General features: G+C 70.8%; 51 protein-coding genes and 1 pseudogene. 35 read left to right on the top strand and 17 right to left on the bottom strand.

Features of this window, described 5'->3' with window-relative positions; all coding sequences use genetic code 11:
* Positions 1-180: 180 nt before the first annotated feature.
* Together HEP85_RS36285 and HEP85_RS36280 are read left to right on the top strand one after the other, a co-directional pair.
* Positions 181-1,101: an ABC transporter ATP-binding protein gene (locus HEP85_RS36285; protein ID WP_211118123.1), complete on the top strand. Its 921-nt coding sequence runs from the start codon at positions 181-183 to the stop codon at positions 1,099-1,101.
* Positions 1,098-1,922, top strand: coding sequence for an ABC transporter permease (locus tag HEP85_RS36280; protein ID WP_168531711.1), 825 nt, complete (start codon positions 1,098-1,100; stop codon positions 1,920-1,922). The genes HEP85_RS36285 and HEP85_RS36280 overlap by 4 nt, the downstream gene beginning before the upstream one ends.
* Before the next feature lie 205 nt (positions 1,923-2,127).
* On the opposite strand, the gene HEP85_RS36275 is transcribed toward HEP85_RS36280, so the two are convergent.
* The 4 genes from HEP85_RS36275 to HEP85_RS36260 all read right to left on the bottom strand — a co-directional run bounded on the left by HEP85_RS36275 (position 2,128) and on the right by HEP85_RS36260 (position 6,373).
* On the bottom strand, positions 2,128-2,586 hold the full coding sequence (locus HEP85_RS36275) for a hypothetical protein (RefSeq protein WP_248002550.1): 459 nt from the start codon (positions 2,584-2,586) through the stop codon (positions 2,128-2,130).
* 209 nt (positions 2,587-2,795) lie between these two features.
* Complete coding sequence (locus HEP85_RS36270) at positions 2,796-4,274, bottom strand: aminotransferase class V-fold PLP-dependent enzyme (RefSeq protein ID WP_168531710.1); 1,479 nt, start codon at positions 4,272-4,274, stop codon at positions 2,796-2,798.
* Positions 4,275-4,343: 69 nt separating this feature from the next.
* Complete coding sequence (tnpB, locus tag HEP85_RS36265; RefSeq protein ID WP_168531709.1) at positions 4,344-5,801, bottom strand: IS607 family element RNA-guided endonuclease TnpB; 1,458 nt, start codon at positions 5,799-5,801, stop codon at positions 4,344-4,346.
* Positions 5,798-6,373: an IS607 family transposase gene (locus HEP85_RS36260; RefSeq protein WP_168531708.1), complete on the bottom strand. Its 576-nt coding sequence runs from the start codon at positions 6,371-6,373 to the stop codon at positions 5,798-5,800. The genes tnpB and HEP85_RS36260 overlap by 4 nt, the downstream gene beginning before the upstream one ends.
* Positions 6,374-6,594: 221 nt before the next feature.
* On the opposite strand from HEP85_RS36260, the gene HEP85_RS36255 reads away from it, so the two are divergent.
* Both HEP85_RS36255 and HEP85_RS36250 read left to right on the top strand, forming a co-directional pair.
* On the top strand, positions 6,595-6,810 hold the full coding sequence (locus HEP85_RS36255) for a DUF4177 domain-containing protein (RefSeq protein WP_168531707.1): 216 nt from the start codon (positions 6,595-6,597) through the stop codon (positions 6,808-6,810).
* Between the two features lie 242 nt (positions 6,811-7,052).
* Positions 7,053-7,853 (top strand): VOC family protein, encoded by an 801-nt coding sequence (locus HEP85_RS36250; protein WP_168531706.1) that lies wholly within the window; start codon positions 7,053-7,055, stop codon positions 7,851-7,853.
* A gap of 470 nt (positions 7,854-8,323) precedes the next feature.
* Here the strand turns inward: HEP85_RS36250 and HEP85_RS36245 are convergent, their stop codons facing one another.
* On the bottom strand, positions 8,324-8,560 hold the full coding sequence (locus HEP85_RS36245; RefSeq protein ID WP_168531705.1) for a DUF6296 family protein: 237 nt from the start codon (positions 8,558-8,560) through the stop codon (positions 8,324-8,326).
* A gap of 176 nt (positions 8,561-8,736) precedes the next feature.
* On the opposite strand from HEP85_RS36245, the gene HEP85_RS36240 reads away from it, so the two are divergent.
* The 9 genes from HEP85_RS36240 to HEP85_RS36200 all read left to right on the top strand — a co-directional run bounded on the left by HEP85_RS36240 (position 8,737) and on the right by HEP85_RS36200 (position 19,464).
* Positions 8,737-11,445 carry a SpoIIE family protein phosphatase gene (locus HEP85_RS36240; protein ID WP_168531704.1) on the top strand — a complete coding sequence of 903 codons (2,709 nt, stop codon included), beginning with the start codon at positions 8,737-8,739 and terminating at the stop codon, positions 11,443-11,445.
* 193 nt (positions 11,446-11,638) lie between these two features.
* Positions 11,639-12,097, top strand: coding sequence for a Crp/Fnr family transcriptional regulator (locus HEP85_RS36235; protein ID WP_168531703.1), 459 nt, complete (start codon positions 11,639-11,641; stop codon positions 12,095-12,097).
* A 95-nt stretch (positions 12,098-12,192) separates the two neighbouring features.
* A complete protein-coding gene (locus HEP85_RS36230; protein ID WP_168534417.1) occupies positions 12,193-13,020 on the top strand; it encodes an N-formylglutamate amidohydrolase in 828 nt (275 codons plus the stop codon).
* Positions 13,021-13,098: 78 nt separating this feature from the next.
* Complete coding sequence (locus HEP85_RS36225) at positions 13,099-13,923, top strand: amidohydrolase family protein (RefSeq protein ID WP_168531702.1); 825 nt, start codon at positions 13,099-13,101, stop codon at positions 13,921-13,923.
* Between the two features lie 49 nt (positions 13,924-13,972).
* Positions 13,973-15,262, top strand: coding sequence for a DUF4032 domain-containing protein (locus HEP85_RS36220; RefSeq protein ID WP_168531701.1), 1,290 nt, complete (start codon positions 13,973-13,975; stop codon positions 15,260-15,262).
* Positions 15,263-15,380: 118 nt separating this feature from the next.
* Positions 15,381-17,057 carry an FAD-dependent oxidoreductase gene (locus tag HEP85_RS36215; RefSeq protein ID WP_168531700.1) on the top strand — a complete coding sequence of 559 codons (1,677 nt, stop codon included), beginning with the start codon at positions 15,381-15,383 and terminating at the stop codon, positions 17,055-17,057.
* Positions 17,054-18,502 carry an ATP-binding protein gene (locus HEP85_RS36210; protein ID WP_168531699.1) on the top strand — a complete coding sequence of 483 codons (1,449 nt, stop codon included), beginning with the start codon at positions 17,054-17,056 and terminating at the stop codon, positions 18,500-18,502. The genes HEP85_RS36215 and HEP85_RS36210 overlap by 4 nt, the downstream gene beginning before the upstream one ends.
* Entirely contained in the window at positions 18,499-18,849 is a 351-nt protein-coding gene (locus tag HEP85_RS36205; protein ID WP_168531698.1) for a UBP-type zinc finger domain-containing protein, read from the top strand. Before HEP85_RS36210 ends, HEP85_RS36205 begins: the two co-directional genes overlap by 4 nt.
* Positions 18,850-18,996: 147 nt before the next feature.
* Complete coding sequence (locus HEP85_RS36200) at positions 18,997-19,464, top strand: hypothetical protein (RefSeq protein ID WP_369658001.1); 468 nt, start codon at positions 18,997-18,999, stop codon at positions 19,462-19,464.
* A gap of 1,882 nt (positions 19,465-21,346) precedes the next feature.
* Here HEP85_RS36200 and HEP85_RS36195 read toward each other — a convergent pair.
* Positions 21,347-23,008, bottom strand: a complete 1,662-nt coding sequence (locus HEP85_RS36195) for a hypothetical protein (RefSeq protein ID WP_369658000.1) — start codon at positions 23,006-23,008, stop codon at positions 21,347-21,349.
* A 1,876-nt stretch (positions 23,009-24,884) separates the two neighbouring features.
* Between HEP85_RS36195 and HEP85_RS36190 the strand changes: the two genes are divergently transcribed.
* From HEP85_RS36190 to HEP85_RS36155, 8 genes are all read left to right on the top strand, one after another.
* On the top strand, positions 24,885-25,265 hold the full coding sequence (locus HEP85_RS36190) for a hypothetical protein (protein WP_248002217.1): 381 nt from the start codon (positions 24,885-24,887) through the stop codon (positions 25,263-25,265).
* Positions 25,266-25,273: 8 nt separating this feature from the next.
* A complete protein-coding gene (locus HEP85_RS36185; protein ID WP_248002216.1) occupies positions 25,274-25,891 on the top strand; it encodes a hypothetical protein in 618 nt (205 codons plus the stop codon).
* 340 nt (positions 25,892-26,231) lie between these two features.
* Complete coding sequence (locus HEP85_RS36180) at positions 26,232-27,569, top strand: MFS transporter (RefSeq protein WP_168531695.1); 1,338 nt, start codon at positions 26,232-26,234, stop codon at positions 27,567-27,569.
* Positions 27,570-27,622: 53 nt separating this feature from the next.
* Positions 27,623-28,489 carry an alpha/beta fold hydrolase gene (locus tag HEP85_RS36175; RefSeq protein WP_168531694.1) on the top strand — a complete coding sequence of 289 codons (867 nt, stop codon included), beginning with the start codon at positions 27,623-27,625 and terminating at the stop codon, positions 28,487-28,489.
* Entirely contained in the window at positions 28,486-29,250 is a 765-nt protein-coding gene (locus HEP85_RS36170) for an SDR family NAD(P)-dependent oxidoreductase (RefSeq protein ID WP_168531693.1), read from the top strand. Before HEP85_RS36175 ends, HEP85_RS36170 begins: the two co-directional genes overlap by 4 nt.
* Positions 29,251-29,296: 46 nt before the next feature.
* Positions 29,297-30,046, top strand: coding sequence for an SDR family oxidoreductase (locus tag HEP85_RS36165; protein ID WP_168531692.1), 750 nt, complete (start codon positions 29,297-29,299; stop codon positions 30,044-30,046).
* Between the two features lie 40 nt (positions 30,047-30,086).
* Positions 30,087-30,842, top strand: a complete 756-nt coding sequence (locus HEP85_RS36160) for an IclR family transcriptional regulator (protein ID WP_168531691.1) — start codon at positions 30,087-30,089, stop codon at positions 30,840-30,842.
* A gap of 83 nt (positions 30,843-30,925) precedes the next feature.
* Positions 30,926-31,627, top strand: coding sequence for an alpha/beta hydrolase (locus HEP85_RS36155; RefSeq protein ID WP_168531690.1), 702 nt, complete (start codon positions 30,926-30,928; stop codon positions 31,625-31,627).
* 221 nt (positions 31,628-31,848) lie between these two features.
* Here the strand turns inward: HEP85_RS36155 and HEP85_RS36150 are convergent, their stop codons facing one another.
* Positions 31,849-32,874 (bottom strand): alcohol dehydrogenase, encoded by a 1,026-nt coding sequence (locus tag HEP85_RS36150; RefSeq protein ID WP_168531689.1) that lies wholly within the window; start codon positions 32,872-32,874, stop codon positions 31,849-31,851.
* Positions 32,875-33,132: 258 nt separating this feature from the next.
* Entirely contained in the window at positions 33,133-34,587 is a 1,455-nt protein-coding gene (locus HEP85_RS36145) for a serine hydrolase (protein WP_168531688.1), read from the bottom strand.
* Between the two features lie 321 nt (positions 34,588-34,908).
* Between HEP85_RS36145 and HEP85_RS36140 the strand changes: the two genes are divergently transcribed.
* From HEP85_RS36140 to HEP85_RS36125, 4 genes are all read left to right on the top strand, one after another.
* Positions 34,909-38,187, top strand: a complete 3,279-nt coding sequence (locus tag HEP85_RS36140; RefSeq protein WP_168531687.1) for a family 78 glycoside hydrolase catalytic domain — start codon at positions 34,909-34,911, stop codon at positions 38,185-38,187.
* A 96-nt stretch (positions 38,188-38,283) separates the two neighbouring features.
* A complete protein-coding gene (locus tag HEP85_RS36135; protein ID WP_168531686.1) occupies positions 38,284-39,501 on the top strand; it encodes a 4-hydroxybenzoate 3-monooxygenase in 1,218 nt (405 codons plus the stop codon).
* A 212-nt stretch (positions 39,502-39,713) separates the two neighbouring features.
* Positions 39,714-41,129 (top strand): serine/threonine protein kinase, encoded by a 1,416-nt coding sequence (locus HEP85_RS36130; RefSeq protein ID WP_369657999.1) that lies wholly within the window; start codon positions 39,714-39,716, stop codon positions 41,127-41,129.
* Positions 41,080-41,349, top strand: a complete 270-nt coding sequence (locus HEP85_RS36125) for a hypothetical protein (RefSeq protein WP_369657998.1) — start codon at positions 41,080-41,082, stop codon at positions 41,347-41,349. The genes HEP85_RS36130 and HEP85_RS36125 overlap by 50 nt, the downstream gene beginning before the upstream one ends.
* A 102-nt stretch (positions 41,350-41,451) precedes the next feature.
* Here the strand turns inward: HEP85_RS36125 and HEP85_RS36120 are convergent, their stop codons facing one another.
* Together HEP85_RS36120 and tgmA are read right to left on the bottom strand one after the other, a co-directional pair.
* Positions 41,452-42,393, bottom strand: coding sequence for an MvdC/MvdD family ATP grasp protein (locus HEP85_RS36120; protein WP_211118122.1), 942 nt, complete (start codon positions 42,391-42,393; stop codon positions 41,452-41,454).
* A gap of 15 nt (positions 42,394-42,408) precedes the next feature.
* A complete protein-coding gene (gene tgmA, locus HEP85_RS36115) occupies positions 42,409-42,600 on the bottom strand; it encodes a putative ATP-grasp-modified RiPP (RefSeq protein ID WP_148008417.1) in 192 nt (63 codons plus the stop codon).
* Positions 42,601-42,911: 311 nt separating this feature from the next.
* Between tgmA and HEP85_RS36110 the strand changes: the two genes are divergently transcribed.
* Positions 42,912-43,904: a hypothetical protein gene (locus HEP85_RS36110; protein WP_168534407.1), complete on the top strand. Its 993-nt coding sequence runs from the start codon at positions 42,912-42,914 to the stop codon at positions 43,902-43,904.
* A 25-nt stretch (positions 43,905-43,929) separates the two neighbouring features.
* Here HEP85_RS36110 and HEP85_RS36105 read toward each other — a convergent pair whose 3' ends face one another.
* Together HEP85_RS36105 and HEP85_RS36100 are read right to left on the bottom strand one after the other, a co-directional pair.
* Positions 43,930-45,099, bottom strand: a complete 1,170-nt coding sequence (locus HEP85_RS36105; protein WP_168531685.1) for an NAD(P)/FAD-dependent oxidoreductase — start codon at positions 45,097-45,099, stop codon at positions 43,930-43,932.
* Positions 45,100-45,103: 4 nt separating this feature from the next.
* Positions 45,104-45,832 (bottom strand): TetR/AcrR family transcriptional regulator, encoded by a 729-nt coding sequence (locus HEP85_RS36100; protein WP_168531684.1) that lies wholly within the window; start codon positions 45,830-45,832, stop codon positions 45,104-45,106.
* A gap of 244 nt (positions 45,833-46,076) precedes the next feature.
* Between HEP85_RS36100 and HEP85_RS36095 the strand changes: the two genes are divergently transcribed.
* On the top strand, positions 46,077-46,697 hold the full coding sequence (locus tag HEP85_RS36095) for a DUF2238 domain-containing protein (RefSeq protein ID WP_168534405.1): 621 nt from the start codon (positions 46,077-46,079) through the stop codon (positions 46,695-46,697).
* Positions 46,698-46,810: 113 nt separating this feature from the next.
* Here HEP85_RS36095 and HEP85_RS36090 read toward each other — a convergent pair whose 3' ends face one another.
* Together HEP85_RS36090 and HEP85_RS36085 are read right to left on the bottom strand one after the other, a co-directional pair.
* Positions 46,811-47,794, bottom strand: coding sequence for an aldo/keto reductase (locus HEP85_RS36090; protein ID WP_168531683.1), 984 nt, complete (start codon positions 47,792-47,794; stop codon positions 46,811-46,813).
* Between the two features lie 135 nt (positions 47,795-47,929).
* Positions 47,930-49,096 (bottom strand): glycoside hydrolase family 88 protein, encoded by a 1,167-nt coding sequence (locus tag HEP85_RS36085; RefSeq protein WP_168531682.1) that lies wholly within the window; start codon positions 49,094-49,096, stop codon positions 47,930-47,932.
* 301 nt (positions 49,097-49,397) lie between these two features.
* On the opposite strand from HEP85_RS36085, the gene HEP85_RS36080 reads away from it, so the two are divergent.
* The 8 genes from HEP85_RS36080 (at position 49,398) to HEP85_RS36045 (ending at position 56,370) form a co-directional block, all read left to right on the top strand.
* The gene (locus HEP85_RS36080) at positions 49,398-50,321 is read left to right on the top strand and encodes a MurR/RpiR family transcriptional regulator (protein ID WP_168531681.1); all 924 of its coding nucleotides are present in this window, start codon (positions 49,398-49,400) and stop codon (positions 50,319-50,321) included.
* 381 nt (positions 50,322-50,702) lie between these two features.
* Positions 50,703-51,080, top strand: coding sequence for a hypothetical protein (locus HEP85_RS36075; RefSeq protein WP_211118275.1), 378 nt, complete (start codon positions 50,703-50,705; stop codon positions 51,078-51,080).
* Between the two features lie 49 nt (positions 51,081-51,129).
* Positions 51,130-52,044: an MBL fold metallo-hydrolase gene (locus HEP85_RS36070; RefSeq protein ID WP_248002215.1), complete on the top strand. Its 915-nt coding sequence runs from the start codon at positions 51,130-51,132 to the stop codon at positions 52,042-52,044.
* A gap of 105 nt (positions 52,045-52,149) precedes the next feature.
* Positions 52,150-52,461 carry a DUF1232 domain-containing protein gene (locus HEP85_RS36065; protein ID WP_168531679.1) on the top strand — a complete coding sequence of 104 codons (312 nt, stop codon included), beginning with the start codon at positions 52,150-52,152 and terminating at the stop codon, positions 52,459-52,461.
* A 74-nt stretch (positions 52,462-52,535) separates the two neighbouring features.
* Positions 52,536-53,816: a CAP domain-containing protein gene (locus HEP85_RS36060; protein WP_369657997.1), complete on the top strand. Its 1,281-nt coding sequence runs from the start codon at positions 52,536-52,538 to the stop codon at positions 53,814-53,816.
* 162 nt (positions 53,817-53,978) lie between these two features.
* The gene (locus HEP85_RS36055) at positions 53,979-55,235 is read left to right on the top strand and encodes a serine hydrolase (RefSeq protein ID WP_168531678.1); all 1,257 of its coding nucleotides are present in this window, start codon (positions 53,979-53,981) and stop codon (positions 55,233-55,235) included.
* 113 nt (positions 55,236-55,348) lie between these two features.
* The gene (locus tag HEP85_RS36050) at positions 55,349-55,666 is read left to right on the top strand and encodes a DUF6191 domain-containing protein (RefSeq protein ID WP_168531677.1); all 318 of its coding nucleotides are present in this window, start codon (positions 55,349-55,351) and stop codon (positions 55,664-55,666) included.
* Positions 55,663-56,370: a nucleoside/nucleotide kinase family protein gene (locus HEP85_RS36045; protein ID WP_168531676.1), complete on the top strand. Its 708-nt coding sequence runs from the start codon at positions 55,663-55,665 to the stop codon at positions 56,368-56,370. The genes HEP85_RS36050 and HEP85_RS36045 overlap by 4 nt, the downstream gene beginning before the upstream one ends.
* Here the strand turns inward: HEP85_RS36045 and HEP85_RS36040 are convergent.
* The 3 genes and pseudogenes from HEP85_RS36040 to HEP85_RS36030 form a co-directional block, all read right to left on the bottom strand.
* A pseudogene (locus HEP85_RS36040) lies at positions 56,300-57,072 on the bottom strand (hypothetical protein); the annotation flags it as partial. The gene HEP85_RS36045 and the pseudogene HEP85_RS36040 sit on opposite strands and share 71 nt — an antisense overlap.
* Complete coding sequence (locus HEP85_RS36035; RefSeq protein WP_168531675.1) at positions 57,018-57,257, bottom strand: hypothetical protein; 240 nt, start codon at positions 57,255-57,257, stop codon at positions 57,018-57,020. The gene HEP85_RS36035 and the pseudogene HEP85_RS36040, both read right to left, overlap by 55 nt.
* 4 nt (positions 57,258-57,261) lie before the next feature.
* Positions 57,262-57,405: a hypothetical protein gene (locus HEP85_RS36030; protein WP_168531674.1), complete on the bottom strand. Its 144-nt coding sequence runs from the start codon at positions 57,403-57,405 to the stop codon at positions 57,262-57,264.
* Positions 57,406-57,454 lie beyond the last annotated feature (49 nt).

Genomic DNA, 57,454 nt, shown 5'->3' with positions numbered 1-57,454 from the left:
CATGATGCGCGACGCGCGCAGGCGACAAAGTGGCCGTCATGGGGTTCACGCCGCGAGACTAACCGGCCACCGCCGGCACGGCATCAGCCCGGGGACGTACGCCCGCGGGCCAACCCAGCCGCACGATTGCCGCCCACGGCCCCATGTCCGGACACGGGTCCTCTCGGCAGTGTGGGTTCCGTGATCGAAGTCAGTGAACTCACCAAGCGCTACGGCGGCAGGACGGCCGTCGACCATCTGTCCTTCACCGTGCGTCCGGGCCAGGTCACCGGATTCCTCGGCCCCAACGGCGCCGGCAAGTCCACCACCCTGCGGATGATCCTCGGCCTGGACGCGCCCACCACCGGCACCGCCACCGTCAGCGGTGTCCCCTTCCACCGCCACCCGCGCGGACTGCGGCACGTCGGCGCCCTCCTCGACGCCGTACAGATCCACGGCGGACGCAGCGCCGCCGCCCACCTGTCCGCTCTGGCCCGCAGCAACGGCATCCCGCGGCGCCGGGTGGACGAGGTGCTTCAGGAGGTGGGGCTGGCCGAGGTGGCGAACCGCCGCATCGGCGAATACTCCCTCGGCATGAAGCAGCGCCTCGGTATCGCCACCGCCCTGCTCGGCGACCCGCCCGTGCTCATGTTCGACGAGCCGATCAATGGCATGGACCCGGAGGGCGTGCTCTGGGTACGCCGGCTCTTCCGGCGCCTGGCCGCCGAGGGGCGCACAGTCTTCCTCTCCAGCCACCTGATGTCGGAGATGGAGAACACCGCCGACCAGCTGGTCGTCATCGGTCGGGGCTGCCTCATCGCCGCCGAGCCGCTGCGGGACTTCGCGGCCCGTAGTACCCGTAGCAGCGTTGTGGTGGGGACGCCGCAGGCCGCCGAGCTGGCAGCGGTGCTGACGGCTGCGGGCGCCTCGGTCGAGCCGGAGGGCTCGGCGGGCGCCGAGAAACTCGCCGTGACCGGGCTTCCGGCGGGCCGGATCGGGGCGCTCGCCTTCGACAACCGCATCCGGCTGGACGAACTGACCACCCGCACCGCCTCACTGGAGGCGGCCTTCATGGAACTCACCGCCGACAGCGTCGAATACCCGGCAGGAGAGCCCCGATGACCGCACTCGTCTCCCTCTCCCTGGCCACCGACGCCGCCGGGCCGCCCGCCCGCTTCCGCGACCTGCTCGCCTCCGAGTGGATCAAGATGCGGTCCCTGCGCTCCACCCCGTGGACGATCGCCCTTACCGTCCTGTTCGTCGTCGGCTCCACAGCAGTAGCCACACTGGCGGACGAGGCCGCGCCCTCCGGCCCCCCTGACTTCCTGCCCTACGACGCCTATCCGCCGGCGGGCTACTGGACGCTGATCCTCGTCGCCGCCGGCATGGGCGCCCTCACCGTCGTGAGCGAGTACAGCAGCGGGCTGATCCGCACCACCACCGTGGCCGTCCCCGCCCGCGGCGCCGTCGTACTGGCCAAGGCGGCCGTCACCGCCGCGCTGTGGACCGCGGTCGGCACGGCCACCTCCACCGGTTCCTTCCTGGTCTCCCAGGCCATCCTGGACGGGCACCATGCCGGCGTTCCGATCACCCACCCCGGGGTGTTCCGGGCGCTGGTGGCATCCGCGTTGCTGGCTCCGGGCTGCGCCCTGGTCGGTCTGAGCCTCGGCGTCCTGATCCGGCATGCCGCCGGGACCACGGTCACCAGCATCTTCATCCTGCTGTTGCTCCCCACCATGTTCTCGGAACGCAACCGCTGGTCGGCAGACGTCAAACACGCGCTGGTGTCGGCCGCCTGGAATCGCCTGGTCCAATCCTGGGCGCCGGATCCCGGATCCCTGGGCTACACCGCCACGGTCCCCGGCTCCTGGACCGTGTACACGCTCTGGCCGCTGATCACGCTCGCACTCGCCGTGCTCGTCGTGAGGCGCCGCGACGTGTGAGTGTGCCTCCAGGAGCACGCGAGATCGGCGTCCCTCCACAACCCGGCAGGACGTCCACGATCCGCCAACTCGTCCTCCAGGCCCCGCGCCCCGGCCCCCGTCATCGCGAAGTCCCTCGGTGCCAGACAAGACCGCCACACAGCTGGTCACCGAAGCCGGCAGCATCTGGAGGCGATACGCCCCCGGCGGCCACAGTCGGTGATCACTACAGGTCTCCGGTCACACCCGTCTCCACGAAAGTGACGACGCAACGACGGACGTCATCAAGGAACCGCGGCAGGTCGTCGGCAACCTTGTCGAACTGCGCATCCTCCAGGGAGGCAGACCGAGACCGGTGGATCGCACCGCCCCAGTCGGCGACGTAGAGGACGCCCCCACCATTCGAAGCGATCACCATCCCCAGCGGGTCATCAGCTTCCGGAACGAAGACCGGCCCCTCCTCCGCGAGCCTGCGCAGGACATCGCGCGCCGGGTGGACGAAGCAGCCGTTGCCCACGTCAGGCAACACGACCTCCCTGATCGACTCGTAGAACGTCAGCAGATCCTCGAATCCCAGAACCTCCCGGCCGTAGTCGCGGGCAGACCGAAGATCCTCTTCGCCGGCGGCCCGGACTTCGTTCGCGCCCGGCTCGTAGCCGTACGTCTCCTCGAAGTTCGACATCATGGAGTTCACCGCGCCCGTGATCTCGTCGCGCCCCCGTGACAGCCATGCAGCCGAGTACGAGAGCTGATTGGCCCGGATGATGCCACCGTCGCCTTCGGCGCGAGTTCGTCCCCGCAATCCGCGGTCGGCACGGAGTGACGGCGACCCGCATCCGTCCGGGAATACGCGATACCTCACCATGCGAGCCCACCAGTCCCAGGGCCGGTTTCTCAACAGCCCACCCGCGCCGCCAGCCCCGCCGCTCCCGGTATCCGGTCACGGTAGGTCCGGGTCACGAACGTCAGGAACGTCTCGATGTCCCGGGGCTGCGAGGAGACGCCCAGGGAGATGCGTACGGCCCCCGCCGTGGGCAGGCGCAGCAGTTCCAGGTAGTCCTCCAGTGAGCCGACCTGGCTGCGCGCCGCCGAGCGCAGCAGGCGCAGCGGGAGGGAGAACGCCGCTTCGCCGGCGCCCGGGTTGCAGAAGCACCCGGTGCGCAGTGAGATGCCCCGGGCGGCGCTGTCACGGGTGACGATCCGTTCGTCGACGATCCGGCCGTCGGCTCCGAGCAGGTTCAGCGCGACGGTGCCGCCACGGGCCGCCCCGGCCTGTTCGGGACCGTAGATCCTGACCATCGGGGAGCCGTCGCTGTGGCGTAACGCCCGCAGTCCGTCGAGCAGTCGGCCGGTCAGCTCGGCGACGTGGGCGTGCACCCGGTCCATGCCGAGGCGCTCGATCCACCGGAGGCCCGCGGTGACGTCCGGGATGGACAGGAAGTTCACCGTGCCGTCCTCGAAGGCCGCTTCGTCGTCGGCGAGGACGTGCCACTGGGCCTGGGCGCTGACCGCGAAGATGGTGCCGCCGGAGAACCAGGGGCGGCGCAGCTTGGCGAGGGCCGCCCGGCGGGCTATCAGACTGCCGATACCGGTGGGGTGACCGAAGACCTTGTACCAGCTGACCACGGTGAAGTCCGGGTGGAACCGGCTCAGGTCGAGGGGGCTGGCCGGTACGAACGCGGCCGCGTCGAGCAGGACGTCGTAGCCGTGCTCCTGGGCCTTGGCGATCCATTCGAGCGGATGCCGGACCCCGGTGAAGTTGCTCTGCGCCGGGTAGGCCAGCAGCCCGCGCGCGCCCGATGCGCCCCGCCCGCGCGCCGGACCGGGCCGTCGGCGCCGTACGGAGAGCGCTTGGCGCAGCCGTTCCTCGTCGATCCGCAGGCCGGGCCCGCTCACCGGTACGTATGCCGTCGCGGCGCCGCCCGCCCGCGCGTACTCCCGCAGTCCGTTCACCGAGTTGTGGTTGTCGAGCGACATGACGAGCCTGCTGCCGCGCCTGAACGGATAGGCCTCGCCGACCAGGCGCAGGGCGCCCGTCGCGTTGGGCGTGAAGATCACGGCGTACTCGGCGGGATCGGCGTTGAAGTGTGCGAGGACGGCCCCGCGGGCCTCCGCCAACAGCAGCCCCGAGGCACGGGAGGCCGGGCTCTCGGAGTGCGGGTTGCCGAACACCCCGCCGGTGATGCGCTCCGCGCTCGCGGTGACCAGCGACCTCGGCGGAAGACCCGCGCCCGTGTGGTCGAGGTAGGTATGGCCGCCCTCGTCGAGGTAGCCGAACTCGCGCGTCCGCAGTTCCGCGAACCCGTCGTCCCCGTCGTCCCCGGTGCCCGCGGCGCCCCCGCCGACGCGTTCGTCGCTCCGTGCCCTGTCCATGAGTCCCGTTGCTAAGAGCCTCAGCGGCTCTCAGCATTCCGGGCATTTCGGCCCGGGAGGTCCGTCTCGTCACCAAAGCGTGAGGGCTTCGGCGTGAGTACGGTCTCTCGCTTCCTCCTGCCGCTGGTGCGGCAGGGTTGCGCCACCTGCCCGCCCCGCGCTCGCCTTGCGGCGGGTGCGGGTGGCGCGGGTCTTCTGGTCGGCTCCACGAGGCTTCGACACCACCTCGGTGGTGTCCTGCTCTCCAGCCACTCCGGTACCAGTCAGGCAGGCTGCCGCGAGAGCGGCGAGGTTGAGTGCGGCGTTGTCGTCCCGGTCGATGACCAGGCCGCAGGTGTCGCATTCGTAGGTCCGGACGTGCAGCGGCAGCTTGGCTTTCACCGCGCCGCACCCGGAACAGGTCTTCGAGGAGGGGTACCAGCGGTCCGCGGCCACGAGGTGGGTGGTGTGGCGCTGGCGGGTCTTGTAGGTGAGCTGGCGTCGGATCTCTGCGAATCCGGCGTCGGCGATCCTGCGCGCGAGGCGCCGGTTGCGAAGCATCCCGGCGACGTTCAGGTCCTCGATCACGACCGTGCCGTACTCGGCCGCAACGCTCGTGGTGAGCTTGTGCAGGGCGTCCGCGCGGAGGTTCGCCACCCGGTGGTGCACGCGGTTGCGGGCGGCGTTGGCCTTCTCCCACCGCTTCGACGGCTTCTGTCCGGTGCGCCGGTCGGGGCCCTGGCGGCGGGAGACGATGCGAGAGGCGCGGCGCAGCTGCTTGCGTGCCCGGTCGTAGTGTCCGGGGTTCGCGACGGTGCGGATCTCACCCGTCGAGTCGGCCATGACCGCGAGGGTCTTCACGCCGAGGTCGATGCCGACCGCCACGTCCGGCCGCGCCACACGTTCGAGGTCGCGCTTGACCTCGGCCTGGAAGGCGACGTACCAGCGTCCGCGCTCGTGCCGCACGGTCGCGGACAGGATCCGGGCCGTCCCGGCCTCAACGCGCGCGAGGAGCTTCACCGTGGGCTCGTGGGTACGGATCGTGCCCAGCCTCGGCAGCGTCACGTGCCGGCCGCCCGTGTCCACGCGGATCGCGCCGGTCGTGAACCGGCAGGAAAGACGGGCCTTCCGCTTCGACTTGAAGCGGGGCGTACCCATCCGCTTGCCGTGCCGCTTGCCCTGCTTGGACTTGGTGTAGTTGTCGAACGCCGCCGCAGCGTTGGCGAGGCCGGTGTTGTACGCCTCTTTGGAGTTCTCCTCCCACCAGGCGGCGAACCTGGGGTCGGCGTGCTTGGTCTCGTTGAACGCCTTCCTCAGTGCGGGCAGCGACCACGGCCGCCACTGCGTCAGCCCGGCCTCGGCGATGCCGTAGGACTCCTCCGCGCGGCGCTGCCACCACGACGCGGTCACCCAACCGACAGCCCAGTTGTACGCGGCACGCGCCGCGCCGCAGTGCGAGCGCAGCGCGTGCTCCTGAGTCGTGTTCGGGTCCAGGGCGAACCGGAACGCCTGAACCTGGAACCCGGGCTGTGGCTGGAATTTCTTCACTCGGCAGCCTCGCCGGTCGCCACGGCCACCGCGCGGGCGGCCCGGTTCTTCGCCGCCCGCCGCCCGTACAGGAGGGCACACATCGAGGTCAGCACCTCGGTGATGTCGCGCACCAGGTCATCGGCGGTCTCGGTGGGGTCGAGGACAACCAGGCGCCGCCCGGAGGCGGACAGGACGGCTTCGAGATGCTCGACGCCGAACCGGGCTAGCCGGTCCCGGTGCTCGACCACGATCACCGCGGCCCGCGGGTCGGACAGCAGGCGGTGCAACTTGCGCCGACGCCCGTTCAGCCCCGAGCCGACCTCGGTCACGACCTCCGCAACCGGCAGGCCGAGCCCGGTAGCCCCCTGGACCACGCGGGCCACCTGCCGGTCAAGATCCGGCTTCTGGTCCGCCGACGAAACCCGGCAGTACGCCACGACACGGCCGGACGTCTCCGGGGCGGGCTCGTCGACCAACCACGTACCAGACGGCGTCTGGCGCACCGGGACCGGCATGCGGCCCTCTTTCGCCCACGTCCACGCGGTCTGGTAGTGCACACCGTTGCGCGCCGCCCATTCGGAAAGCTTCACGCGATCAAGATAACAGATGAGAAAAGCTGAGATTTACTGATGGATCATGCAACAGTTGAAAGCCCATCACGTACGGACCGTTCCCGAGTCCCCGGGTCCGGCCCTTCATGAAGCTTCAACAAAGGTATCGCTACAGGTGCGTTCTCCCCTGTGCCGCGGCGACGAAGGGTGATTGGGTGGACCCGGCCACATGTGTCGATCCGCAGGAGAACCTCACCACCATGAGCAGCGCATACACATACGAATACAAGGTCGTCACCTTCCGTGAATCGCTCATCGGCGACGCGCTGGACAGTGACAAGCTGGAGAAGGTGCTGAACAAGCACGCCGAGGACGGCTGGGCGCTGAAGGCGATCACGTCCGCGGACGTCAAGGGCCGCATTGGTCCGGGCGCCGTCGAGGGGCTTCTCCTCACCCTCGAGCGACCTCGCGCATAAGTCCGTTTACGTCTCTTTGTGCCCGCTTGTGACCTCGTTGGAGTGCGCGGGACGCCGAGGCGGGGGATGCTGTTACTGATGGGACAGCGGATCCGCGAGTGCACTGACGCCGCCGGAGGCCTTCCGGACCGGAGGGCCCCTGTCGGCTGTGCGGATACCGGAGGCGAGCTGCAGGCCGCGGACATCCCCACGGGCACTCGTGCCCGACCGCAGCCGGCCAGTGATGTCAGGACGGTGCGGCGATGATGAGCGACAGGACACTCGACCGTGGGGTCGTCTCCAGTCATACGGTGTTCGGCGCGCCGTGCTGGGTCAGTCTGACCACACGTGATCTGCGCGCCGCGGAGGATTTCTACCACGCCGTACTGGGCTGGGAGTGGCATTCGGGCACGCTGGGTGATCAGTACCGGTTCGCCCGCGTCAACGGGGTGCCCGTCGCCGGTGTCTCGGGGATGTCCGGGATCGGCGCGAAGATGGCCACCTGGACCGCCTACTTCGCGGTGGCCTCGGCGGACGAGACCGTGTCACGCAGCCAGGAACGCGGCGGCACGACCGCGGTGGGGCCCATCTCCTTCCCGCCGGGGCGGGCCGCGCTGCTGGCCGACCGCGACGGAGCGGTCTTCGGTATCTGGGAAGGTCAGCTGGTGGCCGGCTGGGAGGCGTGGCGCCGGGCGGCCCCGGTCTTCGTACGACTGCACACCCGTGACGCCTTCGACGCCGCCATCTTCTACGCGGAGGTCCTCCAGTGGGCTTCCTCCGATCCCGCTTCCTGCCAGGTCGACTACGAGGACAACGAGGTCGTGCTGCGCAGTCAGGGCGACGTCGTGGCCCGGATCCACTCGGGCGCGGTCGGGGCGGCACCCGACCCCACGATCAGGCCCCACTGGCGGGTCCACTTCACGGTCGACGACGTGGAGGCCTGCGCCCGCGCCGCGCGCGCCCACGGGGGCACGGCCCACCAGCAGGGGGCCGGCTCCACGGAGGCGATCCTCAGCGACCCCGACGGGGCGCACTTCAGCGTGAGCTGCCACGACGCCCAATAGGCGCGGGGCGCCTGCCGTCGGCGTTCATGACCCGGGGCGGCGCGATTAGGGGCGGCGCGATCGAGGCGGCGGGGATCGTGGGCACGTTGGTAGCAACCCGCCCTCGCCAGCACTCCGCACCCAGCCGGGCTGCACCCGACTTGCGCCTACCCGGCCGGCATCTGGGCGCCGGGCACGGTGGGGCCACGGAGTTCGACGCGCCGACGCTTCCGGGAACGGGGGACGGTTCCTGAGCCCCGTCCGCCCCGTCCACTCCGTGCGCGGCGCGCTCACGCACAGCCGGTGCGCACACGCTCGCTGACAGCCGGTGCGCGGCGTGCTCACGCACCGCCCCGGCCCCGGTCCGATACGCGGCGTGCTCACGCAGTTCGGGGCGCCGCGCGCTCGCGCGCCGCGCCCCGAACGCCCAAGCCCGGCACGGCCCCGCGCCCCGCCCCCGTGGGCAGGGCGGGGCAGCCCGGGAGCGTCGCTCAGGGAAGCGGTTCGGCGGTGGGTGACACGGGCGACTGGTAGCCGCCGCTGGCCAGCATCCGCACCTCTCCCGCCGAGCTGATCTCGGCGCGGAGTATGCCGGTGGGATCGGAGTACACCGGGTTTCCGCCCGGCCCTAGGGTGGCGGTGCGTTCGACGACCACCTCGTCCGTGATGACGCCGACACCTGATTCCTGGTGGGTGAAGCTCAACCGGTAGCGGTCCGGGGTTTGCATCGTGACCTCCCGCGCCCGAGATACAAATGCGGGCAAATGACTTCCCTCCATGATGCGGCCAGATGGTCCCGCCAGCACCACGCGCCGGAGGTCGCGGCCGTGCGGCCCCTATCGGGGCACCCTCACACCTGCGACGTCTCTCGCCTCGGGGCGCCCGGCAGTGTAGACATAGGCACATGGTCCGACTATTGGGTCGATCCCGGACTCGGTCGACCCCTCGCCCCAAAGGGCCGCGCGAGCGGACCGGGCGCGCGGCGATCCTGAGGTCGGCGCTGAGCGGACGCAGCGTCGCGGGCCAGGTGTTCCTCCTGCAAGTCGTGATCGTGCTGCTGCTGGTCGTCTCCGCGGTGGTGGCGCTGGTGCTGCAGGTACGGCACGACAGCACGCAGGAGGCCCGCAACCGCTCACTGGCCGTCGCCGAGACCTTCGCCAACTCGCCCGGCACCCGCGAGGCACTGAGCAGCGCCGACCCCACCGCGGCACTGCAGACGCGGGCCGAGGCCGCCCGCAGGGCGTCCGGTGTGGACTTCATCGTCGTGATGAACACCGACGGGATCCGCTACACGCACCCCAAGCCGGACCGGATCGGCAAGAACTTCGTCGGGAACATCTCCCCCGCCCAGCAGGGCCGCACCAGCGTCGAGGAGATCAACGGCACCATCGGACAGCTGGTGCAGGCCGTGGTTCCCGTCAAGGAACCCGACGGCAAGGTCGTGGGGCTGGTGTCGGCCGGCATCACGACGGCGAACATGGGCGGTGTCGCCAACCGGCAGCTGCCCATCGTCCTGGCCGCCGCGGCCGCGGCGCTGGCCCTGGCCACCGCGGGGACGGCCCTCGTGAGCAGACGGCTGCTGCGTCAGACCCGTGGCCTCGGCCCGTACGAGATGACCCGGATGTACGAGCACCACGACGCGGTGCTGCACGCCGTCCGGGAGGGAGTGATCATCGCCGGCGGAGAGGGCCGGCTGCTGCTCGCCAACGACGAGGCGCAGCGCCTCCTGGATCTGCCCCACGACGCCGAGGGACGGCATGTCCTCGACCTCGGCCTCGACCCGGACACCGCCGCCCTGCTGTCGTCGGGACGCGTCGTCACGGACGAGGTGCACCTCGTCGGGGACCGGCTGCTGGCCATCAACCAGCGGCCCACGGACCTCCAGGGCGGCCCGCCCGGCAGCGTCGCGACACTGCGCGACTCGACCGAGCTGCGCGCGCTGTCCGGCCGGGCCGAGGTGGCACGGGAGCGGCTGAAGCTGCTGTACGACATCGGGGTCGGCATCGGTACGAGCCTGGACGTGACCCGCACCGCCGAGGCACTGGCCGAGGTGGCCGTCCCACGGTTCGCGGACTTCGTCACGGTGGACCTGGCCGACTCGGTGCTGCACGGTGAGGATCCGGAGTCGGGCACCGACGTGCGCCGTACGGCGTTCAGCGGCATCCGCGACAACGCTCCCCTGTACCCGGTGGGCGAGCACATCCGGTTCGTCGCCACCTCACCCCAGGCCCACAGCCTCCGCACCGGTGAGGCCGTCGTCGAGCCCGAGCTGGACGAGGCCCCCGGCTGGCTCGCCCAGGACCTCCGGCGCACCACCAAGGTCGTGGAGTACGGCATCCACTCGCTGATCACCGTTCCGCTGCGGGTGGGCCCGCTGGCGATGGGCGTGGTCAACTTCTGGCGTTCCGAGAAGCCGGAGCCGTTCGACGAGGAGGAGCTCGCCCTCGCCGAGGAACTGGTCGCACGTGCCGCCGTCTCCATCGACAACGCGCGCCGCTACACCCGCGAGCACAACATGGCCGTGACACTCCAGCGCAGTCTGCTGCCGCGCAGTCTGCCCGCGCAGAGCGCCCTGGACATCGCCTACCGCTATCTCCCGGCGCAGGCCGGGGTGGGCGGCGACTGGTTCGACGTCCTGCCGCTGTCCGGCGCCCGTGTCGCCGTGGTCGTGGGTGACGTCGTGGGCCACGGGCTGCACGCCGCGGCCACGATGGGCCGGCTGCGTACCGCCGTCCACAACTTCTCCTCCCTGGACCTGCCGCCCGACGAGATCCTCGGTCTGCTCGACGAGCTGGTCGCCCGCATCGACCTGGACGAGGCGACGGAGGAGAGCAGCGCCGCGATCACGGGTGCCACCTGCCTGTACGCCATCTACGACCCGGCCTCCCGGCTCTGTACCGTCGCCCGGGCCGGGCACCCGCCGCCTGCGCTGGTCCGGCCCGACGGCAGTGTCGAGTTCCCCGATGTGCCGGCCGGTCCCCCGCTGGGGCTGGGCGGCCTGCCGTTCGACACGGCCGAGCTCAAGCTGGAGGAGGGCAGCCGCCTGGTGCTGTACACGGACGGGCTCGTCGAGGACCGGGACCGGGACATCGACGCCGGCCTGGAGCTGCTGCGCACCACCCTCACCGCGACCGGCCGCCGCTCGCCGGAGGACACCTGCCGGGCCGTGCTCGACGCCCTGCTGCCCGCCCGGCCCAGCGACGACATCGCCCTGATCGTCGCCGACACGCGGGTGCTCGACGCCGACCACATCGCCGAATGGGAGGTCCCGTCCGATCCGGTGGCCGTCGGCGAGATCCGCGCGGCCGTCACCCGGCAGCTCGCGGAGTGGGATCTCGACGAATTGGCGTTCAGCACCGAGCTGATCCTGAGCGAGCTGGTCACCAACGCGCTCCGCTACGGCAGCGGCCCCATCCAGGTCCGCATGCTGCGCGACCACAGCCTGATCTGCGAGGTCTTCGACGGCAGCAGCACCTCGCCCCGGCTGCGCTACGCGGCCGGCACGGACGAGGGCGGGCGCGGCCTGTTCCTGGTGGCCCAGGTCGCCGAACGCTGGGGTACGCGCTATACGCCCGCCGGCAAGGTGATCTGGGCCGAGCAGCCCCTGCCCTGAGCTCGCGACGAGCGGGCGGACGGCCCCCTGGGCGGCCCGTGGTCCGCTCGCACGGCACCACCTGTGGGTCACCGGGGTCCCCCGACGAGACGAATCCGGCGGATCCGGCTCCAATGGAGAGTGACGGCACACCACCGGCACGACAGCGCCGCCGAGCCCGCGTGGTCCTGCGGCGGTGCGATGGAGGTCCGCGATGCCCACTGCTCTGCGGCTGCTGCCCGCCCTCTCCGCCGAACACCGCGAACGGCTGATGACCGTGGCCCAGGAGGTCTCCTTCCCCGCGGACGGAAAGATCTTCGAGGCGGGGGGAACCGCGGACCGTTTCTGGGTGATCCGCTCGGGAACCGTCTCCCTGTACCAGCAGGTTGTCGGGGAGCGGCGCATCTCCGTGGCCACGCTGGGACCGGGCGATCTGCTCGGCTGGTCCTGGCTCTTCCCACCCCACCACTGGGACTTCGGTGCCGAGGCGTTCAGTCCGGTACGCGCCTACGAGTTCGACGCCGGGGAGGTGCTCGGACTCTGCGCGAAGGATCCGGCGCTGGAGCTGTCGCTGACCCGGACGATCGCGGCGATCCTCGCCCACCGGCTCGAAACGACGCGGGCGGCCCTGATCGAGCACTACGCGCGCCATGGAGGCGGCGGCCTGCGCTGAGACGGGATTCCCCCGGGCTGCGGTAGGAATCAGGGGTGAACGAGAACCCGGCCCCCGCGCACCCCGCTTCCACGAACCCCGCCGCCGCTACCGCCATTTCCGCGGACCCCGCCGCCGCCGACGCCGCTTCCGCGGATCCCGCCTCCTTCGAGCTGCTGCCCGGCGCCATCACCTCCCCCGTCGTCCTGCACGTCCCGCACTCGTCGCGGCGCATACCGGTGCCGGTGCGCGCGGGCATCACGCTCGACGATGCGGCGCTGGAACGCGAGTTGGACCACATCACGGACGCGCACACCGCGGAGCTCGCCGGGCAGGCGTCGCGGGCGGCCGGTGTCACTCCGTGGCGGTTCGTCAACCGTCTGTCCCGTCTCGTGGTCGATCCCGAGCGCTTTCCCGACGAGCGGGAGGAGATGCGGGCCGTCGGAATGGGCGCGGTCTACACCCGCACCACGCACGGCGCCCCGCTGCGCCCGGCCGACGCCGACCCGGCGGAGCTGATCGAGCGCTGCTTCCGCCCGTACGCGGAGGCGATGACCGCCGCCGTGGCCGACCGGCTGGCCGTCACCGGGCGGGCCGTGGTGATCGACGTCCACTCGTATCCGACGGCCCGGCTGCCGTACGAACTGCACGGCGGGGGACCGCGTCCACCGGTCTGCCTGGGCACCGACGCCTTCCACACACCCGCCGGGCTGGTGGAGCGGGCGAGGAAGGCGTTCGAGGGCGTCGGGACCGTGGGGATCGACAGCCCGTTCTCCGGCGCCTACGTGCCGCTGCGCTTCCACGGCAAGGATCCACGGGTCACCTCCCTCATGGTGGAGATCCGGCGGGACACGTACATGAGCGAGCCCGGCGGCCCGGCCGGCCCGGGGCTCGGGCGTCTCGCCGCCGCGCTCGGGGCCCTGGTCGACGCCGTATCGAGGTAGTCGTACGGCGGGCCACCCCCTAGGGTCGGGTCGGGGTGAGCAATCGCTTAGCCTTGGGCTCCGGGAGGAGACGGGATCATGCCGGTCGTCGACGCGTGGATGCAGCACCCCACGGTCCGCCACGCCAACCACGAGATGTTCGCGTCGCTCCGCCGCTGGACGGGCATGGAGCTCCTGGAAGAGCCCCTTCCGGTCGAGGTCACCGTGGCGGCGCTGGCCGCGGCCGATGTCGAGATCGGGCTGTCCGCGGCCTGGTACGGGCCGCAGGGCCCGCTCGTGAGCAACGACGAGGTCGCCGACTTCGTCGCCAGGTCCCACGGACGGCTGCGCGGGGTCGCGGGGGTGGATCTGGCGAAGCCGATCACGGCCGTACGTGAACTGCGCCGGGCCGTCGAGGAGCTGGGCTTCGTGGCCCTGCGGATCGTGCCGTGGCTGTGGCAGCTGCCCCCCACCGACCGGCTCTACTATCCGCTGTACGCGGCCTGCGTCGATCTCGGCGTCCCGTTCTGCACCCAGGTCGGGCACACCGGGCCGCTGCGCCCCTCGGAGACCGGCCGGCCCATCCCCTACATCGACCAGGTCGCGCTGGACTTCCCCGAACTCACCATCGTCTGCGGGCACATCGGCTACCCCTGGACCACCGAGATGATCGCGGTCGCCGACAAGCACGCGGGCGTGTACATCGACACCAGCGCCTACACCGCCCGCCGCTACCCGCCCGAACTGGTCGCCTATCTGCGCGGCCGGGGACGGCGCAAGGTCCTCTTCGGCAGCAACTACCCCATGATCACGCCGAGTCGGGCGCTGGAGCACCTCGCCGAACTGGACCTCGACGAGGAGACCACCGAGCTGTTCCTCTCGGGCAACGCCCGGCGCGTCTTCCGCCTCGGCGATCAGTCGTAGATGCTGGAAGCAGGTACACGTTCGACTCCGAGGTGAGGGCAGCCCGCCGATGGCTTTGCAGATCAGCGCCACCAACCCGGAGCACCCCGCGCTCCTGCTCGAACTGCCCTGGCACCTGCCTCTGGAGGAATGGCCCGAGCACCACCTGGTCCCGCTGCCGCGTGGCATCTCACGGCACGTGGTGCGCTACGCGCGCGCCGGAAACGAGGTGGTGGCGGTCAAGGAGCTCGCGGAGCGGCCCGCCCTGCGCGAGTACGAGATGCTGCGCGGCCTGGACCGGCTCGCCATCCCGGCGGTGGACCCGCTCGCCGTGGTCACCGGGCGCACCGACGTCGACGGCGGGCCGCTGGAGTCCGTCCTCATCACCCGGCACCTGGGCGGCTCGATGCCCTACCGGTCGATGTTCGAGACGACCATGCGGCCCGCGACCATGCACCGGCTGATGGACGCGCTGGCGGTGCTTCTGGTGCGGCTGCATCTGGCCGGGTTCGCCTGGGGCGACTGCTCGCTGTCCAACACGCTCTTCCGCCGCGACGCCGGAGCGTACGCGGCGTATCTGGTGGACGCCGAGACCGGCGAGCTGCACCCCCGGCTGAGCGACGGGCAGCGGGAGTACGACCTCGATCTCGCCCGCGTCAACATCAGCGGCGAGCTGCTGGACCTGGAGGCGGCCGGGGCGCTGCACCCCTCCGTCGACCCGATCGATTTCGGCAGGGAGATCTGCGCGCGTTACCGGAGCCTGTGGGAGGAGCTGACCCGGACCTCCGTGTACCCGGCGGGCAAGCACCACTACATCGACCGCCGCATCCGGCGCCTCAACGACCTCGGCTTCGACGTCGCCGAGATGCAGATCGCGCACTCATCGAACGGGGACACGGTCACCTTCGTCCCCAAGGTCGTCGACGCGGGCCACCACCAGCGCCAGTTGCTGCGGCTGACCGGTCTCGACGCGGAGGAGAACCAGGCACGCCGGCTGCTGAACGACCTGGAGAGCTGGATGGCCACCCAGGACGACTACGCCCCGGGCGACGTTTCCGCGAGCCCGTCGCCGCGTCCGGGCGGTGAGTACCCGCGGGCCGCGCGCCCCGAGGTACTCGCCCACCGCTGGGTGCGCGACGTCTTCCGGCCCACCGTCCGCGCCGTACCGCCGGAACTGCGCGGCTCCATGGACCCCGCGGAGATCTATCACGAGCTGCTCGAACACCGTTGGTACCTGTCCGAGCACGCCCAGCACGACATCGGACTGGACACGGCCGTCGAGGACTACGTCACCACCATCCTCCCCAAGGTCCGGGAGTCCCTGCTGCCCCAGCCGGAGGGCCCCGCCGAGCCCGCGTGAGGCGGTTGCAGAGCGAACGCGACCGTTCATACATACGATTGAGCGAGGACCGGTCGTTGCGCGTCGTACGGCGTGCGCGCGGCCGGGACGGCATCGACCTGCTCGGGGTGGGAGACGTATGGCACAGGCCGCCGGTACAGCGCGGACCGTCATTCTGACCGTGGATGACGATCCCGGGGTGTCGCGTGCCGTGGCGCGCGACCTCAGGCGCCGCTACGGCGAGTCGCACCGGATCGTGCGGGCGGAGTCCGGGGACACCGCCCTGGAGGCGCTGCGGGAGCTGAAGCTGCGCGGCGACCAGGTGGCGGTGATCCTGGCCGACTACCGGATGCCGCAGATGAACGGCATCGAGTTCCTGGAGCAGGCGCTCGACGTGTATCCCGGTGCGCGCCGGGTGCTACTGACCGCCTACGCGGACACGAACGCGGCGATCGACGCGATCAACGTGATCGATCTTGACCACTATCTCCTCAAGCCGTGGGACCCGCCGGAGGAGAAGCTCTATCCGGTGCTGGACGATCTGCTGGACGCCTGGCGGGCCAGCGACTTCCGGCCCGTGCCGACCTGCAAGGTGGTCGGGCACCGCTGGTCGGCGCGCTCCTCGGACGTACGGGAGTTCCTGGCCCGCAACCAGGTGCCGTACCGCTGGTACTCGTCGGACACGCCGGAGGGGCAGCGGCTGCTGTCCGCGGCCGGTCAGGACGGGGAGCGGCTTCCGCTGGTGATCACGCCGGACGGCACGCCTCTCGTCGAGCCGGAGGACCCGGACCTCGCGGCGCAGGTCGGGCTGGCCACGACCCCGACGGAGGAGTTCTACGACCTGGTAGTCATCGGCGGTGGTCCGGCGGGTCTGGGGGCCGCCGTGTACGGCGCGTCCGAGGGCCTGCGGACCGTCCTCGTGGAACGGTCGGCGACCGGCGGCCAGGCCGGGCAGAGCTCGCGCATCGAGAACTATCTCGGCTTCCCCGACGGGGTGTCCGGCTCCCAGCTCACCGGGCGGGCCCGCCGGCAGGCGGCGAAGTTCGGCGCCGAGATCCTCACCGCCCGGGAGGTGACGGGCCTCGAGGTCACCGGTGCCTCGCGTGTCATCCGGTTCTCCGACGGCTCCGCGATCGCCGCGCACGCGGTGATCCTGGCGACCGGCGTCTCGTACCGGCAGCTGGAGGCGCCCGGCCTGGCCGAACTGACGGGCTGCGGTATCTTCTACGGCTCGGCGCTGACCGAGGCGGCTTCCTGCCAGGGCCACGACGTGTACATCGTGGGCGGGGCGAACTCGGCCGGACAGGCCGCCATGTACCTGTCGCGTGGCGCCAAGTCGGTCACCCTGCTCGTCCGGGGCCCATCGCTGACCGCGTCGATGTCGCACTACCTGGTCCAGCAGATCGAGGAGGCCCCCAACATCTCGGTGCGTACCGGCACGGTCGTCGAGGCCGCGCACGGCACGGACCATCTGGAGCAGCTCACCCTGCGGGACGTGACGAGCGGGCACACCGAACTCGTCGACGCCCAGTGGATGTTCGTGTTCATCGGCGCGGCCCCCCTCACCGGCTGGCTGGAGGGTACGGTGCTGAGGGACACACGCGGATTCATCATGACGGGGCCCGACATGACCGTCGACGGGCAGCCGCCCAAGGGCTGGGAGCTGGACCGGCCGCCGTACCACCTGGAGACCAATGTGCCCGGCGTGTTCGTGGCCGGGGACGCGCGTGCCGAGTCCGCGAAGCGGGTCGCTTCGGCGGTCGGAGAGGGAGCCATGGCCGTCATGCTCGTCCACCGTTATCTGGAGCAGTCGTGAGCCCGCGGCCGTTGCCGTGCGACAAGAGCGAGCTCGGCACGCTGTTCCTGTTCGAGAAGCTGGACCAGGACCAGTTGGAGCGACTGTGCCGCGAAGGCCGGGTGGAGCAGTTCGACGCCGGTCCGGTCTACACCGAGGGTGACGAGGCCACCTGTTTCTACGTGCTGTTGGAAGGGACCGTCGTGATGTCGCGCCGGGTCGGCGCCGACGACGTGGAGATCAGCCGCAGCTCCCAGCGCGGGGTGTACGCGGGGGCCATGCAGGCCTATCTGAACGGACCGGACCAGACGTTCTACAAGGGGTCGATGAGGGTCACCGAGCCCTCCCGCTTCTTCGTCCTGCCCGCCGCGACCTTCGCCGCGGTCCTGCGGGACTGGTTCCCGATGGCCGTCCATCTGCTCGAAGGGCTCTTCTTCGGCAGCCAGAACACCCAGCGGACCATCGGCCAGCGCGAGCGGCTGCTCGCACTCGGCTCACTGTCGGCCGGGCTGACGCACGAGCTCAACAACCCGGCCGCGGCGGCGGTACGGGCCACTTCCACCCTGCGGGACCGAGTGGCCCACATGCGGCACAAGCTCGGCGCCATCGCCGCGGGCCCGTACGCCCGCGACACCCTGGAGACGCTCATCGAGATCCAGGAGCGCACCGCCGAACGGGTGGCCAAGGCAACGCCGTTGAGCCCGCTCGAGGCCTCCGACCGGGAGGACTCGCTCGGTGACTGGCTGGAGGACCACGACATCGCCGGGGGCTGGCAGCTCGCGCCGACGTTCGTGCAGGCGGGGCTCGACACGGACTGGCTGGACCAGGTCGCGGCGGCCGTGGACGAGGAGACCCTCGAAGGCGCCGTACGGTGGCTGAACTACACCGTGGAGACCGAGCTCCTCATGACCGAGATCGAGGAGTCCACGACCCGTATCTCGCACCTGGTGGACGCGGCCAAGCAGTACTCGCAGATCGACCGCGCGCCGTACCAGGTCGTCGATGTGCACGAACTCCTGGACAGCACCCTGCTGATGCTCGCCGGAAAGCTGGGTTCCGGCATCAAGGTGACCAAGGAGTACGACCGCACGGCGCCGAGGATCCCCGCCTATCCGGGCGAGTTGAACCAGGTGTGGACGAACCTCATCGACAACGCCGCCTCGGCGATGGAGGGCGAGGGCACGCTGACGGTGCGCACCGCCCACGATCACGACCAGTTGCTCGTCGAGTTCCGGGACACCGGGCCCGGCGTGCCGGCCGAGATCCGCGACCGCATCTTCGACCCGTTCTTCACCACCAAACCGGTGGGTGAGGGCACGGGGCTCGGACTGGACATCTCCTGGCGGATCGTCGCCAACAAGCATCACGGGAGCCTGTCGGTGCAGTCCGTCCCCGGTGACACACGTTTCCAGGTCCGTCTGCCGCTGACCGCGGCCGACACCGAAACGCCCGAGGAGGCGTCATGACCCTGCCCGCCGGAATCGACCCGTCCGTCCCGCCGAGCGGTGCGGGGTGCGGTGACTGCGACGCCGTCGACGGCTGGTGGTTCCATCTGCGGCGGTGCGCCCAGTGCGGTCACATCGGCTGCTGCGACGACTCACCCTCCAAGCACGCCACCGCCCACGCGCAGAGCACCGGACATCCCATCATCCGCAGCTACGAGCCCGGCGAGACGTGGTTCTGGAACTTCGAGACGAACGAGATGTACGAGACGGGCCCCGATCTCGTCGCCCCCGAATGCCACCCCCTGGACCAGCCCACGCCGGGCCCCGCGGGACGCGTGCCCGCGAACTGGGCGGACACGCTGCGCTGAAGGGTCCGTGCCCGGCCGGCGTGAAGGGGCAGTCGGGCACGGACGATTCACGCCCGTTCCGGATCTACGAGTGACGCCACGCCGCGGACGGCTCCGAGTCGGCCGCACAGTAAAATGCAGCGCACTACGGGCGAGGCGGGGGTAGGCGTGAATGAGGGCCTCGAGTGGGAGTCGCTGCAAGTCGGTGACCTTGTAGAGATCAGCCTGGCGATGACACCAACTCGTGTGACGGGCGTCGATCAGCACTACGCGTACGTCGAGTGGCCATGGGGCGACATCGATCCCGAATCCCGGTTCCGGTGGGACGGAGGTCGCGCGTTCGCCCGCAATCCGGACTCACAGGACTGGGCCGACTCCCCCTACCGAACGGACCCTGAACCGTGGCACCTGACCGAGAACGCCATGTGCATGGTCGGCATTCCTGAAACGATCGCTCAAGTCGTCGACATCCGTCGGTGCGAGCAGCCCCAGGATGTGGGGTGGCTGCCTCGCCCCCACCTCATGCTGGGCGTCATACCTGCCGACCGCCGCGCGTACACCGACGACGAAGACGCCGGCGACACGCTCCACTTCCCTTCCGCGGAGCCGATCGCCATCAAGCGCGCGGCCGAGTGAGTGACTGGTACTCGGACAGCACAGGTTCCCGGAGGGACGGCGGTGACGCGGAGGTCGCCGCCGACCGCGTGTACGAACCGCTGTTCAGGCGGGGACGGCGTCCCGCCCGCCGGGGATTCTGACAGGCCTGGGCCATCTCATTGAACCGGCGGGTCACGTCCCCGACGGTGTCATCATCGGCCCACACCGAACTGATGCTGTCCCGGGGTACGTTGAGGGGATGCCGACCGAGTCCGTACCGATCTGTCCCCAGTGCGGTGGCCCGTTGAAGGCAGGCGCGATGGCGCTCTGTCACCGCGACGAGGACAACCGCCGAACCTGTCGTGTGGTCTGGGGCTGCTCCAACCAACACGTCTGGTGGAAGTGGGCCGACCGTCCGGCCTCGCCGTTGGAACTCTGTCCCCACCCGGATCTGATGGACGGCTGACAGCCACCCGTGACATCAACGACAACTGGACTCCGCAGACTTGAGCGACCCGCTTCAGGGGTTCGATCCGAGACCGTTCGTACTGGGTCGGCACCGAGGGCGCTGGTCATCCCGTCACGGCCGGGTCTCCCATGCGCGGCCCACGATTGGACCACAGTGCGGCTGGCGGAGCAGTGGGATCTGGCGCGGCTCCTCGGCCCGAAGACGGGCCGACCGGAATTCGTGGCGATGTCCATGGATAGAACGCGCTGCCCGTACGTGCGTGCTCGCCCATGAGCTGGCCGAGGATCCGGTCCACGGCACCGAGACCGTTCTGCGCAGGGCCACCGCGCAGAACCCGAACCTGGACACCGACGTGGTGGCCCTGCTCGGCCGGGACCCGGAGCCCGGCGTTCGCTGGCTGGTCTCCGTCCGCCCGGACCTCACCGAAGCGGAACGCTCCCGAACAGCCGTCGAGTTCGACCCCAGCGCCCGCTGCAATCCTCTCCCGTGGGTCCGGGCCCTGGAGAACGACGAGGAGGCCATGCGCCGCTGCGCCGCCTCCGCGCACGTGATGCTCTGGAAGGTTCTTCGCGTACGCGGCGCTGCGGCGGCACGGCATACGGGACGAGGCAGCCACCGACCCGCGCCTGCCCACCCGTGTCCTGGCCACCCTCCCGCACGACACCGCGACCGCAACCGGCGCCGCCACCAGCCCCGCCATCCCCGAAACCGTCATGCACCACCTGCTGAACCGGTAGCCGGGACGCACTGTCGGTGCCCACCGCTATGTTCGGGGCCGTGGCCAACTCCTACACCGTGCTGTGGACCAATGACCTGTGCCGTGAATTGATGCACAGACCCGCACGAAGCCCCTGGGGACTTCGAAGCACACAGCTTCCGGTAGGTGGTCGGTGCAGGGTACGACGCCCCCGAGGTCAATGAGCAGGTATACCTCCGGATCTGGCCGGCCCCCTACAGCGCCACCGCCGTGATCAAGCGATGGTCAGCTGCCGGCTGACCGCCAGAAGACTGCAGTCCGGATTGCATTCCAGGTTCGAATCCTGCCGGGGCACAGCAGGAAGGGCCGACTCAGAAAGGGATTCCTCCTGAGTCGGCCCCCTCAGCCTGAGGCCTCTCCCCCGCCCTCACGGATCGCGGCCCCCAGCCGACCGGCGATCGCACGGTCACGATCGCCCGTCATGTACTGATGGTCTGCGCAGTTTGTGAGCTTCGGCGTCTCCTGCGCGTCATCAGCCCCCGCGTGCCCGCCTCCGCCGTCCGGACCAGCATGCTGCCGGATTGCCGATGATCGCCGAAGCGATGATCTCGTCAAGCAGCTCGGCAGGAGAGGAGACCGTAAGCGTTCCAGCAACGGACTTCGGGGCTCGTTGCGTGCTCGCTCATGGATCGCCCCTCGTGTCCCTCACACTGACGTGACGGAGCAGGTGAAGCCTTGGAGTCTGTCCCGCATGGTCACCTGGCGGTTGCCGGGTCGGTGACTGTAAGGGTGACGGGTCCGCCCGGCATCGGCTGGCTGCCGCTGCCCGGCAGGCCATAGCTCACGGTGTTGTAGCCCTGGTCCTGGAGCCTGAAACCGATGGTGTACGTGCCGGGTGCGGTGCCTTGCGGGAGCGTGAAGTACTCGTCCAACGGACCCGAGAAGGTGGTGGACACACCACCGGACTGAATCGAGTCGGCGTGCCCGGAGGCGTCGACCAGGTACAGGTCGAGGCCGTTCACCCCGGCGGTGGAGGCGGACACATCGATCGTCAGCTTGATCCAGGTCTGGGTGTCGTCGGCCGCGACCGTACCCGGGGTGACTGTGACGGCGTCCACCGTGGGCCACACGGTGTCAGGGATGTTGGCCAGTGTCGCATCGATGTCCGGGGCGCCCAGCGATGAACCGTAGACGGCCTGGTCGCCGTGACCGTCGGTGATGATCAAACCGTGGAGCTGACAGCTGAACTGGCCTCGCAGTCCGCGTACCGGCACCGTGACCGTGCCGTCCGCCTGCACGGTCGGGGTGGTGGACAGCTGCTGGCACTGGTTGGCGTTGTTCCCCCAGTTCGTCAGCTGGACCGAGCTGACCCCGCCCACGGCGCCAGAAGGCCGCAGCGAGAACTGGGCGGTCGGGCCGGGCGAGTGCCAGCTGTCGATGTGGCTCGGAGTGAACGCGAAGCCGGTCGCCGAGAGCACACTGTCCGAAGTCACGTGCACCGCGGCTTCTGACAGCCCGGTGTAGGCACGGGTGACCCCGGCGTTGCTGGTCAGGTCCACCTCGGTGACCTTCCAATCGCCCTCCGGCAAGCCGGCCGGCAGCGACACGGTCACAGCGCAGTCGAGCACCTGCCGTTGCAGCCAGTCGATGTTGCCGCAGCCCTGGTAGTTCCCGTTCCCGTCCCAGCCGATGGCGAACGATCCGCGGGCCGTGCGGCCGCCCGAACCGGTGACCACAACCGTTCCGCCGTACACGCCGGACTTGTTCTCCTGGCTGTCGAGCTGGTACCGCAGCGCGGCACCTTGGCCGGGAGCTTCGTAGACGGTGGCCTGCGTACCTTGCGCCAGGGCGATCTGGTCAAGGCTCGGGAACCCCTGGTCCACGGTAGTCCGGGCGGTGAAGGTGCGTGCGAACGCCGACAGTTGGGGCGCGGTCCAGTCGATCGAGTCGCCGGAGCCGTCCCTACCCTCGATCTCCGAGACCGCCCAGGTCGTCTTCGTCGTGGCTCCGTACTGCGGGACGGCGACGGTCCATGTATACGTGGTCGAGGCGGGGGTGGCGCCGGGCATGATGGTGACGTCGCCGGACGGTGAACCTTGGGAGTCGAAGTCGGCGACGAGTTCGGTGCCGATGTAGGCGCCGGTCTTCGGATTCATCCGGCGTATATGGATGTCGCCCCCGTAGCCGGAAGCGTTCGGATTGGACGAGGTCATCGTCCAGTTCAGTTCGATGGTGGCCGACCCTGAGGTGGCATCGACCGACTTGGCATTGAACGACAGGGCCGAAACGCTCATCGCCGCCGCGGCGCCCGGCGCCGCCGTATAGTGCTGCGCCGCCGCGGCCCCGGGGGCCGTGCTCAGCATGCACGCGACTCCGGCGGCGGTCATCGACGCCAGCAGGCGCCTAAGTCTGATCACTCTTTTCTCCTATGTGGATGATGACGTGCCAGGTCACTAGACACCAACTCCCCTGCTCCGGCAACGCAGTTATCGATCCGCAACGGCGGGATTTCCCGGCTGGGTACCGACCCGGCCACCATGTTGCACGTGACTCCGAGCGTGCGGCCGGAAGCGGTCATGGCCATGAGTCGATCACCGGGATGGAGGGGGCGCGTCGCTCGCGACTGCGGTTCCGTAGTGGCGTGCGCGGGGCGGTCTCGTCCCGTACACCATCACCCAGGCAGAGCCGGGCGGACGCGGCCCATGTGGAGGCATGTCCGGCGAGGACGCAACGACTCCACCACGGACGCGGTGGCGCTTGAGTGCCACCGACCGAGCCGGGCAGTCCGAGGCCCGCGCAGCGCCAACCGACCCCTCGGGTGAAGACACACGACGCGCCCCACCTTCCCCCGAGTCCTCGTCCCTTACACTCTAGCCGTTACGCAACGTGAGGAACGATGTGAGAAGCGTGAACGAAGCGCTGCGGAGCCCGCGGCGCCCTTTTGTGCTCGGCGCAGTGCTGACGGTAGCTCTGGTAGCGCAGTCAGCCGCACTCATCGCCCAGCAAATGCAGCTCGACGGTCTGCAGACACAGCCCATCGACCTCCAGGAGCACCTCGAGCCCGGACCCCCCGGGCCGTCCGGCCCGTCCGGTCCTCCTGGTGCGGACGGCGCTATCGGCCCACCGGGCAAGGACGGGACGGATGGGCAGGACGGGCAGGATGGGCGTGAAGGGCGTGACGGGAAGGACGGAACGGACGGCAAGGATGCTGTCGTCCCGCCGTAGCCGAGCGACCCTCCGTCAAGCGCTTGAAGTGTTCAACCCTTCATGGCGGGATGAGCTCCGCCGCGGTGCGGACAACGCTCTCCGACGAACCGCACCGGCGCGAGCTGTCAGCCGGACCGCCGACCCGGCGCGCGATGGCCGGCGGGCCGCTGAGGACCGTTGCCGACTGGTTGCCGCGATAGCAGTGGCGACCCCATCGCCCCGCGGGACAGAGCGGATGACGAGTCGCCGTGACGCAGCCGCGGAGAACTTCCCTGCTTGATCGGGGGCGGGGAGGTGTCGGCAGGCCTGAGCCCCGGCGCGTCAAAGACGCGCCTTGAGCAAGTGAATATGATTCCTTTTCATCGTCACACAGCGTGAGGGTTACGTGAGAAGCGTAAAAGAGGCGTGGCACAGTCCGCGGCGCCGCCTTCTGCTCAGCGCAGTTCTGACTGTCGCGGTCGTCGCGCAGTCAGCTGTGATCGTCGCCCACCAACAGCAGATCGACGAGCTGCGAGCGCGGCGCATCGAACTCCAGAGTGACGGCACCCTGCACGGCCCTTCGGGGCCGCCCGGCCCCTCGGGCCCGTCGGGTCCGCCCGGCCCCACGGGCCCGACAGGTAAACCGGGGTGGCACGGGAAAGACGGTCGTCACGGCGGGAGGGGCCACAACGGAAGGCGAGGCGAAAATGGCAGGAATGGGCACGTCATCACTGCGGAACCAACGCCGGACGAGACCGACGACTGAAATCTCGGTCATCGCCTGACCGGCCGGGACACCCCGCAGTTGGCCCGCCTTGCCGAACTCGCAATCGGCGGACCCTACTTTGTCGACCGAAACCCAGGCCCCATCTTGGTTAACGGCTGTCTCGTCGGCACAGGTGTGATCATGGGCGGCTGACCTACGGTACCCACGTTCAGCGGCTCAGTCCGGGCGGCTTCCTGCTTCCTGCTTCCTGCGGATGCGACCGGGACGTCGAGGGGCGTTCTGCCTATCGGTGGGGCGTTCGGCGTCATCTGAAAACCCCTTGCTGCCCGCTCCGCCTGCTTGGTGGGATGCAGGGGCTTTCGACGGCGGGAGGTGACAGCTTGGCGGTGTTCGGGTGTGCGGGCTGCGGTGCGGTCCTGACGGCGACGGTGTCGGAGGTGGCGTTGCCGATCCACCTGGCCGACACCCACTGGGAGGCGCTGCACCCGCCACTGCTGGAGGCCGGGTCCTACGCCATCGACCCCGCCCCGTACGGGCCGCCGTGGCGGCAGTGGGCCGAGGTCGGGGCGCGCGAGGCGGCGGAGCGGGGGCGCTTCGCGCCGTTCGGCGCGTTGTCCGACGGACCGTCGGACACCGTCCTCCTCGCGCCCGGCGACATACGTGGCACCGGGCTGATCCTCGAGCGGGCCGGGGCTACTGCAGGGGGATCGACGGGAGGGACGGGCCAAATCTTGCCTGCCTGGGCTGCGATCTGCCGATAGGAACGAGGATGGACGACTGCGGATGCTGGCAAGTCGTCCGGCTCGTCCCGCAGGCGGTAGTGCGGCTGCCCGGCCCGCCGGAGCGGCCGATCATGGATTGGGCGGAGCTGCTGGCCACCGGCGCGCTGTGGCATCGGCTGAGCGAGTACCGCGACATCCCGGCGGGCGTGACCCTCGCCCAGGTGGTGGCGACCGCCGGGGGCGCTGCGGTCGAGGTGGCGCCCGGCCCGGTCGCCGAGCTCCTCGGCCAGGCACTCGGCGCGCTGCTGCCTGCGGGGGAAGGTGTGAAGCGGCTGGACCTGGCGGGACCGGGGTTCGGAGAGCCGGCCACTGACCTCGCGCTGGTGCCGGTCCATCCGCAGACCGGAGACATGTGGCAGCCGCGGGCCGGCGCGGTGCCGGTGCCTATGGATGCCGCGCTCTGGGCCGAGCTCGCCTTCCCGCCACACCGGACCCGACTGCCGGTGGTCGGCGGACTGCCGGCAGGCGTGGAGCGGGACGACCCGCTGCCGCCGCACTCGTGGTACCCGTTCCAGCCGTCCAGGGAGGCGTTCCGGTACACGCTCGCGCGGATGCCCGCCGTCCGGGAACCATGGCTGCGGCCGATCTACGACCAAGGATGCTGACCCGTCAGAGGTAGTACGGACCTGGGTTTCGCGGACGGCCGGCGCGCGGATCGACGCCTGCTCGCTCAGGATCAGCCAGCCGTGGCCGGTAACGGGATGTGCGCACGGTGCCGACGCGGCGCCTTTCCCCCCCGTCCGCCGCCCACGATGAGGGATCAGAGCCCGACGGCCGGACGCGACAGCTGGGACGGCGCCGTTGGCCGCGCGATTCCCGCATCTCCGGACACAGAGCATCGTCGCCGCATCCTCATCCCGAATCGCCGGATTCGCGTTGTCCACCCGTGCGAGGCGTCCACACAATCACAGCCCGTTGACTCCATTCCGAGCGAAGGGGCTTGCAATGGTCACTCCCACCTCCGAGGACCTGTCGGCGCCGAGCCCGCCCGCGGCTGCGCCGGTTTCGGTCGCAACCCGCGTTCGTTCGTATTTCGCAAGCACGGTCGGCAACCTGCTCGAATGGTTCGACTGGGCGGTCTACGCCGCCATGTCACCGTTCATCGCGACGGCGTTGTTCAGCCCGGCCAACAAGGTGTCCGGGCTGCTCGCGACGCTCGCGGTGTTCGCCGTCGGATTCGTCATGCGGCCGGTCGGCGGCGTCGTTTTCGGCTTCCTCGCCAACCGCCGCGGCCGCAAGTTCGTCCTGCTGGTGACGATGATCGGCATGGCGGCCGGCACGCTGTCGATCGCCGTCATCCCGACCTACGCCGCCATCGGCGGATGGTCGTCGTTCCTCCTCGTCGTCGCACGGCTCCTGCAGGGATTCGCGCACGGCGGCGAGACGGCGATCTCCTACTCCTACGTCACCGAGGTCGCACCGCGTGAAAGACGCGGGCTGTGGTCGAGCGGCGTGCTCGGCTGTGTCATCGCGGGAACAATCCTCGCCAACGCCGTCGCCGGCACCCTCACTGCGGCCACCTCCGAGGGCTTCATGGCGGACGGTGGATGGCGCATCCCGTTCGTCATCGGCGCGGCGCTGGGCATCTACGCGCTGTTCCTGCGCCGTTCGATGATGGAGAGCAACGTTTACGAGCGGGCGACCACGTCCGGCGCCGGCGACGCACGCTCCATCACCAGCCTCCCCTCCTGGTCAGCGGGCCGGATCGTGCGCCGCAGCACGCAGCTGGTGCTCTACGTCGCCGGCGGCTCCGTAGTGCAGTACACCTGGACCGCCTACGCGGGCACCTACGCCATCACGCAGAAGCACATGAGCCCGAGCACCGCCTACTGGTCGCTGCTGGTCGCACAGGTTGTCGGACTCGCCTTCATGCCGTTCTGGGGATGGGTCTCCGACCGCGTCGGGCGCCGTCCGCTGGTCATCGCCTACGGCATCGTGTTCGCTGCGCTCGTCTACCCGGCGTTCACGTTCATCGGGTCCACGTGGTGGACGCTCGCCGTTCCCGCGACCGTCATCTTCGCCCTGTGGGGCATGTCCGGCTCCCAGTCGCCCGCCGTGCAGGCCGAGAACGTCACGACCCGGCACCGCGCCCCGGTCGTCGGCGCCGTCAGCTCGATCGCCGCGGCGCTTTTCGGCGGCACCGCGCCCTACCTCAGCGCGTACACCGGCTCCGTCGGAGCGCCCTGGGCTTTCCAGGTCTTCGTCATCGTGCTGTGCCTGATCAGCGCGATCGTCGGCTTCACCCTCAAGGAGACCAAGGGTGTCGACCTGGAGAAGGTCTGACCGTCCCGCTGCCTCCGATTCCGTTCGTTGACCCCCATCACAAGGAGACACCCATGTCACAGACGCTCACTGCCCCCGACCACTTCGTCACCGTCGGGGACGAGACCTACGCCTACCGGTCCTTCGGCGCCTCGGAGGGGACGCCGCTGGTGTTCCTGAGCCGGCTGCGCGGCACGATGGACGACTGGGACCACGCCCTGATCGACCCGATCGCCGCTGATCGCCCGGTCATCCTGTTCGACAACCTCGGCGTCGGCCGTACCAGCGGCCGCAACCCCGGGACGGTCACCGAGATGACCGCCTCCGCCATCGCGTTCGTCGAGGCGATCGCCGACGGTCCGGTCGACCTGCTCGGCTTCTCCCTGGGCGGCTACATCGCGCAGCGCTTCGTGCTGGCCCGCCCGGACCTGGTGCGCCGCGTCGTGCTGGCCGGAACCGGTCCGGGCTACGGCGAGGGCATCCTGCCGTCCGAGCCGGTGGTCGCCCCGCTGCGCACTGCCCCCGAGCTCGCGCTCGACGCGTTCCGCGTGCTGTTCTTCACCGACTCCCAAGCGGGCATCCGCGCCGGTGACGACATGTGGCGCCGCATCCACGTGCGCGCCGACCGCGAGCCCGAGGTGCCGATGGACGCCGTCTTGCAGCAGGTCGCCGCGATCCGGAACTGGTCCGGCGGCGTCGAGGGAGGCGACCAGGCCTTTCCGGAACTGGAGAAGATCTGGCACCCGGTGCTCGTGGCCAATGGTGCGCACGACGTGATGATCCCGACCGTCAACTCGTTCATCATGTCGCAGAAGCTGCCCAATGCCGAACTGCACGTGTACCCGGACTCCGGCCACGGTTTCCTCTTCCAGTACCCCGACGCCTTCTCGCAGTTGGTCAACGGCTTCCTCGCGCGCACCGGAAGCCGGGCGACGGCATGACCCACCCCTTCGACATGCGCGGGCGGACCGCTCTCGTCACCGGCTCCACGGCGGGTATCGGACTTGCTGTTGCCAAGGGGCTGCACGGCCTCGGGGCACGCGTCGTCCTGTCGAGCAACGACGAGGCCGACATCAAGGAAGCCATCGACGCGCTCGCAGCGGACGGGATCGAGGTCGAAGGGATCGTCTGCGACCTCAACGATCCCGACAGCGTGCGCACCCTCGCCGAGCGAGCGCACGCCCGGTTCGGCCGGATCGACGCACTGATCGCGCACGCCGGCGGCTACACGCACGTCGGCCCGCTCATCGACACCTCCGAGGAGGACGTTGAGCGGACCTTCCGGACCTCGGTCTTCCACAACCTTATTCTGATTGAAGGGTTCCTCCCGCTGATGGCGGCGCAGGGCGGGGGCAGCGTGGTCCTCACGTCGAGCATCGCGTCGCTGCGAGCCAGCACCAGGCTCGCGGTGTACGGCGCGGCGAAGGCGGCGCTCAACTCGCTCGTGCGCAACATCGCCGCCGAGTGGGGCGACCGCGGGGTGCGGGCCAACGCCGTCGCCCCGGGCACGGTGCGGACCCGGTTCTCCCAGGCCCTGTGGTCGGACCCGGAGCGCGAGCGGGCGGCCGGCGCGAACACCGCGCTCGGGCGGATTGCCGAACCGGAGGACATCGTCGGGGCCGTGCTGCTGTTCGCCTCCGACGCGGGCTCCTACATCTCCGGCCAGACCCTGCTTGTCGACGCCGGCCGCTCCATCCTCTGAACGGTCCCCTGAATCGATCCTGTGAATGGAAAGGAGAACGACGCACATGACAGACATCGCAGGTCAGGCGGTGATCGTGACCGGGGCCAACGGCGGTCTCGGGCGTCAGTGGGTCGCGCAGGCCCTGGAACGCGGCGCGGCGAAGGTCTACGCCACGGACGTCACGCCCGGCACGTGGGACGACGCCCGGGTCACGCCGCTGGTTCTCGACGTCACCCGTGAGGAGACGATCGACGCCGTCGTGGCGGCGGCGAGTGACGCGACGATCCTGATCAACAACGCGGGCATCGCGTTGCGTGATCCGATCATGACCGTCGAGGACGCCAAGCTGCGGCACGTCTTCGACGTGAACTTCTTCGGCACCGTCACCGTCACGCGGCGGCTCGCACCCGTCATCGTTGCGAACGGCGGCGGGGCGATCCTCAACGTCATCTCACTGCTCAGCTGGCTGTCGCTCCCGGCCGCCTACAGCGCGGCGAAGGCGGCTCTGTGGTCGGTGACCAACGCCTTCCGGCTGGAGCTCGCCCCGCACGGGGTCGACCTCGTCGCCCTCCACATGGGCTACACGGCGACACCGATGACAGAGGCGCTGAACGTGGTGAAGAACGACCCCGCGGACATCGTCCGCGCCGGACTCGACGGCATCCAGGACGGCAGTCTGGAGGTGCTCGCCGACCAGTGGAGCGTGGAGGTGAAGGCGGCCCTCGCCGGGCCGGTGCAGGATCTCTATCCGCAGCTGAGCGGTGCGGCATATCCTTTCAGAATGGTGCCGATCGCCGCGGCACCCGTGCAGTAGGACGGGCCGCGAACTCTCTGTACATCGAAGGGAGCTGCGTGTGAGTACGATCGCCAAGGCGGGCCGTGTCCTCGACCTCTACACGCCGGGAAGCCCGGTGTGGGGGGTCAGCGAGGTCGCGACGGCCTTGCAGATACCGCGTTCGACCGCTCATTCGCTGCTCGCCGGGCTGACCGAGGCCGGGCTGCTCCACCAGCCCCGGCGCGGCCGCTACGAGCTCGGATGGCGTGCGTTCGAACTCGGTCAGATCCACCGGGTGACCTCCGGTGGACTGATCGAGACCGCCCACCCCGTGATGCAGGAGATCTCGCGGCGGCACTCGGAGTCGGTATGCATGGCGGTCTACGACCGGCAGGCCCTCATCTTCATCGACAAGGTCGTAGGCGACGACCCGCTCTCCGTCGTCGGCCCGCGCATCGGGATGCGGTACGAGCCGCACACCTTCGCGTCGGGCCGACTGCTGATGGCTCATCTCCCGACGGCTGAGATCGAGGACTACATCCGTACGAGCTCGCAGCGCACCCGCAGCAGCAACGCGGTCGTCCGGCCGCAGGTCTTCCGCGACCAGCTCGTCAGAATCCAAAACGACGAGCTCAGCTACGACGACGGCGGCGCCATCCTCGACGTGGGCTGCGTCGCCGCCCGGCTCATCGGCCGGCACGGCCAGACGATCGCCTCGCTGAGCATCAGCGCCCCCTCCCGCCGCTTCCAGGAGAACCGGGTCCGGCTGACGGAGAGCGTAAAGGCGGCGGCCGCCACCATCTCGCGGCGGCTGCGGGAGCACGGGCAGATGTAGCAGCCGGCGTTGAGCGTGATGAGCGTGTCGCGCGGCGTCTAGGATCACTCTCTTCGGCAAGTCGCCCCGGGAAGGCGGACCAAGTGGTCAGCGTGGTTTTGGTTCACGGTCTGTATCACCGGCCCGAGCACTTCATCCGGGTTGCTGAAGGCCTGCGAGCGGCAGGCGTGGACGTGGTTACTCCCGAACTGCACCGCGGCTCCCTCGCTGCGGACACGGCGGCGGTGCAGACCGCGGTCGACGTGCTGGCGGAGCCTCCCCTGGTTCTGGGTCACTCCTACGGCGGGTCGGTGATCACCGGTCTGCGCGGAGTCGGGCGTCTGGTCTATCTGGCGGCCTTCGTGCCGGATGTGCATGAGAGCGCGGCGAACTTGGGCGGCGCGTCCGTCGAGTTGAAGACCGCCATCGAACCGCGGACGGACGGTTCCACGCGCCTGGACCCGAGCCGGGCCGCGCATGTGCTGTACAGAGACTGCCCTGAGCGCCTGGCCGCTTTGGCTGTGGGACTGCTACGACCCCAGGCGGCCGGCTGTGGGCGGGGCGTCCCGGAACGTCAAGGCTGGAAACATGCCCCCTCCGTCTACGTGGTCTGCACGGAGGACCGCGCTGTCGACCCGGGTCTCCAACAGGTGATGGCCGCACGCTGCGGCTCCGTTCGCGAGTGGGCGACCGGGCACTCTCCGTTTGTCGGACGCGCGGAGCTGGTCATCGACCTGGTACTGGAACTGCTCGGCGCCTCCGACACACCGGACGGGGCGGACCGGGGCATCACAGCCACTCGTTGAGTTCTTGCGGGACGCGTAACCGGGCACGTAACCCTTGTCGACGCGCACCCGGCTCGGCTGGATACCGGGGCCCGTCTGGTCCCAGTCCCGGCGTCCTGAAGCGGCCTGGGACGGCCCAACCTGCCGCCGGGGCCGTATCGGTGGTCGGCGGGGCTTCTTGCTCTTCGGCAACTACGGCTCCGACACGGCCCGTTGTGCCCCACCGATCGAACCGCACCGCGTCACCCGTTGCTGAGCACCATACGGAACCGCGCGGAGCCGGCGAGCATCTTGCGGTACGCCTCGTCGGTCTGGTCCAGCGGCACGACCTCCGTCATCGGGCGGATGCCGTGCAGGGCACTGAACTCCATGGCGTCCTGCACGTCCTGCGACGTGCCGCTCGGATGTCCGCGGACGACCCTGGCGCCCATGATCAGCTGGGCCGGGCTGATCCCCAGCGGTGTGCCGTCCAGGCCGATGACGACCAGCTCGCCGCGGTGGCGCAGTCCGTCCACGGTCGCCGTGATCGCCTCGGAGTTCGAAGCGGTGGCGAGGACGACCTGTGCGCCGCCGAGGGACCGCAGCGCCTCAGCGACCGGGGTGTCGGCCGTGCTGTCGACGTAGTGGTGGGCGCCGAGGCGCTTGGCGAAGTCCGCCTTGCCCGAACCGCGGGCGATGGCCACCGTCTCGCAGCCCATCGCGACCGCGTACTGCACCGCCAGGTGGCCGAGTCCGCCGACCCCGAGGACGGCCACCAGGTCACCCGGCCGTGCCGAGCTGCGCCGCAGTCCGTTGAACACCGTCACTCCCGCGCAGCCCAGCGGCGCCGCGTCGGTCGCCGCCAGCGCGTCGGGGATCCGGGCCAGGGTGTCCACCGGTACGACGACCGACTCCGCGAACCCTCCCTCGTACGCCCACCCGGGAACCTTCAGGTTCTCGCAGACGATGAAGTCGCCTTCCCGGCAGGGCGTGCAGTAGCCGCAGGCGCCGCCGAACCAGCCGACCCCCACCCGGTCGCCGACCTCCCAGCCGCGGCCTTGTGTCCCTTCTCCGAGTTCCTCGACGCGGCCGGCGATCTCGTGTCCGGGGACCACCGGGAACGTGACGCCCGGAACCCCGGCGTTCACGAAGAAGGTGTCGCTGTGGCACACCCCGCAGGCGTCGACGGTGACCCGCACATGGCCGGGGCCCGGCGGAGTCGCCTCTCGCTCGACGATCTCGAACGGACCGCCGGCGGACTCCACTTGAGCGACTCGATAGGTGGTCATCTGGATCCCTGCCTTGGAGAGTCGGATCGATCTCGAGGCTCTCTGTCCGCAGGTGGTCATGAGGGGCCCGCGAACCCGACGCGTGTCAAACGCGGACCGGACCGGCGGGCATCGCCCCTGTGGTGTGCGCCGGTCAGCGGCGGGGTGCGAGGGCGCCCTCGCACCTCGACAGGCCGCTGACGAACGCGGCGGCGGGTGGTTTCACGCTACAGCAGCTGCCAGGGGTCGGCGAGTTCGCCGATGCCCCGGCTATGGCTGTCACGCCTGTTCCCGTTCCCGCCCGGGTGCCCGCAGCGAGCGCAGTGGGCCGCGGTGCAGCGGAGTCGCGTGCCAGCGCACGCCGAACGTGCCGTCCGGCAGCGCGCAGCTCACGGTCAGGCGATGCGGGGTCTCCAGGAACACCACGTCGAAGCGGAGGGTGTCCGGATCCGTCCATCCTCCGCTCACCGCCATGGGGATCGGTCCGTCCTCGACCGTCCACTCCGCCGGGGCGAGCCGCAGTTCGTGCCGCTCGTCGCCCTCCGTGAGCGACACCCGCCAGCCGTCACCGTCCGCCGGGGCCACGACCTCGACGCCCGTCAGGGTCCGCTGCTCCGCGCAGACACCGTCCCGAGGGGCGAACACGGCGCCGGCCCAGGCGTCACCCGCGGCCGGTGGTTCGGGGTTCGCCTCGACCGGTGGCAGGGCCAGCCCCGCCAGCCGGCGTCGCAGCCCCTCGTCCTCGGTGCCCGGGAGCGGCGCGGAGCCGAACGCCGGGAGAAGGTGCCGCCACATCAGGTCCAGCAGGCCCTGCATGTCCTCGGTCGCCGCCGTCGTCGCGATCACCACGTCCTGCTCGGGAAGCACCACGCAGAACTGCCCGAAGGCACCGTCGCCACGGTAGCCGTGCCGGCCCATCCAGAACTGGAACCCGTATCCCCGCTGCCAGTCGGACCGCTCACCCGCGGGCGTACCGTCCGCGGTGGGGATCTGCTCGCGCGTGGCCTCCTTGATCCACCAGGAGGGCAGCAGGCGTTCGCCGTCCCAGACACCGTCCTGGAGGTAGAACTGGCCGAGCCGGGCGACCGCGTCCGTCGCCGCGTGCAGACCGCTGAAGCCGAGGTCGCGGCCCGGCGGACGCTGCAGCCAGGCCGTCTCGCCGATGCCCAGCGGGTCGAGCAGGCGGGGCCGCAGGTACTCGGTCAGTGACCGGCCGGTCACCCGCTGGACGATCGAGGCGAGCGTGTACGTGGCGGGCTGGTTGTAGGCGAAGACGGTCCCCGGCTCCCGGTCCGGCGGCACGAGGAGGAATCCCCGCACGATCTCCTCGCGGTCGAGGCGGGCGGCCGCCTCGAAGGTCTCACCGAGGTGACCGCTGGCCATGGACGCCACGTGCCGGACGAGCATGGCACGGCTGCGCGGGTCGGTGATCTCGGCCTCGAACTCGGGGAAGTACGAGATCACGGGGTCGTCGAGGCGCACCAGTCCTTCCGCCACGGCGAATCCGGCGGCCGTGGACGTGAAGCTCTTGCTGAGCGAGTACAGCAGGTGGAGGCGGTCGGGTGCGTAGGGCGCCCACCAGCCGGAGGCCACGACATGCCCGTGGCGCAGGAGCATCAGGCTGTGCGGTTCGATGTCCGGCGCGGCCTCGACCGCGTCGAGGAACGCGTGGACGCCCGCGGCGTCGACCCCCTGGGCGGCGGGGGTGCTGACGGGCAGGGGACGGGCACTCATACGCGGGCCTCCGGGGCGACGACGGGATGACAGCGGCGGGCGACAGCGGCGGGTGACTGACGGTGACGGGTGACGACGGACGGAGTGATGCTCTTCGGTGCATTCACCCGCGGGCCTCCGGGGCGACGACGGGATGACAGCGGCGGGTGACTGACGGTGGGGTGACGACGGACGGAGTGATGCTCTTCGGTGCATTCACCATCCTTCCCCTCTGCGTCGCCACCTGTCCATGAGGTGCGTGCAGGACTCTTGAGGCCCAAGTGACGTGGTGCATAGGATCGTTGACACCGGAATGAAACGTTTCAATCATGAAGGGCACACATGGCCAGGGATTGGAACCGCCGCGTCTTCCTCCGTAGCTCCGCAGGCTCCGTCGCGGGAGCTTCCGTCGTACTCGGCCCCGGCGCCGTCACCGCCTCCGCGTCCCCAGGGGCGGGCGCGCACGCCCCGCACGAGGGTGGGCTGCGCGTCGGCCGGACGACCGTCGAGTACGCGGAGACGCTGCTCGGGACCGAGGTCGAACACCCGCGGCTCACCTGGGAGTTGGCCGCTCCGGGAAAGGGCGCCCGGCAGTCCGCCTATCAGGTGCGGGTGGCACTCACCGAGAAGCAGCTGCGCACCGGACGTCGCCTCGTCTGGGACTCCGGCCGCGTCGAGTCGGACCGCACCGTCGGCATCGTCTACGCCGGGCCCGCCCTGCGACCGCGTACCCGTTACCACTGGCAGGTCAGGGTCTGGGACGGCGCGGGCCGCCCGTCGGCGTGGAGCGCCCCGCGCTGGTGGGAGACAACGTTGCCGAAGGACGGCTGGGAGGGGTTCTGGATCGGCGCCTCCGCCGCGCCCGAGCCGCCCGGCCTCACGGGTGCGTCGTGGATCTGGTCGCCGGGTTCGACCTCCGACGGGGCACCCACCGGACCCTGCTGGTTCCGTGCGACGACCACGCTCCCCACCGGGACCGAGGTACTCCGGGCGACCCTGGTGGCCACGGCCGACGACGACTTCACGCTGTACGTCGACGGACAGCAGGTCCTCCACCAGCCCGAGCAGACGGACGCCTGGCGCACCGGGCATGTCGCCGACGTCACCGAGCAAGTCCGGGGAGCGGCCGGCGGCAGGATCGTGGTCGCCGCCGTCGCGACCAACCGCGGCAACGTGTCGGTCAATCCGGGCGGCCTTCTCGTCCGCCTCCTCGTGGAGACCACCGGCGGCGACACGGTCGAACTCGTCACGGGTCAGGGCTGGCGCTGTGTCAGGGACGAACGGACGGGCTGGCAGCAGCCGGGGTTCGACGACGGCGACTGGCCCGCGGCCGTCGTGCTCGCGCCCTACGGACAGGGCCCCTGGGGAACCGACGTGTCCCTCAGCGCCCCCGAACAACCCGCTCCCCTGCTGCGCCGCGAGTTCACCCTGCGGAAGGCCGTGACACGCGCCCGGCTCCACATCAGCGGACTCGCCTACTACGACGCCGAGATCAACGGTGTCCGCATCGGCCGCCAGGTGCTCGACCCCGGCTTCACCGACTACGACGAGACGGTGCTGTACGCGGTGCACGACGTGACGGACCGGGTCCGGCGCGGCGCCAACGCGATCGGGGTCACTCTCGGCCGTGGCTTCTTCGGGCTGACCACGCCCAACGCGTGGAACTGGAACCGGCCGCCCTGGCACGGCGAACCCCGGCTGCTGGCGCAGCTCGAGATCGACCACCCGGACGGCTCGCGCACCGTCGTCGCCACGGACGGGGAGTGGCGCATCACCGACGGCCCCACCCGCTCCAACTCGCTCTACGCGGGCGAGAGTTACGACGCACGCAAGGCACCCGCGCACTGGACGCGCCCCGGCATCGACGACCGGGGATGGCAGCGGGCCGAACGGCAGACCGCCCCCAGGGGGACCCTGCACGCGCAGGCGCACGACCCCATCGAGGTCGCGGAGACCCTGCGCCCGGTCGCCGTCAGCGAGTTGAGCGAGGGCGTGTACGTCGTCGACATGGGCCGGACACTCGCGGGCTGGACCCGGCTGACCGTGCGCGCGCCGGCCGGGACGACCGTCCGTCTCGCGCACGGTGAGCGGCTGAACCCCGACGGCAGCGTGCTCGCCCGCAACGACCTGGTGCCGGGGCGCTGCCAGACCGACGAGTACGTGTGCGCGGGCGGCGGCGCGGAGGAGGTGTGGGAGCCCAAGTTCTCGTACAAGGGCTTCCGTTACGTCCAGGTCAGTGGGCTGCCGTCCAAGCCCGCGCCCTCACAGGTGCTCGGCCGGGTGGTGCACACCCGGGTGGAATCCACCAGCACGTTCTCCTGCTCCGAGCCGTTCTACGAGCAGTTGGAGCGGGCGATGCGCCGCACGGTCCTGAACAACCTGTACGGCATTCCGACGGACACCCCGGTGTACGAGAAGAACGGCTGGACGGGGGACGCCCAGTTGGGCGCGCCCGTCTGGGCCTACGCCTTCGGGGTGCACCGCTTCCTCACGAAGTGGCTGGGAGACCTGAAGGACAGTCAGAACACCGAAGGACAGCTGCCGGTGATCGTGCCGAGCGGCGGCTGGGGCTACCACGAGCTGGCGCCCGCTCCGGAGTGGACGACGGTCTATCCCTTCCTGCTGCGGGAGATGTACCGCGTGTACGGGGACGAGCGCACGGCCCGCGACCACTGGGCGCCGCTCGTGCGGTACCTGGACTGGGAGATCGCCCGGCTCCAGGACGGGCTGGCGGTGACCGCCCTCGGCGACTGGCTGCCGCCGGGCTACGACGGTGGCGTGCCGCCCGAGGACACCAGGCTGACCGCGACCGCGTATCTGCACCGCGCGCTCACCGGCACGGCGGAACTGGCCGACCTGCTCGGTGACTCAGCGGTGGCGGCCCGCTACCGGAGCACGGCCGACACGCTCAAGGAGGCGTTCAACGCGGCCTTCCTCGGCGCGGACGGCCACTACCGCACGGCGAAGGACCCCGACTACCGGCAGACCAGCAACTGCGTCCCGCTGGCGTTCGGGCTCGTCCCGCCCGGCGCCCGGGCCAGCGTGGTCGACTCGCTCCTGGCCGACATCGAACGGCGCGGGAACCACCTCAACACCGGGGCACTGGGCACGAGTGTGCTGCTGCGCGAGCTCTCCGCCCAGGGCCATCCGGAGGTGGCCCACGCGCTCGCCACCCAGCGCACGTACCCGAGTTGGGGCTACTGGTTCGATCACGGCGCCGACACCATGTGGGAGTCGTGGTCGCTCGACGCACGCTCCCGGGACCACTACTTCCTGGGCACCGTGGTGCAGTGGCTCTACGAGAACGTGGCGGGTCTGCGCCCCGGCGACGCCGGCTACCGCACCTTCACCGTCCGCCCGGACGGCCGGACCGGCGTCGACTGGGCCCGTACCTCGGTGCACACCGTGCGCGGTGAGGCGGCCGCCGCCTGGTCCGCCGTCGACGGGACGATCCGACTGTCGATACGGGTGCCGGTCGGGGCGACGGCGGAGGTCCACGTACCGGCGGCGAGCCGGGCGGCCGTGACGGCTCCGGCCGGCGCGGAGTTCAGACGTGCGGAGCCGGGGTTCGCCGTGTACACGGTGCCGCACGGGAACTGGGACTTCGTGGCGCGCGCCTGAGCGTCGTCGGAGAGGTCGCGGCGCGTCGGCGAAGGAAGTGTCAGAGGGTTGTGCAGACCCGGCCAGGGGTTGTCGGGCCACCGACATAATGCACGGATGATCAAGCCCTCCCCCACCTCCGCGCCGACGCGGCGCGTCCCGGTCGTCGTCATCGGCGCGGGCCCCGCCGGGCTCACCGTCGCGAACATCCTGCGCACGGCGGGCGTCGACTGTGTGGTGCTGGAGACCGAGAGCCGGGAGTTCGTCGAACAGCGGCCCCGCGCGGGGTTCATCGAGGAGTGGGCGGTGCGGGCGCTGCGCGAGCGGGGGCTCGCGGACCGGCTCGTGGAGCGGGCGCAGGCGCACAGCGCCTGCGAGTTCCGTATCGACGGCGAACGCCACCGCTTCCGGTACGCCGAGCTGACCGGGGAGCGGCACTTCGTCTATCCGCAGCCGCTGCTGGTGACCGACCTGGTGCGCGCGTACGCCGACGTGAAGGGCGGCGACATCCGGTTCGGGGTGAAGGACGTGGCCCTGCACGGCCTCGACGGCGACCGGCCCTCGGTGCTGTACACGGATCCAGCCACGGGCGAACGGCGGCGCATCGACTGCGAGATCGTGGCCGGCTGCGACGGCGCCCGTGGAGTGACCCGCTCCTGCGTGGCGCCCGGTCGGGGCACCGTCGCCCGTCACGACTACGGGGTCGGGTGGCTGGCGCTGCTGGCCGAGGCGCCGCCGTCCAGCGACTGTGTCGTCTTCGGCGTCCACCCCCGGGGATTCGCCGCTCACATGGCCCGCAGTCCGGAGGTCACCCGCTACTACCTGGAGGTGGCGCCCGGCGAGGACCCGGAGCGCTGGTCGCACGACCGCGTGTGGTCGGAGCTGCACGCCCGGCTGGCGGTGGCCGGGGCGCCCCCGCTGACGGAGGGGCGGCTGATCGAGAAGCGCGTGCTCGACATGCACAGCTACGTCGTGGAACCGATGGTGTACGGGCGGCTGTTCCTGGCGGGCGACTCCGCTCACCTCGTGGCGCCGATCGCCGCGAAGGGCATGAACCTCGCGCTGCACGACGCCCTGCTTCTGGCGGACGCCCTCGTCGCGTACTGCGGCACGGGGGACGACGGCGGGCTGCGTGACTACTCGGCGGCCTGTCTGCGGAGGGTCTGGGAGTACCAGGAATTCTCGCAGTGGCTGGCCGAGTTGCTGCACGGGCCGTCCTCCGGCGATCCCTTCCGGGCGGGTGCCGCGCGCGCCCGGCTGCGGCGGATCCTGGACTCGCCCGCGGCGGCGGCCACCTTCGCCGCGTCGTACATCGGCCAGGACGCCGTGAGCTGAACGGCCCTGGACGGCCGGGCGGCAGCCCGGCGACCCGGCGGGAGAACGGTGGCCCCGGCGGGAGAGCAGGCCCGAACTGTTCGTACATGTGCGCTACATGAAAAGAATTCAGGAAAAACAGGACCCGGGAATCGCCCGCCTTTGAACACCCACCGTCACACCCGCCGTACCAACGGGAAAGGTGAGTGCCCGGTGTGCAGCGAGGGATGACCATGGTCAAGGTGCAAGTCTCCACGGACGAATCGGTCGCGGGAAGATACCGGCTCCTGGAGGTCGTCCACCAGGAGGAGGGACGTGAGAGCTGGAACGGCCAGGACGTCGAGTCCCGTCGGCTCGTCACCTTGACCCGGTCCCGGTGCCCGGCGCATCTGCGCGAGGAGGCCGAGCTGCGCACCGCCGTGCGGATCACCCGTGAGTCCGAGGCGCTGGGTCTGGTCTGCCCCGGGCGGGTGGCCGTCGTCGTCGACGTCGTCGAGGACGACGCGTTCCTGTGGACGGTCACCGCACGGCCGGCGGGCGTCCCCCTGAGCGCACTCCTCGCGCACGGACCGGTGGACCACGTCAGGACGGCCCGCATCGGGCTCGATCTGCTCGACGTCCTGGGTGCCGCGCATCAAGAGGGGTTCACGCACGGCGACCTGAGTCCCGGGCACGTGTGGGTGGAGGAGTTCGGCGGGCTCACGGTGGGCGGATTCGGGCTGATGGGAGCCACCGACTCGCCCCGCGTCACGGCACCCTCGTACGCCTCGCCCGAACAGGCTCGCGGTGAGGGCGGCGGACCGGCCACCGACCTGTGGGCACTGGGCGCGATCATGTACGAGATGGTCGAGGGCCGGCCGGCGATCCGGGACCGGGGCAGCCTCGAGGCGACGTTCCGCGCAGTGGAGCGGCTGCCCATCCGGGTCCCGCTCAACGCCGGGCCGCTCGGTCCGGCCATCCAGGGGCTCCTGCGCCGGGATCCCGTGGAGCGGGTGCCCGAGTCGGTCGTACGGGAGGCACTCACGCGCATCCTCAAGGCGGAGCTCGACGACTCGGAGCCGACCGGGACGCTGCCGTTGTTCGAGGAGTCCGGCTTCGACGGCCCGCGCCCGGGACGGGTGCGCGGCAGACGGCCCGTCAGCCGGCCGGTGTTGCTGGGGGGAGCGCTGGCCGTGACGGTCGTCTGTTTCGCCGGTCTCGCCATGGCGGGCGGGCTGTCCGATCGCGGCACGTCCGCGTCGGGCTCCGCCCCGTCCCCCTCCGCCTCCGATCGGCCGTACTCCCCCGCTCCCACCGCCGGTGGCACGGACCCCGGGCGACCCCCTCGGCCCCGGCGTCCCGCTCCTCGTCCCCGTCCCGGTCCGCCTCGCCCTCCCCGTCCCGTACCGGCCGACAGGACCCGCTTAAGCCGGGTTCTTCCGCTTCACCGCGCCCCAGGGCTTCGCCATCGACCTCCCCAAGGGGTGGGCGCCCCTGCGGACCGAGCGGTCCGCCGACCAGTCCTACCGTGTCCTGCTCGGCGCGAGCGGCGACCCGCGCACCCTGACCGTCACGTACAGCACCCAGCTCGCGCCGGACCCCGTCGCGGTCTGGAACGAGGTGGACACCTCTCTGCGGGGCGAGTCCATCGACTACGAGCGGGTGGGTGACATCCGCTCCGTCGACTATCGCGGTTACAAGGGCGCGGACATGGAGTGGCTCTCGACGGCGGACGGGGTCCGTGAGCGCACGTTCGGGCGCGGCTTCCTCGTCGACGGCCGGCGCGGGTTCTCCCTGCGGTGGACGACCCCGGCGGACGACTGGGGCACGGCCGCCAACCGGCAGGCGCTGGACACGTTCCTGCGGACGTTCACGTACACGTCGGGGTGATCCGGGGCCGGGACAGGCCTGCCGGTCCTGTGCCGGCTTCTGCCCCCGGCCCGGTGTCCGGTCCCCCGCCCCGTCCGGGCGCGGGGGTGAGGGCCGACGCGGTCAGCGCCGGTCGGCCGGTCTTCGCTGGGAGAGCCACAGCGCGACCGCCTCGGAGATGGGCTGGCCGGTCTCCAGCTCGATGAAGCCGAACTGCCCGCCCTGGTTGCCCTCCAGGAACCACCACACCCCTTCCTCGTCTTCGGCGAAGTCGAAGGCCGTGTAGGCGAGTTCGGTGAAGGCCGTGTACTCCTGCACCGAACGGGCGATACGCCCCGGCACCGCGATGGGCTCCCAGACGTGCCCGGTCTCGCCGAAGCGCCCGTCGACCTGACCCGCCACCGCGGTCTTGCGGGCGCCGAAGAGACGGTCCCCGATGCAGGTGAGCCGGATGTCGGCGCGCTTGGGAATGTACTGCTGGAGCAGCGCGGGTCCGGCCGCGACACCGGAGAAGTCCGCGTCGGGGCCGATCAGGGTGGTGGGCAGCGCCACTGGGGGTTCGCCGGGCGGCGGTCCGGAGGCGGACTTGACCACCACCTGCCGGTACTCCTCCACGAACTGCTGGGCCACCCGCGGCGCGGTCGTGATGACGGTCGGCGGCACCGCGAACCCACTGCTGTGCGCCACCCTCAGCTGCCAGGGCTTGTGCCGGGCCTGCTCGGCCCGGCGCGGGTGGTTCATCCAGCGGGTCGAGGCGGAGTAGAGCATCCCGAACAGCGCCTGCCGGGTCTCCGCGGTCAGCCAGGGCGAGGGCTCCGGCGCGTGCGCCGCGGGTTCGCCCGGACGGCGCACCCACACGGAGCGCAGGCCGCCCATGCTGAGCACATGGCCGTTGACCGAGAGGTAGCCGTCGAAGTCGCCGTGCGCGTAGTCCGCGGACAGGACCGCCCGGCCCGGCACGTCGGCGGGGTCCAGGCGCACCATGGGCACGCCCTGTTCGTGCAGCCTGGCCACGACCATGTCGGCGGTGACGTCCTGCTCCGCCGTGAGAATCAGTACCGTCATCGGGGTGAGTGGCCGTCAGTCGTCGAAGTGCGTCTGGGAACCGGCGGTCGACGTCGTCGTACCGGTCGCCATCAGGAGAGCGCGGTCGCTGACGGCCGGCCTGCCGTCCGGCAGCACGTTCAGTTGCAGGGACACGTCGAAGTGGTACGGGGGTACAGCGGCCGAATGCCCTGTGGGCAAGGCGTAGTTGAGGGTGAACGGTCGCACGGTAAATCCTCCCGCCGGTCTCACGATGCACTGCCCCCTCCCCTACGTGTGATGACTGTAAGGAATTCATCACTTTGCGCCACATCGGGGTGAACAGCGTCACATCGCGTCGTTTCAGGCTTACTTGATTCCGTTGTTGCTTGTGTGTCTGCTTGATCCGGCCAAACCTACGGCCAAAGCTTCATTCTCTGTGATCTTAACTCCGCACTTACCTTGGAGAGTTCCCGGTGACCGCAACCTTCGTCCCGACCGCAGGATCCGCCGCGCGCCCCGACGCACAGGTCCCCGTCTCACGTGAGGCGCGGGACACCCTGACGCGTGACGCACAGGACTCCGTCTCACGTGACGCGCGTGACTTCGGGGCCTACGCGCGGACCGGCGGCTGGGCCTTCGCCCTGAAGGTCGCGCGCAGTGTGCGTCCCGGCGGACAGTCCGCCGACGAGACCGCGAAGGTGTCCGCGAAGGAGTTCGCCGAGCTGGCCGGCTGCTCACCCGAGCGGGTGATGCGCTACTACAAGGCGTGGGACAAGGCGGCGGACGACGGTCTCGTCCCCCACTTCGAGGTTCTCGCCCCGGGCGAGGAGATCGAACTGCCGGACGCGGACGCGTGGTTGACGTACTACGCCGCCCGCTCCAGCGCGTCCTCCGAACGGGGAACCGCCATCGCCGAGGCGGCGCAGGCCGAGGGCATCCGCCCCACCAAGGCACTGGAGGTCGCCGAGAACCCCACCGCGCTGCGGGCCGCGATCCTCGCCGACCCCTCCACGGCGCAGGCGGCCCGCACCGCGCTGCTGGACCGGGTGAAGGAAGACCCGGCGCTGCAGGCCGAGTTGGCCCGCGACATCGCGCGCACCGACGAACTGAAGAAGGCGGTGGCCACCGAGACCAGGGCGGCCGACCGGATCGGCTACGTCCGCCAGATCGCCGAGAAGGGTCAGATCAGGACCCCGGCGGGGCAGACTCTCGACGCGCCGGCCGAGCTCCGCTCGGAGGCCGAGCGCCATCTGTCGCTCCTGGACGAGCTGGACAAGGGCGAGGACACCGGCGAGTGGGCGGCCGAGGCCTACGACACGATGAAGGGCCTGGTCGTCGAGACCGTCGAGGCAGACCCCGAACTGCGGGTCCAGGAACGCCGTACGAAGTTCTACAACAGCCTGCAGCGGGCCACGAAGGTCTTCGAGGAGCTGACCTTCGACGACGCCGACGACATCTACGAGGACGACATGGTGCAGCGGCTGGAGGACCTCCAGCAGGCGATCGGCTCCTGCATCGCGGCGCTTCGGGGCGCGGCGCCGCGGGAGTGAGCGGAATCGGTGTCCGTGTCCCGGATCAGGACGCGGAAGCGGACCCGGGCCGGTCCTCGCCGAGATAGTGGGTCATGCGCTCGACCAGGGGGCGCGGCGCGTCCGGCCGGAAGCAGAGGCCGAGGTTGTCCGCGGACTCGGCCGCCGCCGCCTCGCTGCGGACGAAGAGCGCCTCCTCGTACACCGCCAGTGCCTTCTCGACGTCGTCCCGGTGGGTGGCGATGGCGGTCGCGAGTTCGGCACCGTCGAGCATGGCGAGGTTGGCACCCTCGCCGGCGAAGGGAGACATCAGGTGCGCGGCATCGCCCAGCAGGGTGACGCCCGGGGTGCGGTCCCAGCGGTGGCCGACCGGCAGCGCGTGGACCGGCCGGGGCACGAGCTCGCCGTCCGCGTCGGCGACGAGCGCTCGCAGGCGTTCGTCCCAGTCGGGGAAGTGCTCCAGCAGCGCCGTCTTGGCCGCCGCGGTCGCGGTGAAGTCGATGGGGCCGGCGGTGGCCCACTCGGCGGGCGTCCGCAGGGCGACGTAGATGTGCAGCGAGCCGTCGGGGTCCCGGTGGGCGAGGAAGCCCTTGCCGTCGGCGAGGGCGAACATCATGCCGTGGCCGACGAGGGCGGCGCCCTCCGGATGCCGGGTGTCGGCGTCCGGGAGGTGCGCCTCGACGAAGGAGAGGCCGGAATAGACCGGGGTGGCGTCCGAGACCAGCGGTCGGACCTTCGACCAGGCGCCGTCGGCGCCGATCAGCACATCGGCGGTGAACGTCTCCCCGTCGGCGAGCGTCACCTCGTGCCGACCGTCGTCGAGTGTCCGTACGCCGGTGGCCTTGGCGCCCCAGCGCACGGTGTCCGGGGGCAGTGAGCCGAGCAGGAGGTCGCGCAGCGCCCCTCGCTTGACCTCGGGCCGTCCGCCGCCCTCGCCGTCGTCCTCCAGGTGGACGACGGCCGCCTTGTCGAGGATGCGCATGGCCTCGCCACCGGCGTGGATGAGGCCCCGGAACGCGTCGTGGAGCCCGGCGGCGCGCAGCGCGGCCTGCCCGGACTCCTCGTGCATGTCCAGCATGCCGCCCTGCGCGCGGGCGGTGGGCGAGGCGTCGAGGTCGAAGACCGCGGCCTCGATGCCGCTCCGGTGCAGCACGCGGGCGAGCGTGAGGCCGCCGAGACCGGCGCCGACCACGGCTATGGGGTGATGGATCGACATGTCGCTACTCCTTGGGGAGGGACGGCCGGGACGTGTCGGACGTCCCGTGCCTCGGGGTGTGCAGGATTCCGCTGATCAGCACCTGGAAGCCCCAGTCCATACGCGCCTCACCGGGCCCTGAGAGCAGTTCGGCGCCCGCGGCGGTGACGTGCGGATGCCGTTCGCCGGAGGCGCCGTGCAGTGCGGCGGCGAGCGCGGCCCATTCACCCTCGGCGTCGGCGGGGTCCTTCTCCCCGGGGGCGTGTTCGGCGGCGGTCGCGGTGGCGAACTGCAGCAGCAGGTCCACCGCCCAGGCCGCTCGCGCCCGGGGGATGCCGCCCTCGCTCATCAGCGCGAGCAGTGCGTCCAGCAGGTCCAGATAGCGGTCGCCGAACGGGCGGGAGACGAGGGCCGAGCGGGCCAGGCCCGGGTGCTCGAACAGCACCGCCGTGTAGGAGGTGAGCACCTCTACGAGCCGGTCGCGCCAGTCGCCGTCCGCGCGGGCCGGGCCGAGGTCGACGGCGCCGAGGAGCTCGTCGAGGACGGCCGCGTGCAGTTCCGCGGTGTTGCGTACGTAGACGTAGAGCGAGGCCGGGCCGGTGTCGAGCTCCTGTGCCAGGCGGCGCATGGTGACCCGGCTCAGACCTTCGGCGCACATCAGGGCCACGGCGGTCTCGATGATGCCTTCCCTGGTCAGGGCCGGTTTCGCCGGTCGCTCACGACGGCTCGGGCGGGGTGCGGGGTGTGCTGTCACACCTCCAAAGTAACGAACATGTTCGTTGCGAACAAGTACGTGACGAACATGTTCGTTCTTTTCTCCCGCTCCGGGTGAGTAGGCGTACTCATGCCGTCACTCCCCCGCTCCAGCACGATGGGGCGACCCGGACCGCGGACCAGGACCAGGACCAAGGAGCTCACCCGTGAACGGACTTCACCTCTCCTCGCTCTCCAGCCCGGCGTCCGAGGGGCTGTTGGAGCGCCACCCCGGGCGGCGGGTCCTGCCGACAGCGCTCGTCGCGCTCGTCGTCGCGGGCCTGGCCGTCTCCGCCTGGAACCCGCACGACCGGACGACCTGGCTGCTGGAGACCGTGTGGGTGCTGCTCGGGCTGCCCCTCGCCGTGCTGTTCCGGCGCCGGTTCCCGCTGACGAACCTGCTGTGCTGCCTGCTGGCGGCGCACGCGCTGGTCCTCGCCGTGGGAGGCCACTACACGTACGCGCAGGTACCGGTGGGCGACTGGGTACGGGACGGGCTCGGGCTCGCCCGCAATCCGTACGACCGGTTCGGTCACCTCATGCAGGGGTTCGTGCCCGCCGTCCTGGTACGGGAGGTGCTGAGCCGGACCTCACCGCTGCGCGGCAGTCGCTGGCTCGCGCCGCTGACCGTGTGCGCGTGCCTGGCCTTCAGCGCGCTCTTCGAGATGTTCGAGTGGGCGGCCGCGGTGATCGGCGGCCACTCGGCGGACGCCTTCCTGGCCACCCAGGGCGACGTGTGGGACACCCAGTGGGACATGTTCTGCGCGCTGATCGGAGCCACGCTGTCCGTCGTCCTGCTCAGCCGGGCGCACGACCGGCAGCTCGACGCGCTCCGGAGCGAGGGGTCCGGGAAGGACGCCCGGTGACGGGCTCACAGGCGGTACGCCACACCACCACGCCCCGGACACGCCGAACGCCGACCACCGCCCCTCTTCCTCGGGCCGGCGGTCGGCGTCCTGGTCGGGGCCCTCGCGGCCCGCTACCAGCGGCCCTCCACCTGCTCCTTGATCCGGCGGTCGTAGAGCTCGTCGATCGCATCCAGCGTCTGCCGCGACAGCGGCGGGAGCTTCGCGGCCTCCGCGTTGGCGTGGGCCTGTTCGGGTGAACGCGCGCCCGGGATCACCGTGGTGACGCCGGGCTGCTGGATGATCCAGCGCAGCGCCAGCTGGGCCGGGGTGCAGCCCTCCGGAGCGAGGGCGGAGAACTCGGCCGCCGCCTCCACACCGGTCACGAAGTCGACGCCGGAGAAGGTCTCGCCCTGGTCGAAGGCCTCACCGTGACGGTTGTACGTACGGTGGTCGTCGGCCCCGAACACCGTGTCCTTGGTGTACTTGCCGGAGAGCAGACCGGAGGCCAGCGGCACGCGGGCGATGATGCCGACGCCCGCCTCCTGAGCGGCGGGAAGAACCTGCCGCAGAGGCTTCATGCGGAACGGGTTGAGGATGATCTGAACGCTCGCCACGTTCGGACGGGCGATCGCCGTGAGCGCCTCGTCGCAGGTCTCGACGCTCACGCCGTACGCGGCGATCCGCTCCTCCTCGACCAGGGTGTCCAGCGCGTCGAACACCTCGTCCGACGAGTAGACGGGGGTCGGCGGACAGTGCAGCTGCACCAGGTCGATGCGGTCGACGCCGAGATTGCGCCGGGAGCGGTCGTTCCACGCGCGGAAGTTGTCGAGGACGTAGTTCTGCGGGATCTGCTCGACCCGGCGGCCCATCTTCGTCGCGACCATCACATGGAGGTCGGGGCGGCCGCTCACGAAGGACGCGATCGTCTGCTCGCTGCGTCCGTCGCCGTACACGTCGGCGGTGTCGAAGAAGGTCACCCCGGACTCCGCCGCCGTCTCCAGCACCGCCTTGGCGTCCGCTTCGCTCACATCGCCCCAGTCGGCCCCGAGCTGCCACGTACCGAGACCGATGACCGATGCCTTCTGGCCTGACCTGCCGAATTCACGCTCGTCCATGTGATCAGTCTGTCATCCATCCCCCGCCGGCAGCGGCGGCACCCCCGGCCTCGCGGCGGCCGGCGCCGCCGCGCGCGGCTGTCCCGGACGTGCCGCTCCGGGGGTGCCGCCGCGGGGGTGCCGCCGCGCCGGCGGTCAGCGCGTGGTGAGCCGCGCCAGTTCGGTGCCGGCGAGCAGGAAGGCGCCCACGCCGAAGTCGGCGGTGCTGTCGTAGGTGACCGGCTGGCTGGATTCCGGTCGGTCGCCGACGTTCTGGACGTAGCCGAGGAAGCCGTCGGGGTGCACGGCCGTGGTGACGAGGCCGTTCCAGGCGCGGGCCGCCACCGGGAGGAAGGTGTCCCGGTCGACCAGGCGGGCGAAGACCGCGTACGAGGTGCCGTACAGGAGGAAGGACGTGCCGCTGGTCTCGGGGCCGGGCAGATGGGTCGCGTCGGCGAGGTTGACGTTCCAGAAGCCGTCGCCGCGCTGCACGGCCGCGGCGGCCCTCACCAGGCGCGTCAGCGTGTCGCGGTACTCGGCGGTGTGGCGCTCCGTGGACAGCAGCGCCTTGAGTGTCTTGACGTGACCGCCCGCCACCCATCCGTTGCCGCGCGACCAGACGACGGGCCGGCCCGAGGGCGAGAGGATGCCCCCGGGGAGGAAGCGCGCGTCGCGGTACCAAAGGCCCGTCGCGGCGTCGTACAGGCCGGGGCCGCCCTCGGCGCGCTTGGTGTGGTCGTAGAGGGAGTACAGCTTCCGCCAGTACTGCGGATCCCGGCGGAGGGCGCCGAGGCGGGCGAAGGGCGGCATGGCCATGTGGAGGGCGTCGTCCCACCACCAGTCGTCGTTCTTGTCCGGCTGGTCGGTGTAGACCATGCGGTGCAGGGAGGTCTCGATCGCGGTGAGCTTCCGCTCCTCGGGCTCGATCTCGTACAGGTCGAGGTAGGCCTGTCCGGCGGATTGGTTGTCCGCGTGGCGTGTGGTCACCCCGCCGTTGAGCCCGTAGGCGTGCCGGTCCGCCCAGGAACGGGCGTACGCGAGATGGCGCGCGTCGCCGGCCAGGCGGTACAGGGCGAGCAGTCCGCTGAAGAAGGTGGCGTTGGCCCAGCCGTTGTCACCGGAGTCCGTGTGCGCGGCGATCCAGTGGTCGGCCACGCGCCGCAGCACGGCGACGACCTCACTCCTCGAGGGCAGCGGCGTCACGTCTCCCGGCCTCGGCGGCACCGGGGTCCCAGCGGCCTGCGCGGGCGTCGTCAGGGCGGTTCGGAGCGAAGCGGCGGCCGCGAGAGCGGTACCGCCGGCCAGCAGGCGTCGTCTACGCATATGAACAACTCCTACGGATGGGGATCCTCATCCTCAACTCCCGCCCCGCGCACTGTCCATGGGCGGTCGTCAACTTGGCCCGAACCAGACCGAGTTCATGTCCACGTACGATCGTCAGGTGGCGAGACCGTCGCCGTGCCGTCCCGCGTCCCCGCCGGGCGATGTCACCCACCCGGTTCCCGGCCTTCGCGCCACGCCTCCCCCCGCGTGCGGTGAGCTACTGCGTGTGGTCATCCATGCCCTGGTGAGCACGGTCCGTGAGCTATGTTGAATCCTCGTGGGACATGAAGGAGGCACATCGGTGCCATCGCCGCAGCAGGCGCGCGCGCAGGCGTCCGCGATCACGTCGGGAAAGACGGCTCCGGAGGCGGGCGCGGCGCCCACGTCCCAGCTCCGGGAACTCTTCGACGGGACACGGCTCTCGCCGGGGCAGCGCCGTATCGCCCAGTACCTGATCGAGCACATCACCGAGGCCGCCTTCCTGTCGATCACCGATCTCGCGGAGCGCGTCGGGGTGAGCCAGCCGTCCGTGACCCGCTTCGCCGCGGCGGTCGGCTTCAGCGGTTACCCCGCGTTGCGGGAGAAGCTCCAGGCCATCGCGCTCAGCACCCTGGGCAGCACCCCGGGCGCGCCCACCGTGGACCGCGGCAACGAGCTGCAGGCCGCGGTGGACGTGGAGATCGAGAACCTGGAGAACCTGCGGCGCGACTTCGCCGACCCGGACCAGGTGATCGAACTCGGTCGCGCGCTCTCGCAGTCGACACCGCTGACGGTTCTCGGGCTGCGCATCTCGGTGTCGCTGGCCGAGTACTTCGCCTACGCGGCGCGCCGCGTCCACCCCGACGTACGGGTGGTGACCCGGGGCGGAAGCGTCGCGTACGACGCGCTGCTCCAGTCGCGCGAGGCGGGCGGCACCTGGCTGCTGGCGTTCGGAATGCCTCGGCACGCGCAGGAGACGCTCACCGCGGTACGGGTCGCGCGCAGTGCCGGACTGAAGGTGGCCCTGATCACCGACCTGGCGCTCGGACCGCTGGCCGACGAGGCCGACGTCACCTTCACCGTCGGCACCGGCTCCCGGCTCGTCTTCGACTCGTACGCCGCGCCCGTGGTGATGTCGGCGGCGCTGCTCCAGGCCATGACCGACGCCGATCCGGAGCGGACACAGGCCCGCCTGGAGGAGTACGAGCAGATCGCCGAACAGCACCAGTTCTTCCTGAAGGACTGAACTTCTCACGGAAGACCTTCGCCCTCCCCCCCTCCTGAGGGGCCCGGCACCCCTGCCCCACCCCGCCGGCGCCCCCTCCCGTACCGCGCCTCACCACGGCATCACGGGATCTATCACCCCATATCGCGGATGAATTTTTTCATGCCCTTGCGAAACTGGCGGTATATATAAATACTGCTCGCGGATCGTGATCAGGAGGCCTCCAGGTCGCGTCCTACGACCATCCGGGGCCGTCCGCTCCTACCCGCAACGGGTTCCGGGTGATCGGACGGGCCCCGCGCGAACGGGACCCGCGGTGGCGGCCCCGGCCTTCCCCTGGACCGGGGCCGCCCCAGAACCGTTGACCACCCTTGCCGCCGACGTAACCCGGAAGCGATGAACATGGCCCTGACGTATTCACCGATCACCTCGGACTGGCCGTGCCAGGTCAAGACCCCCGGCAGCTTCGACTGGGAGCGGTCGGCCACCAGGTGGCTGCGCGAACTGGTGCCGGCCCGCTACGCGAGCTATCCGACCCTGATGAAGCACCCCGTCCTGCTCGGCCGCCACGCACAGATCCAGGTGCAGCACGAGATACGCGTCGCCCGTACGGCTCTGCAGACCGCCCGGTCCGAGCTGCCCGCCCTCGGACTGCCGGAGTCGGTGATCGAGCACACCATCAAGATGTACGCTGCCGAGGTTCTGCAGCTCAGCCATATCGCCCGCAGCGTCCGAGCGGTCACCCACGCGCTCACGGACAGCGGCGCCACGCGAAACTGAGACACCGGGCCGGGCGACGGTTCCGGTGCGACGACCACCGGGAGACGTCGTGGACGCACAGGGGCCCAGGGCCGTGGACGCCGGCGCAGAGGAGCGAACCCCCGCGGCGCGGACACTCGATGTGCGGTGGATCCACGGATCGCCGTCGGCCAAGCACAACACGGATCCGGACCTCCAGGTGCACGTCCACGACGCGGACACGGTGATCCTGCGGCAGAACATGGCCGTCGACTACGAGGCGCCCTTCCTGTTCCTGCTGTTCGGCGAAGCGCGGGCGGTGCTCATCGACACCGGTGCCACGGCCTCGCCCGCGCACTTCCCGTTGCGACGGGTGGTGGACGGGCTGATCCGGGACCGGCAGGCCGCGCAACCCCGGGACGACTACGAGCTGCTGGTGCTGCACACCCACCCGCACGGCGACCACGTCGCGGGAGACGGCCAGTTCACCGACCGCCCCCGCACCACGGTGGTGGACGCGGCCCTCGACGAAGCGTGGACGTTCTTCGGATTCGACCGGGACCCGGACGGTGTCGCCCGCGTCGACCTCGGCGGCCGGGTCCTGGAGTGCCTGGCCACACCCGGGCATCACGCGGCCTCCGTGACGTACTTCGACCCCTGGACCGGTTTCCTTCTCACCGGCGACACCGTCTACCCCGGCCGGCTGTACGTCGACGACTGGCCGGCCTTCACCCGCACCGTCGACCGCCTGATCAATTTCTGCGCCGACCGGCCGGTCACCCAGGTGCTCGGCTGTCACATCGAGATGACCCGGCAACCGGGCGTGGACTATCCCGTGCGGACCACCTACCAGCCCGACGAGCCGCCCCTGCAGATGACGACGGCCCAACTGGCCGACATCCGCGCGGCCATCGACACCGTCGGCGACCGGCCGGGCCGGCACGTCTTCGACGACTTCGTCCTCTGCCGCCGTGACCTGCCCGAGGACGCCCCCGAAGGCGCGTAGACGTCCTCGCCCCGCACCTGGCCGAACGGGAGGCGGTACGAACGCCGTGGCCGGGAAGACGACAGGGAGAAACGCAACCTCCCGCCGAGACCCCTGGACGGACTCATGGATTCCACGGCATGGACAGTGGTCGTCGTCGTCGCGATCCTGGGTGCCGTCGCGCTCGCGGTCGCGATCGTGCTCCTGACCCGGCTCGTACGGGCGCGCCGCGATCTGCGGCGCGCCGGACTGCCGACCGGCTCCCGCTGGGTCTTCTGGGGCGCCGTCGCCTATCTGCTGCTCCCGACGGACTTGCTGCCCGACCCCATCTACCTGGACGACATCGGCGTACTCCTGCTGGCCCTGCGCTCGTTGCGCCGCCCGGAACTGCTCGACGCCGACGAACCCGGGAACCCTCCCGCACGCACCGGACGTTGACGGACCGAGCGGGCCAAAGGCGTGGACGCCCGCGCCGGAGGTCCGCGGGGATCACCACGTCGACGGGCGGCACGATGAGCGAGCTGGTTCCCGGGGGCAACGTGCCCCTGCCGGGCGGCACCCTGACGATCCGGGTGCCGGGCCCCTTCGACGTCTCGGCGCTCATCACCGACGACACCGGCAAGGTGCGCGGTGACGCCGACTTCGTCTTCTACAACCAGCCCGCGGTACCGGGTGCCCGGCTCACCGGTGAGAGCCTGACGGTCGACCCGCCGGGGCTGCGCTCCGGAGCGAGCCGGGTCACCGTGCTCGTCACCCCGGCCGATCCCGGCACACCGCTGGGCCGGCTGCCCGCCCCCACCCTGCTCGTCACCGGCCCCGGCGGGCGCACGCTGGCGCGCTTCACTCCCCCGCGCCCGCAGCGGGAGACCGTGCTGCTGCTCGCGGAGATCTACCGGCGCGGCCCGGAGTGGAAGCTGCGGGCGCTGGGCCAGGGGTACGCGGAGGGACTGGCCGGCATCGCGCGGGACTTCGGGGTCGACATCAGCGAGGACGACGCCCCGGCGGTCGCGGCACCCGACCCGGACGGCTTCCTGGAGCTGGTGAACTCCGTGCGCTCCGCCGCCGGTTCCCCACCCGTGTCGCTCGACGCGCGGCTCGCCGGCGCCGCGCGGGCGCACGCCTCCGACATGGCGGCGCGCGGGCTCCTCAGCTCCCAGGGTGCGGACGGAACTTCGGTCTACCAGCGCGTCACCGCCGCGGGGTACGCGTATCTCACCGTGGGCGAACACCTCGTCTCCGGCCCGCGCACCCCCGGCGAGTTCGTCGAGTACTGCCTCACCACCGAGCGGTCCCGCGCCACGCTGTACGACCGCGCGTACACCCAGGCGGGTCTCGCGTACGTCGCCCACCCCCGTTCCGGCGACCTGTACTGGACGGCGCTGTGGGCGCGGCCGTTCAGCACCGACGGCTTGGCGCGGACGGCGCGCGAGGTCGTCGCGCTGACCAACGCCGAACGGGCCGGTGAGGGCCTGCCGCCGCTCCTCGCCGACACCCCGCTCACCGTCGCGGCCCAGGCGCACAGCGACGACATGGTGGCCCGCGCCTTCTACTCCCACACCTCTCCCGACGGCAGCCGACCCTGGGACCGGGCCGCCGCGGCGGGCTCCGCGCGCCGGACCATCGGCGAGAACATCGCCTGTGGCCAGCGCTCCGCCGCCGAGGTCGTCCGCGGCTGGATGGACAGCCCCGGACACCGCGCCAACATCCTCAAGCCCGGCTTCACCCACATAGGCGTCGGCCTCGCGGGCGGCGGCGACGCGGGCACCTACTGGACCCAGCTCTTCGGCGGCTGAACGGCCCCTTTCTGACGGACCTTCCGATTCCTCTCCGTGCCGTGCAACCCACGGCCGCTCCGGCGCGTAAAGAAGGTGTCGACGCCGCGTCCGCGGCACGGTGCACGCCGGACGTCCGCACGGGCGGGCGAACCCGGTGGAGAGAGTCGGGAGAAGAATCAGATGGTCTCAGGATCGGTGGGCACGGGTACGGCGCTGGGCGCGGTACTGCTGTCCCTCGTCGCGGTCCCCGCGCAGGCGGCCTCCGCGGCGCCGGGCCGCTCGGACACCGGACGTGTCACGAGCGTCGCGGCAGCGGGGTCGGGCGCGCCCGACGACGCCGGGCTGCAGAGCGTGCTGCACACCGCGCTGGCCCAGGGAGCGCCCGGCGCGATGGTGCGCGTCGACGACGCGGGCACCGTCCACCAGTTGTCCGAGGGGGTCGCCGACCGGGCCACCGGGCGGGCCATCACCACGGCCGACCGGTTCCGCGTCGGCAGCGTCACCAAGAGCTTCTCCGCCGTGGTCCTGCTGCAACTGGTCGACGAGGGCAAGCTGAACCTGGACACCTCGGTGAACACCTATCTGCCCGGACTGCTGCCCGACAACAAGATCACCGTGCGCCATGTGATGAGCCACCGCAGCGGCCTCTACGACTACACCAACGACATGTTCGCGCAGACGGTCCCGGGCTTCGAGTCCGTCCGCAACAAGGTCTTCAGCTACCAGGACCTGGTGCGCCTGTCCCTGAAGCACGCGCTCACCAACGCGCCGGGGGCGGCCTACTCGTACTCGAACACCAACTTCGTCGTCGCGGGCATGCTCATCGAGAAGCTCACCGGGCACGCGGTGGCCACGGAGTACCGGAACCGCATCTTCGGACCGCTCGGCCTGACCGACACCTTCTACGTGCACCCCGACACCGCCATCCCCGGCACACACGCCAACGGCTATCTCACCCCCGACGAGGCCGGTGCGGCCCTCGTCGACTCCACCGCGCAGACGGTGTCCTGGGCGCAGAGCGCGGGCGCGGTCATCTCCAGCACGCGGGATCTCAACACGTTCTTCTCCTCCCTGATGGCCGGAAAGCTCATGTCCGCCGCGCAACTCGCCCAGATGCAGAAGTGGACCACCGTCAACAGCACCCAGGGCTACGGCCTCGGTCTGCGCCGCCGCGACCTGTCCTGCGGTGTCTCCGTGTACGGGCACACCGGCACCGTGCAGGGCTACTACACGTACGCCTTCACCTCGAAGGACGGCAAGCGCAGCGTCACCTCGCTCGCCAACACCTCGAACAACGCCGACGTGCTCAACACCATGGCGGGCACCCTGGAATCCGCGTTCTGCGGCAAGGCGTCCAAGGCGGCCCTCCGCGCCACGGCGCCGGCCGCCCCCAGGGAGCGGTACGAGGACATCGCGCCGGACGTCGCCCGGGACTGACGTGCCAGGGTGCGGCCGGACCACCGGCACCGGCCGCACCCGTCGCCCGAGCCGGCACAGGTCCGGTGGAACCGGGTCGGCCGGTCTCCGCCTCCGCGCCCGATACTGGTGGCATGGGATTCGCCGTCTTCATGACCCTTCCGGGACTCGTCGTCGTACTGACCCTCGCGGCCTTCGCCGACCAGGCGCTGCTCCGCGCCGGACGCGCCGGCCTCCTGCCGTGGCGCAACGGTGCGCGGCAGGGACAGATATCCGCCACCGGCTTCGAGCAACTGCACGCGAGTCTCTCGCCGGGCAAGCAGCACGAGCTCGAGGAACGGCGGTCGGCCCTGGTGATGCGGGACGACGAGGAGGACGGGGCGCCCGCGCACCGTACGACCGTCGATCTGGCCGCCGGCACCGCGGTCGTGCGCCCTCGGCGCCGCTCATGACCTTCGACGACCTGCTGGAGCGGGCCGCGTCCCTCGTCCGTCCGGACCGGCGCGCGATCCTCGGCATCGCCGGAAGTCCCGGAGCGGGCAAGACGACGCTGGCCGAGCGCCTGGTCCGGGAGCTGAACAGCGACGACTCCCGCTGGGTCGCGCAGGTGCCGATGGACGGGTTCCATCTCGCGGACGTCGAGCTGGAGCGCCTGGGCCGCCGGGACCGCAAGGGCGCTCCCGACACCTTCGACGCGGCGGGCTACGCGGCGCTGTTGCGCCGGCTGCGCGACGAGGACGGGGGCGAGGACGACGGCATCGTCTACGCGCCGGGCTTCGAGCGGACCCTGGAGCAGCCGATCGCGGGTGCCGTCCCGGTCCCCCGCACCGCCCGTCTGATCATCACCGAGGGCAACTACCTCCTCCTGCGCGACGCGGCGTGGGAGCGCGTACGGTCGCAGCTGGACGAGGTCTGGTTCTGCGAGCTCGACGACAGCGAACGCGTGCGCCGACTCGTCGCCCGCCACGAGGAGTTCGGCAAGGACCACGACACGGCGGTGGCCTGGGTGCTCGGCACGGACCAGCGCAACGCCGATCTGGTCGCCGCGACGCGGGCCCGTGCCGATCTGGTCGTGGGACCAGAGGTCACCGCCTCCGGATCCGCGCCCCGGGTTCCCCTCGCGCATCGCCCGCCGGACTCCCCATCAGTGCGGTGAACGCCTCGGTACGGATCGTCGGCCCCCCGGGCGCGTACTCCACGACGGGGGCGAAGGGACCCGGGGAGCCGTAGCGCACGGCGAAGACGTGCAGGTCCTCCGGGGCGCCGGGAACCGGACCGGCCTCGAACGCGCTGGAGGCGACCAGGTGACGCCAGCCCTCGTCGGGGTTGCCGTAGACCCGCGGGTCGGCGGCGAGGGCGAAGGCCGCCTCCTCCTGCGTCGTCCGGGCGCGGGCGTCGAAGCGGTCGGCGCCCTCGGTCCGCGGGTGCGTCAGCCGGAGGGTGCCGGCGGACGCCACCTCCGCCGTCGCGACCCTGCGGACCCGGTCGCCGTCGTCGGCGGCGTACGGCATTCCGGCGAGCAGGTACGGCTCCCCGTCCAGCCGTTCGACGGCGACCGTCATCCAGAGGCTGGTGCCGTCCGTGACGTACAGCGACCTGAGATGGCGCAGGACGTGGTCGCGGGTGACGACGGGCTTGCTGACGAGTTTGGCTGTCAGTCCGTCGCTCTCGACGTCGCGCACCCGCACCTCGCCCATCGGGCGGCTCAACAGGAAGCCGTCGACGACCGGACCGAAGCCGGGCCGGCGGTTCACGGCCGCCGGCCCGGCAGACAGGTGCCCGCAGCCTCGACCAGGGACGGCGTCATCCGGTCGTCGAACGCCACCGAGACGCTGCCCGCGCGCAGTTGGTGGCGAGCGCCAGCAGTGAGGTGATGCCGAGCGAGGTGTCACCGATGTCCTGGACGGTCGCGGGGTGTTCGAGGTTGCCGTCCGGGGTGAGGCGGGCCAGCGCCTCCTCGGTGACGGCGGCGAGAACGGTGTCGTACGCTGCCGGGTCGTCCTGGAGGTCGTCCAACCGCCCGCGCTGGTACGGGAGATGCACGTGATCAGCCCTTCGTTCCGGAGGTCGCCAGTCCGTCCGCCAGTCTCTTCCGGACGATGGGGAAGCGGATGAGCGTGGGCGGCAGGGCGCGTGTCGTCCTGGCGAACATCGCGCCGAGGACGAGGAGCGGGCGCCTTCGGTCCCTCACTCGTCACGGGGTGCGGGCGGCCGCCCGCGACTAGGTGTCCGAATCCCGC

Source organism: Streptomyces sp. RPA4-2 (assembly GCF_012273515.2).
Classification (GTDB): Bacteria; Actinomycetota; Actinomycetes; order Streptomycetales; family Streptomycetaceae; genus Streptomyces; species Streptomyces kaempferi.
This window is presented reverse-complemented; position numbering and strand designations above follow the sequence as displayed.

What these genes read in the sequence shown, in the direction of transcription:
- HEP85_RS36105 (WP_168531685.1), bottom strand. Translation starts at nt 45,099, where the DNA reads ATGTCGATCCATCACCCCATAGCCGTGGTCGGCGCCGGTCTCGGCGGC.
- HEP85_RS36055 (WP_168531678.1), top strand. Translation starts at nt 53,979, where the DNA reads ATGGTCTCAGGATCGGTGGGCACGGGTACGGCGCTGGGCGCGGTACTG.
- HEP85_RS36045 (WP_168531676.1), top strand. Translation starts at nt 55,663, where the DNA reads ATGACCTTCGACGACCTGCTGGAGCGGGCCGCGTCCCTCGTCCGTCCG.
- HEP85_RS36235 (WP_168531703.1), top strand. Translation starts at nt 11,639, where the DNA reads ATGCCCACTGCTCTGCGGCTGCTGCCCGCCCTCTCCGCCGAACACCGC.
- HEP85_RS36150 (WP_168531689.1), bottom strand. Translation starts at nt 32,874, where the DNA reads ATGACCACCTATCGAGTCGCTCAAGTGGAGTCCGCCGGCGGTCCGTTC.
- HEP85_RS36145 (WP_168531688.1), bottom strand. Translation starts at nt 34,587, where the DNA reads ATGAGTGCCCGTCCCCTGCCCGTCAGCACCCCCGCCGCCCAGGGGGTC.
- HEP85_RS36225 (WP_168531702.1), top strand. Translation starts at nt 13,099, where the DNA reads ATGCCGGTCGTCGACGCGTGGATGCAGCACCCCACGGTCCGCCACGCC.
- HEP85_RS36065 (WP_168531679.1), top strand. Translation starts at nt 52,150, where the DNA reads ATGGATTCCACGGCATGGACAGTGGTCGTCGTCGTCGCGATCCTGGGT.
- HEP85_RS36215 (WP_168531700.1), top strand. Translation starts at nt 15,381, where the DNA reads ATGGCACAGGCCGCCGGTACAGCGCGGACCGTCATTCTGACCGTGGAT.
- HEP85_RS36090 (WP_168531683.1), bottom strand. Translation starts at nt 47,794, where the DNA reads ATGGACGAGCGTGAATTCGGCAGGTCAGGCCAGAAGGCATCGGTCATC.
- HEP85_RS36270 (WP_168531710.1), bottom strand. Translation starts at nt 4,274, where the DNA reads ATGGACAGGGCACGGAGCGACGAACGCGTCGGCGGGGGCGCCGCGGGC.
- HEP85_RS36075 (WP_211118275.1), top strand. Translation starts at nt 50,703, where the DNA reads ATGGCCCTGACGTATTCACCGATCACCTCGGACTGGCCGTGCCAGGTC.
- HEP85_RS36245 (WP_168531705.1), bottom strand. Translation starts at nt 8,560, where the DNA reads ATGCAAACCCCGGACCGCTACCGGTTGAGCTTCACCCACCAGGAATCA.
- HEP85_RS36255 (WP_168531707.1), top strand. Translation starts at nt 6,595, where the DNA reads ATGAGCAGCGCATACACATACGAATACAAGGTCGTCACCTTCCGTGAA.
- HEP85_RS36050 (WP_168531677.1), top strand. Translation starts at nt 55,349, where the DNA reads ATGGGATTCGCCGTCTTCATGACCCTTCCGGGACTCGTCGTCGTACTG.
- HEP85_RS36130 (WP_369657999.1), top strand. Translation starts at nt 39,714, where the DNA reads ATGGTCAAGGTGCAAGTCTCCACGGACGAATCGGTCGCGGGAAGATAC.
- HEP85_RS36240 (WP_168531704.1), top strand. Translation starts at nt 8,737, where the DNA reads ATGGTCCGACTATTGGGTCGATCCCGGACTCGGTCGACCCCTCGCCCC.
- HEP85_RS36085 (WP_168531682.1), bottom strand. Translation starts at nt 49,096, where the DNA reads ATGCGTAGACGACGCCTGCTGGCCGGCGGTACCGCTCTCGCGGCCGCC.
- HEP85_RS36170 (WP_168531693.1), top strand. Translation starts at nt 28,486, where the DNA reads ATGACCCACCCCTTCGACATGCGCGGGCGGACCGCTCTCGTCACCGGC.
- HEP85_RS36135 (WP_168531686.1), top strand. Translation starts at nt 38,284, where the DNA reads ATGATCAAGCCCTCCCCCACCTCCGCGCCGACGCGGCGCGTCCCGGTC.
- HEP85_RS36185 (WP_248002216.1), top strand. Translation starts at nt 25,274, where the DNA reads ATGGACGACTGCGGATGCTGGCAAGTCGTCCGGCTCGTCCCGCAGGCG.
- HEP85_RS36180 (WP_168531695.1), top strand. Translation starts at nt 26,232, where the DNA reads ATGGTCACTCCCACCTCCGAGGACCTGTCGGCGCCGAGCCCGCCCGCG.
- HEP85_RS36220 (WP_168531701.1), top strand. Translation starts at nt 13,973, where the DNA reads ATGGCTTTGCAGATCAGCGCCACCAACCCGGAGCACCCCGCGCTCCTG.
- HEP85_RS36120 (WP_211118122.1), bottom strand. Translation starts at nt 42,393, where the DNA reads ATGACGGTACTGATTCTCACGGCGGAGCAGGACGTCACCGCCGACATG.
- HEP85_RS36140 (WP_168531687.1), top strand. Translation starts at nt 34,909, where the DNA reads ATGGCCAGGGATTGGAACCGCCGCGTCTTCCTCCGTAGCTCCGCAGGC.
- HEP85_RS36205 (WP_168531698.1), top strand. Translation starts at nt 18,499, where the DNA reads ATGACCCTGCCCGCCGGAATCGACCCGTCCGTCCCGCCGAGCGGTGCG.
- HEP85_RS36250 (WP_168531706.1), top strand. Translation starts at nt 7,053, where the DNA reads ATGATGAGCGACAGGACACTCGACCGTGGGGTCGTCTCCAGTCATACG.
- HEP85_RS36280 (WP_168531711.1), top strand. Translation starts at nt 1,098, where the DNA reads ATGACCGCACTCGTCTCCCTCTCCCTGGCCACCGACGCCGCCGGGCCG.
- HEP85_RS36165 (WP_168531692.1), top strand. Translation starts at nt 29,297, where the DNA reads ATGACAGACATCGCAGGTCAGGCGGTGATCGTGACCGGGGCCAACGGC.
- HEP85_RS36175 (WP_168531694.1), top strand. Translation starts at nt 27,623, where the DNA reads ATGTCACAGACGCTCACTGCCCCCGACCACTTCGTCACCGTCGGGGAC.
- HEP85_RS36060 (WP_369657997.1), top strand. Translation starts at nt 52,536, where the DNA reads ATGAGCGAGCTGGTTCCCGGGGGCAACGTGCCCCTGCCGGGCGGCACC.
- HEP85_RS36275 (WP_248002550.1), bottom strand. Translation starts at nt 2,586, where the DNA reads ATGATGTCGAACTTCGAGGAGACGTACGGCTACGAGCCGGGCGCGAAC.